Origin of the sequence: Aminobacterium sp. UBA4987 (assembly GCF_002396985.1) — a bacterium.
GTDB lineage: Bacteria > Synergistota > Synergistia > Synergistales > Aminobacteriaceae > Aminobacterium > Aminobacterium colombiense.
This window is the reverse complement of sequence record NZ_DGZF01000011.1, coordinates 172140-229810: the sequence shown is the minus strand read 5'-3', so window position 1 is coordinate 229810 and position 57671 is coordinate 172140. Positions and strand designations below refer to the sequence as shown.

Here is a 57671-nt window from a genome sequence, read left to right as displayed (position 1 = left end):
TGTGTACAAACTTCTAGGGAATCTCTACAATACAAAAGACGCGGTTAATTTTTACTACGATTATATTGGAAAGCTCATCGACCATGATAAAAAGAAAAAAAACCAGCTCATCGAAACCCTTGAAACGATCATTCGGTGCAACTGGCAACTGAAACCAGCCGCAGAAGAACTGTCTATTCATTACAATACGCTGAAATATAGGTTTCGAAAGATCTGCGACCTTCTGGAATTTGACGTTAATGACAGCGAGCAACGCCTGAATGTTGCGCTTTCATTAAAACTATACTATATGGACAAATATTTGGACGTTTAATTGTCTATGTATTTCTATCGCTCTACATAAACACTTTTTTATGGTAACCATAAACATATTATTATCCCCTTTGATGTTCTTAAATGACGATGAAACACCCCGTTTCATAGTATAAAATCACCTCGTGAAAAAGGAAACTAAATTAAATTCCCAGAAGCTCTGTTGTTTAAATAAAATTTAGAACTTTCTATCAATAGCGGTATCGGGGTCATTATGCCGCAATGCTAATGGGGAGGCTTTTATTTCCTTTTTTCTTCATTATAAACATCTGTCGCTCATATTTTTATGGAGGTGTTATTTATGCCAGAAGCAGTACTTCAAGCAGCGAATAGCTGGGGTGTATGGTTAATAGCTATCGCAATCGTAGTTATCGTTCTCATTCAGTCTCTCCTTTATATTCGTCTTTCTTTCAAAACTGCAGACCTGATCGGATTTCCCAGAGAAAAATGTGTTCAGGGTCTCCGGGCTGGCGCCATTTCAGCCATAGGCCCTTCTATTGCTGTCTTCATCGTTATGGTAGGCATGATGTCAGTAGTAGGCGGTCCTATAACCTGGCTTCGACTTTCAATTATCGGTGCGGCACCTACAGAACTTACTGCTGCTACCGTTGGAGCCGAGGCCCTTGGTGTAAAGTTCGGCGGCGCGGATTATGACGTTATGGCCCTTGCCACCTCATGGTGGACCATGGCTATTAACGGCACAGGATGGCTTCTTGTAACGGCCCTTTTCACCCATAAGCTTGAAGACGTACGGGAAAAGATTGGCGGAGGCGACCCCAAATGGCTTGCCATCGTTTCTGGGGCAGCCATGCTTGGCTGCTTCGGATTCCTCAACTCTAACAGCATAATGGCCGGGTACAAGGGACTCAAGGCTGGTGCAGCTGGCGGCGGCGGTCCTCTTTATGCGGCTATCGGAGGGCTTTTGGGCATGGTGTTAATGCTGACCCTTGCTAAAAAACTAACGTGGCTCAGAGAGTATACCCTTGGAATAGCCATGCTTATTGGAATGGCCGTAGCCGTCATTCTCGTTTAGTTTTGAAGGAGGATTCTTCTTATGGTATCTAAAGCTGAATTTGACAATATATGGAAAAAACCAGTTATAAAAATAGGTGTTGTCACTGTTTTAATTCCTACGTTTATGTGCTTTTTACCAAACTTGTTCCTGTATATCAAATTTGGAGTTTTCCCGCCCGTTTCCGTGGCGTTGAAAGCATGGAGCATGATTGCCGCCATTTTTGGCGCCTTCTACATTGTTGAACCTATATCGTATTATCCCGTTCTCGGCTTGACTGGCACATACATCTCATTCTTGAGCGGAAACATAGGCAACCTTCGTCTGCCTTGCTCTGCTGTGGCTCAGGAAGTAGTGGGAGTAGAAGCCGGATCCTCTGAAGCAGAGATCGTTTCTACTCTTGGTGTGGCTGGTTCTGTTATTACGAATCTCTTTTTTACTACCTTAGCAGCAGTGGCAGGAGCAGCCCTTCTGGCCATCTTCCCCGAACCCATCGCTATTGCCTTTAAACAGTACACTGTAGCCGCTATTTTCGGTGCTGTCTTTGGCCAGTTTACCCTTAAGTTCCCTAAACTGGCCTTTGTCGGAATTGCTATTCCCATGCTTCTGCGCATTGTAGGTCCTGCTATTGGGATGCCTTTTTTGACACAGACATGGGTTGTCATCGTAGCCTCTGTATTTGGAACTATTCTCGTGGGGCGAATCCTCTATAAAAAGGGACTGCTTCATTAAAAATACAGCAACCCTCATAGCATCCCACTATGCAATTCTTAACATACTATCAACATTAAAGGGGGTATTCCCTTATGGAAATCATGAAAAAACAAGCACTGGCGCTGCAGGAGCAGATAGTCACATGGAGGCGGGATCTTCATCAGATACCCGAAACTGAAATGGACACAGTCCAGACTGAAGCCTACATTTGTGCACGCCTTGACGAGATGGGCATTCCCTACCGAAAGGGCGTAGCAGGACATGGAGTAGTGGCTGTATTGGAGGGGTCAAAGCCCGGCAAGGTGTTTGCCATACGGGCCGACTGTGATGGTCTGCCTATAAAAGAAGAAGCAGATCTTCCCTTTGCCTCCACTAACGGTTGCATGCATGCCTGCGGGCATGATGTTCACACCGCTATGGCCCTTGGAGCGGCTAAGATACTTGCTGACAATAAGGATAAACTCGAAGGAAGGGTTAAATTTATTTTCCAGCCCGGCGAAGAGGGATGCAAAGAAGGTTACGGCGGCGCAAAGCGCATGATCGACGACGGCGCTTTAGAAGATCCTCGCCCTGACGTGCTCATAGGGCTTCACACCGGCGCTATCTGGAAGGAGAATTTTAAGCCGGGAGACATCGGCTATCACTACAGCGGCATTATGGCCTGCATGGATCGATTTGAGATTCTGGTAAAAGGGAAGGGAAGCCACGGTGCCTATCCTCACGGCTCTATAGATCCCATCAGCATTGCCTGTCAGATAATCTCTGAACTCCAGACCATCGTGAGCCGAGAGATGAATCCAGTGGAACCAGCCGTTATATCCATTGGTGAAATCCACGCCGGTACGGCCTTCAACATTATTCCAGGAGAGTGCCGCATCAGCGGGACAGTGAGAGCCCTTTCCACTGAGACCAGAAAATTTATGGCCAGCCGGATTGAGAAAATCGCCCGAACAGTAGCCCGGGGAATGCGTGGCGACATAGAATTACGTTATGGATGGGAAGGCCCTTCCCCCGTAATGAACAACGCTGAGGTCACCGAGGAGCTTCGCAAGGTAGCTGTGGAAATTCTTGGAGAAGAACACGTAAAGGAAATCAAGAATGCCTCCATGGGCGGAGAGGATATCGCTTACTTCCTTGAGGAAATTCCAGGAACTTTCTTCTTCCACCCCAGCTGCAACGAGGAAAAGGGACAGATCTATCCCCACCATAATTCCCGTTTCGCCATAGACGAAGACGTTTTGTGGATTGGCCCGGCAGTTATGTCCACCATGGCTATTGAGTGGCTGAAAAAACATAAATAAAACTCTGGGGACAGACCTTTAAAGCCCGTCCCCTTTTTATGCGCCACACTGTATTCTACATTCAAAACTTCGGGAAAGGAGAATACTGTATCATGGCAAACATAAAAGACGAGGCTAAAAGAATTTTGCCTCAAATTGTTGAGTGGAGACGGCATATCCATGCTCATCCGGAATTAGGCCTTGAAACACCGGAAACAGAGGCTTATATTGTCAAAGCGCTTGAGGGGATGGGGTTCCCTTCTTCATCCATTAAAAAAGGCATTGGGGGACACGGAGTAGCGGCAGTTCTGCAAGGAGACATTCCTGGACAAACGTTGGCAATTCGCGCCGATCTTGATGCATTGCCCATAAAGGAAGAAACAGGGCTTTCCTTTGCCGCCACCAATGGCAATATGCACGCTTGCGCCCACGATGCCCATACGGCCATGGCTTTGGGAGCTGCCAAGGTGCTCATAAACCATCGCCGCGAATTGAAGGGAAGCGTTAAGTTCATCTTTCAGCCAGCAGAAGAAACCGTTATAGGAGCCAAGGCCATGATTGATGACGGAGTGCTCGAAAATCCCAAGGTTAACGCACTCATTGCCCTTCATACAGGGCTGCTCTGGAAAGACTTTTCCGTCGGACAGATTGGATATTCCCGCGGCGGAATGATGGCTTCCGCCGACCGTTTCCTTATTACGCTAAAAGGGAAGGGGGGCCACGGAGCGACCCCCCATCTGACAGTGGATCCCATCTCCATGGCTGGTCAGCTTATCTGCCGCCTTCAGACAATTCTCAGCAGGGAGATAAATCCGGTAGACCCGGCAGTTCTCACTATTGGACGAATAGCTGGAGGATCAGCCTATAACATCATCCCTGGCGAATGTATCCTAGAGGGAACCGTTCGAGTTCTTGACGTAGCCACACGAAAGATGGTTGAAGAACGCATTCGTGAACTGACCGTATCTACGGCTGAAAGCATGGGGGGTGAGGCAATGGTGGAGTATACGCCAGGCCCGCCGCCGGTGATTAACAATGAAGCCATGACCAATAAACTCATAGCCTCTGCCGCTTTACTTCTGGGGAATGATAACGTTCGGGAAATACCAGAACCATCTATGGGGGCGGAGGACGTGGCATATTTCCTTGAGCAAGTGCCAGGGACCTTCTTCTTCCATGTTGGGAGCAACCCTGACAAAGGACAAACCTATCCTCACCATAACTCCAGGTTCGATATAGATGAAGAGACTCTTTGGATTGGATCAGCCATCTTTGCCCACTTCGCTCTGAATTGGCAATAAAACTAGCTGTTAAGGGATAAATTCTACTTCTCCGCAAGGGCAGATGGAACAGGATCTGCCCTTGCTCTCTATTTTCTTAACAATGAAAGAGCATACCCCGCCGCTGCTACGAGAATAATCATGGCTCCCGCTGTAAGGTTGAAGAAAACTGCCAGCCACAATCCTGCTACAGAAAAGATCAGACTCAGGATAAAGGCTGCGGCCATCATGGAAAAAAGAGAACGGCTCCAGCCTTCGGCAATAGAAGGGGGTATGGTAAGAAGAGCAATGACGAGAATAAGGCCTACCACCCGAATAAGAAGCACTACGGCCATAGAGATGAGAATTACTGTAACATAATGCATAAGGGCAACATTGACTCCTCTGGTCTTGGCGAAATCCGTATCATAGACAAAGGCTAAAAATTCCCGGTGATAGGGAATACCCAGCAATAAAGAGAGAAAAATCAACCCTGCCATAGAGATAAGGTCGACGCGGGACACCGAGAGGATGCTTCCAAAAAGGTAGCTCATGAGGTCTTGAGCATATCCAGGAGTCAAGTCTATAAAGATAACTCCCGCTGCCATTCCCACCGCCCAGAGAACGCCAATAATAGAGTCGGCCCGCCACGGCCTTCGCCATGTGACCCACGCGATGAGAAAAGCCATTACGAGAGAAAATCCCATCGCTCCCAGAGAGGGAGAGATCTTCAGAAAAAAGGCCAGCCCCACGCCGCCATAGGCAGCATGGGCGATCCCGCCTGCAACAATAACCTGGCGCCTCACCACTACAATGCTGCCCATCATGCCGCAGATGATGCTTGCGAAAAAAGCTGCCCAGAGAGCATTTTGCATAAACTCATACTGCAGAAGTTCAATCATGACGATGCCTGTCCAGATGGTCGTGGCGGGCCAGAACCCGGTGAGGGACACCGTGGGCAACGAGTTCTATTGGGCATGTGCCGCCATATTCCATTTTCAGCATTTCCTCCGTAATTTCTCCTGACCCATGATAATACACATCCCCGCACACGCAGGCAACAGCCGTAGCACCATTGGCAATAACGGAGAGATCGTGGCTTACCAAAATGATAGTGACGTTTCCGGCAAAGGAAGCCAAGTCCTCATATAAAACCCCTCTCGCTTCTGGATCAATGCTGGCAAGAGGTTCGTCCATCAGTAGAATTCGAGGACGGGAGGCTAATGCCCTGGCAATAAGAACCCGCTGGCGCTGTCCTTGGGAAAGATCCCCCATAGGATCATTTCTCCTTCCTGCCAGGCCCATGTGTTCAAGAACGTCCATGGCAATTTTTTTGTCTTCTTCAGTAAATATCTTCCTTCGACCAATGCCAAGACGTCCCATGAGAACAACATCGAAGACAGATACGGGGAAGATTTTGTCCCGTACTCCTTCCTGGGGAACATAACCAACAGAAGTAACAGCCCTGTCCGGCGTTGTGCCTAAAACTTCAATTTTCCCCCTAGCTGGTTTCTCGAGACCAAGGATGAGCCTCAACAACGTTGTTTTACCGCCGCCGTTAGGCCCGATAATCACAAGAAACTCTCCCTGGGGAACCTGGAAAGAAGCCTGATCCAATACCATGGTTCCATTTTCATAGCCGAAAGACACGTCTTCGAACACAACCGCGGGGGCAAGATTCATTGCAGGCTCCCTCCAATAGCCCTCGCTGTTTCTGCCATATCGTCCATCCAGTTCCAGGGGAGGGGGTCTATTGCTATGATCGTTCCATTTGTTTCCCTTGCGAGATTTTCTGCCATTTTTCTTGAATATTGAGGTGATACAAAGATACTTTTTATATTCCTTTCTTTCATCAATTGAATAAGAGCTGCCAAATCAGAAGCTTTTGGCTCTTTTCCTTCCCTTTCCATAGATATCTGATGAAGCCCGTATTCCCTGGCAAAATAACCCCATGAGGGGTGAGCGACCACAAAATCCTTTTTTCTCACCCTTTCTAAAAGCTCCCTTATCGTATGGTCAAGCTCATCCACATTCTGACAAAACTGATCATAGTTTTTTGAATATTCCTCTTTATGTCCGGGGTCAACGGCCATGAGACCATCACGAATAGCTATCCCTTGAACTTTAACAAGAGAAGGTGCTAACCAGATGTGAGGATCTCCAGGCATTCGTTCAATTCCTGCATAGGTTTCCACAATACGCAGCGAGGGATTTAAGGAAACAAGCCTTGAAAGCAAGGGCTCTTCAAAAGGAAGACCTATAGAAAAATAGACAAGGCTTTTAGAAAGGGCTGCCATTTGAGCCGGCCTTGGTTCGTAGGTATGGGGGTCATCGCCAGAACGGATCAGCACCTGGACATTGACACGGGCTCCACCGATCTGCTGCACGAAATAGGCCTGGGGAGGAATAGATACGGCCACATCCATGTATTCTGACCCATAAACAGCTCCTCTGTGGAAAAATGAGAGAGAAAGCAAACAGAATAAGAGCACTGCCTTCATTACGCCTCCATGAGACATGGTTGTCACCTCGTTATAATGATCAAGCCTTCATTCGTTATTGTATTATTCTACATAAAAACCAATAAAACAAGAGAAAAGACCTTCCCTTATATCGTGGAAGGCCTCTGCATTTTCAATCTGGATAGGGCTTGTTGTCTCGGTGGTTTCTTCTCTTTGGCGCAGGACGTCCTCGAAGTTTCTGTTCCTCTCTATATATATCTTCAAGGATCTTCAAATAACGAATCTCCCACTCACGTTTGTCCATATTCTTTCGCGTAGATTCACGAGAGAGATAATCTCGCTCCTTTCTAAGAGAATAAAGGTCTCCCATGTTTCTAACGCCTCCTTATGTTTCCTGGATCGCAAGACGAATCCTGATATGCCCTAAACTTCGCGGTGCTTCATTCGCGGCTTTAAGAAGAACCACGCCGCTTCCCCGCACACCGTATATTCCCCACACACCTGTTAACAGTTCCACTTCTTGAGAACCAAGCTCCTGAAGTCCTGTGGATATGCCTCGTATAGGAGAATCAAGCCTAACGAAGATCTGAACGCCTTCAGGCAAACTCCCTTCAAGACGGCCTGTAACGCTACGGAATGTCTGCCCAGTAGCCGTTATGGTGTATAACAACTGAGCTGTTTCTCCCCTGTCATTAATATAACTATGTAAAGAAAGGGGCTGCTGGAGGATGGAAATAGCGTTCTGTTCCACTATCTCTATCTTTATGCTCACAACGGCAACAGTCCTGTCTACCCCTTCAGACACTCCGCAGGAGAGAAGAAAGGTTGCAAGGAATATCAAAACAAGCAGCTTCCTCATAATCGTTCACCTCACTTCTCGCCACGTTTCATAACAACGCGCCCCTCTTCAATAAACCGTATGGTTCTTTTACGGGGCAACACCTTCGCCTCAAGGATCAGATTGTCTCCAGGAGCAATTTCGAGGGTCTGCTCGGGTTTTTCAAGGCGATAAGATGACGGAATATTTATATCGTAAATTTTCAAAACCCACTTTCCTGGACGCAACCCTTCAAAAAGGAACCGTCCCCAACTATCAGTAAGCCTACGATGCACTTCGTCTCCATTGGCCATTTCTACGAGAACGCTTTGCAATCCGCCAGCTTCTAATGTTCCATCCTGTTTCAATGTATCACCCACGACGTATCCTTTTTCTCCCTCTATGGACGATACCGACTCTTTTCCCGAATCCGGATCTACGAGAACCACCATGCCATTAAGGGATGCGCCGTCAGTAATGCCAATGTCCATGGAGGTTATTTCGCCGTATCCGGCAATTTCTACAGTAATAGGAACCCGCTGATCAGGAACCCGGTTCCCTACGGAAGCCCGATCAACTTCCAGCAGATATGTTCCAGGGAGCAGGGCAGGGAAAAGGAACATGCCTTTTTCATCTGTAACGGATGTCTCCCCCTCAAGCTTCAGAACCACCTGAGAAATTCCCCTTTTCTCCCCATCTACCGTTTCATAGACAAGGCCTTGCAACACTCCCACATTTTTCTTTTTCGCAAGCTTGATATCAATAGGAATGACGTAGGACACCGAGTAAGATGTTTCCATATCTCCTCTGTAATCGTTTCGCTGTATACGAAACCGAAGAATGTTCTCGTTTTTAAAGGTCTGTTCGGCGATAAATTCGTATTGTTCGCTGTTATCAGCATAGTCTCTCTCATAGGAGTATCGTGTATACCAGAAAGAGAGCTTAAGGGTGGGATTTACATCCCAGACGAGAGAAATGCCCCGGTTGTCTGAAGCCCTCATGAGATAACTAGCGGCAAGAACCTCGTTATCACCAAAACCGCCATAAATGGAAACGTAGAGATCTGGAGTCAACTGGTAACTTATGAAAACATTATAATTCCACGCCGACCCGCTCTCTCCGCCAAAGCGATCCTCCTGGTCAGCATAACGGACCTCGAAAGAGTAGCTATAGCGATCCATGGTTCGCCCAATTCGAAGCCACCACGAATCTTCGCAATAGTCGTATTCGGCCGGCAGTAAACGATCTTCCATTGAAAAAGAGTCGTATCCTACTGTGAAATACCAGCCGTTGGCCAGCTCATAATCAAAATAAACCTGTAAAAGCTCTTCATAGGTCTGAGTGGTTCCCTCCGGCCGCCTGAGATTCAGGTTATCCTTATACTGATACCAGGAAACGTTTCCCTGCAGCCTGTCGCTGAATGGGTAACCTATGGTTGCGCTTGTATAATCGTAATCGTGATAATAGCCCCAAAAGTCGGTGCCTGCACGAATTCTGGCGATAGAGTAGGGGATATTGCCATTCATACGCCCCCGTAAATAAATTCTATAGGCTTTATCGTCATCGAGGGCCTCCACCCTGTCTGTATCGCATAATCCATACTCAAGTTCAAGAAGGGTATGGGCCCAGGGCCTGTATTCGGCGCTGACAGTCCATAACGTATCTTCCATGTCGGGTTTTTTCCCATAGGCCTTCCTTTCTTTCTGAAGCATATTAAGCCGCACTTCAAGATCGCTTCTTATTTTCTGGCTGATATAGAATCCAAATTCTTTTTTATCGGGATAGCCCCAGCGGCTTTTGAGAAAGTGAGCCCCGCCGCCCCAACCTAATTCAACAGGCTTTATGGCAAATCCCAGTCCCCGTCCATAAGACCCTAATGACGTAAGGCGAGATAAGGGATATCCCTGATCGCCAAGGTACAGGTCGAAAGTTTCAGTAAAGTAATTCAGCCAATACTCGTCAATATCGCCATAGATTCCATACTCGTTGACATCAGGTCCCCTAAAAAGGAATTCTATCCATCTCGTCCGTTCTTCATCGAGATAGCCCCACCCGCTCCACTCGATATTAGCGCCGTCTCCTTCGCTATTGCCCATGGCGCTGATCACCAGTTCGGTGGGCAGAACATGAAAAATATCAAGTTCCCCTCCGCCCCTGGGAATAACGTCAAGATCTACGATCACTGATGTGGAGATGGGACCTTCATCCCCGGTAGCCACAGCCTGAACTTCTACGAAATGATATCTGGAGGTGGTTCCCTCGAAAATACGCCCCTTCAATTTAAGATCAGCACTCTTGCCTGGATCAAGGGTGACTTCCGTAGGGGTAATTGTTGCCGGATATCTTTCGTCTCTGTCAGGAAGGTGGAGAAAGTAGGTTCGAGTCGTGTTAGATTTATTGATAAGCTGAAGGTCAGCCTCATAGTGCTGTCCTCCTATAATGGCCACCGGTTTTTTTACCAGAACGATCTCCATTCCTTCTACAGCGAGAATTGACACTGTAAATATCTCTTCGTCATGAACACCGTAATCCCTACGGCTCTTTACGGAATACACCACTTCATAATCTTTTGCCTGAGCAGAAGGAGGGATCTGGAAAGCCACGACACGAGTGACGCTTCCCCTGGCCGGAATAGAAAAACGTCCTGGGGGCATAAGGGGCTGCCATCCTTCAGGAAGACCTATCTCTTCTATAAAAGTTTCAAGGCTTGGCTGATAGCTTGTGATAAGAACGCTTACGCTGATAATTCTTCCCGGCTGGGTGCTTGTATGGAGTGACGATCTGGCCCGAACCTCCACTCCGTATCCTTTCGCCTGAGCCCAGGCCAGGCTCGAAGACAGCCATATAAACAAAACAAAACAAAATAGAGCCTTAATAACCCCTTTCTGCCCGATTTTTGTCATAGCGTCCACCCTCTTTATTTGAGTACCAGGGCATACTGGGCACCAAAAGCTTCATCCTCTCCGCCATCCGCTATGACCAACGCCTTATACTCTCCTGCCTTTACGCCCTGAAAGGGTATTTCAAAACGGCAGGAACATTCTGGAAAAATCCACCGTTGACCTCCTTCAAAGCGTCCGGCAAGGTTTCCCTGCTCATCGTAAAGCTCCGTCCACACCAGGGGACGGATAACACGTTCTCCTGTATTCACAATGTCGAGAGCGAGTACGGATTTGCTCCCGTCACTTATAAGCTTTTTATCGGCAAATTCAATATTCCTTATGCCTGTGTTTCCAATATCTGTAATCATTTGAACGGCATACTTAAAAATTGTCATAACATTAAAAGCCATATTGCTGTCAATGCCTTTGGGCGGTTCCAGCATGAACTGGTCAAGGGGTTCCACCATAATCATGCTCCAGTAAGTTCCACAAAGGGATGGATCCTTAGGAACCTGAATTACATAGTTAACAATTGCGGTTCCAGAAGGAGGGATAGTAAGCTGGCGAGGGGTTAAAACCATCCATAACGCATTGGACCGGCTGGTGCTCCCTGGCTGGCCATAGTCATTTCTGCCATCTGCATAGGTGAGATAGTCCGACTGATTGATAGCAACCTGAACAGGCTGTTCTTTATCGTTGTTCCTTATAACAAGCTGTCCCCGGATCTCCTGGCCAGGAGTTACCGCAAATCGATAGGTCAGATCTCCTTCTATGTCCACAGTGCTCGCCAGAACAACTCCAGTTCCCATGACAAAGAAAAAAAATACCATCACGCTTATCGTCAAAAGTGCCCTTCTCACTGTCTGTCTCATCATAGATCCACCACCGTAAAGGCAATATGGGGAGCATAGACTCCCTTGGGTGTTTCTGACGTAATACCTGTAACTTTCAATTGAAGGCATATACGATTTCGATCCCCAACTCCGGTGAAAAGAGTCGTTCCTGCAGGTTCTACTATCTGATACGATGTTCCACCCCGTACCCAACCTGCACCCATGCCGCCGTCTGTACGGCGAATCCAGATCTGGACCCCTTCTGGCAAAAGGGTGCCTTCTACAAGTTTCGCCTCTACATTCCACTGTGCGTCCTGTCCCCTTGCATTGACTACCGCTAAAGAAATAATGGAGGGGTCGCTTTCCCTCATGCCTCGTCCCCCTGAGGCTGATGCCCCGATAACAAGAGAAGACCAGCTTCCCAGGGCGATGAGTTCCATGGCCTCTGAACGATCGCTCAAAGGAGAATAAATAACGAGAAACACAAGAAGAACAGCTCGTGAGATTGCCGTGGTTCCACTCATTTTTAATCTCCTTTCTCAAGGGATAAAAAAGGGCAGCGCCCCCCAGCGCCGCCCTAAAGTACAACCACTATGCGTCCTGAATGAGAAGGGTCAGGATACGGGTTCCCGCTGCTTTCTCTGCATCTGGGCCAGCGCAAAGCTTGAGTCCGCCCTTGCCCCAGTTTCCGCAGACTTTGGAAAGACCTGTTACAAGGTCCACATACTCTGTGGAAAGAATTGTCCAGTGAGGTGTGCCAACAGCGCTCGTTCCATAAGGAGCGTTCAGTTTGGCCCACAGAGAGACATGATCGGGCATGTTAGCATTGATTTTGCCCACTATCTTTCTCACATCGGTTCCAGTAGCCATGACTGAGTACCAGATGCACTCCTCATCGCACCAGCCATATGTGCAGCCGATGTAGGTCTGCATGCAGATCTCTTCCTGTTTAATCTGCAGGCAGTTGATGGGAATAACTTTCCAGTTGATTTTCAAAGTGTCGAAAGGTGTGCACATAACAGGATCGCAATTGACGTTAAAGCCCGCCTCTTCCAGTGTCATGGGGGCCTCTTCGGCAAAAACTGCACCTGCCACAAAGACCACCATGGCGACTACTGCTAGCAGAAGAAATAGTCTTTTCATCTTTCTTTCCCCCTTTTTTTGCAGATAGCCTTATCTCCCATATACCCTTTTACGCTGCCGGAAAGCAAGAACTTATCAGGCAAACCCGCGTTACGCGGGCACCTTTACGACCCCCTTCCCAGCGAAAGAGCTGGAGCCGAATAGCTCTTTGTAAAGATTACTCAACTTAATTAAAATAGGATATCGGGATAAAACTGAAAGGGGCTGCGTAATCCCCTTGTTGAAAAAGGCTATGTGCCTGAAAAAGGCATAAGAAGCTTTCCGGGGAAACTAAGTGATATTCCTGAGGGGATCAGGGATATCACTTAGTCAATAGGTGTCAGTCCGCTCTTGATAGCGTACTTCGTCAGCTCGGCAACGGAATGAAGGTTGATCTTGCGCATTATATTATACTTATGGGTTTCCACTGTTTTGACGCTGATATGGAGGGTTTTGGCAATATCTCGATTTGCCTTGCCTTCCGCGATCAACTGCAAAACTTCCTTTTCTCTATGGCTTAAGGCAGACTCAGAGTCTGCATGTTCCTTTTCATCCCCTGAAAGAAACCCCACATACTCTTCGATCACGCACTTTGAAATGCTGGGACTCAAGTACATTTTCCCCTTTATAATTGAACGGATTGCCTCTGCGAGCTCCTGAAAGGCACATTCTTTCAGCAAAAAACCTGACGCTCCGGCTTTAAGCATTTCAGCGACAAAGCGACGATCAGCATGCATTGAAAGAGCCAGAACCTTAATTTCAGGAAGGTCTTTTTTAAGCTGGCTTGTAGCCTCTATCCCATTCAGCTCAGGCATTACCACATCCATAACCAGAACATCAGGACAATGGCATAAGGCCAGATCGATAGCCTTTCTGCCTGTATCAGCCTCGGCTATGACCTCCATATCTTCCTGAGTATTTAAGAGCGTTCTCAGACCATCACGAAGGATCTGATGGTCGTCAGCAAGCAGAATCCTGACTTTTTTCATCGATTTCACTAGACCTTTCTTCCTCTCCCTCTACAGGGACAAAAAGGGATATCTTTGTTCCTTCTCCGGGAAGAGTCTGAATCTGCATAAAACCGCCAAGATAGTTCACTCTCTCCCGGATGCTCAATAATCCAAAGTTGCTTGGGTCCCGCCCCAGTTCCCTTAACGAGGAAAGGTCGAAACCCACGCCATTATCCTTGACTTCAAGAGTTATCGTCCAAGGATCGAATCGGGATAATGTAACAACAGCTTCCGTTGTATTTGCATGTTTAATAATATTCATTACGAGTTCCCGCAGAGCCCTGAAAAGAAATATCTTTATATCCATGGGAATTTCATCTGACATTAGAAGATCCTTGAACAGGATACAAAGTCCGTGCTCTTCTTCCATTTTCTCCACCAGCCACTCAACTGCGGCATGAAAGCTTAATTCAAAAAGCATGGGAGGGCTCAGTTCGAAAATAAGGGTTCTCATCTCCTGAATTGAACGGTTGATAAGAGAAAGAACATCGTCGATAGCCCCCTGGTGATCTCTACCTTTTGTTCTCTTTTTCAGCATCTCAAGCTTAATGCGGGAAAGAGCGAGGTTTTGACCCACACTGTCATGGAGATCGGTTGAGATTCGCCGTCTCTCCCGTTCCTCTGCCACATAGAGCTCGGAAGACAAGTATTGCAGCTGGTGCTGGTTAAGACGCAACTCTTCTTGCAGTTTTTTATACGTAGTCAGATCTTTCCATGTGAGGACACAAAACCGGAGACGGGAATCTTCCTCGCGAATGGGCACCGCAGTTATTTCACCCCATATTTCTTCCCCATCTTTTCGAATAAAATGTTTCTCTTTACCTACAATCCCATCGTGCATGGCAATGCGGAGTTCGCCCATATTAATCCAGTAATCACTTCGCCACCAGGGATATGGAGCCGGCCGGCCCACAATTTCTTCAGTCTGAAAACCAAACTGTCTTACAAAGGATTCGTTCACATATTGAATGCGGGTATCCGGCCCAATTACAAACACGGCATTTGGGCTTTTGTCGAGGATGGATGAAGAAAACTTATGGTTTTCCAAAAGCACCTCTTCATTCTTTCTTCGTTCTGAATCGTCACGAGCTATAGAGAGGATATACGGCTTACCCTGAAAAGAAAAAAGGTGAGAATGAATTTCTACAGGAACAATATCACCACTACGCTTTTTCAATAAAGTTTGAAAGGTATGGTGCCCCTTCCTAAAGATATCTATGACAACAGAAGGCATTTCTTCTCTCTGTATCTGGGCATCAATGCTGATGGGGGACATAGCAAGAAGATCCTCACGCTTCACGCCGAGCATACGGCAGGCTCCTTCATTCACTTCAATGAAGGGGCCCGGGCATCCATCCTCGTCGACCTCATGAAGAAAAACGCCATCTGCCATATTATCGAAAAGCGCCGACATTGTAGCCACCCGTTCGGTTAAACTCTTTTCTCTCTCCCATCGGGCCGTTATATCCACACCAAGACAGACCACCCCGGAAAGATGATTTTCCAACATGGGGGTCATGTTGCTGCACACCCATAGGATCGTATGAAACCGACTATCCTTCCCCTGAATCTTCGTTTCGACAGTTACCGAAGCTCCCTTCACCAAGGCTATCATTCGCAAAGAGGAAAGCATCCGCTGGCGATATTCGCTATCCGGATAGAGAAGTGACAGCCATTTTCTGGAGCCTAAAAGAGAATCCGAGCTGTAACCGCTGATTCGTTCTGCAGTGCTATTCCAAAAACGGAGACATCCATCTTCATCGATAAGCGATAAAAGAAGATCGGGATGATCGAGACTGACATTGAACCATATGGAAAAGTCCTGAAACATACTGTCATCTTTTCGCTCCAGAAAACTTAATCCATCTTCAAAGGGAAGGGAAATCTGTCTGCAACTTCTTGCATATTCTCTTTCTTCCCATTTGTTTTCTTTCATCTTTTCCCTCTCTTCACAAAAAAACCGTTACCTGCCTCACGTCTTTCTTTAACCGTCAATGCACTCTTAATTGTATAAAAAGGGAAAATTCTGCTAATTTTAGAAGACCTCTCATTCGGTGGCTGCTTCATGGTGCGAAGAAAAGAAGAGGTAGATTATTAAACAGGAATGACTAAAAATTAAAAATTAGAAATATGTTAGAATGTTCTTATAATATATCAACCTTCATTTTTTTTCAATCTTAAGAGTCTGGGTTTATTCATTGACAAAGAATGACCTTGATTTTTTTATGCTGTTTACACAGATCTTTTTATGAAAAAACATGATTAAGGAGAGAACCCTTGATGTTAAGAGAGCGCATTACAGCAAAAATCAACGAATTGTCTCCAGGACACCGAAAAGTAGCGCGCTTTATTCTTGAAAAACCGCGGGAAGCGGCTTTTTTAACAGCCTCTCAACTCGGAGCCCATGTGGGAGTCAGCGAAGCCACTGTGATACGTTTCGCTTACACGCTGGGACTCTCCGGATATCAGGAACTCCACCAATCCATAAGCCACATGCTGATAGATGACCTCTCAACCCTTGCCCGTCTAGAAAAATACCGGTCATCAGGGAAAAAGGGAATCTTTGGCACGGCTATGGATAAAGATATTAACGCCATGAAAATGGCTCAATTCCGTCTCGATGAAAAAGTGCTTCTCGATTTGGCAAAGACTTTTGTTGAAGCCCCCGCCGTCTATATTGCCGGTTATCGCAGCTCTTATACTCTTGCCTATTATCTTTCCTTCTATCTATCATGGCTTTTACCGGCAGTGAAGCTCATGCCCCTGGACTCTCCCTATGAATTGCTCGTAAATGCCCCTAGAGAAAGCGTAGTTGTAGGAATAAGCTTTCCAAGATATTCTACGTGGACAGTAGATGTGCTTCGTCGGGCCCAAGAACATAATTTACAAACCGTTGCCATTACCGACGAACACACAAGTCCTTTGGCAAACCATGCCCTCCACATACTTGCTGTTCCTTATTCCCCCATTTCTTTTATCGATTCTTTTGCGGCCCCTATGAGTGTTTTGAACTGCATCATTCTCAGTATCTCTCAGCAGCTTGGTGACCAGGTAACTTCCCTTTTTGAGATTTTTGAGCAGTACTGGAAAGAACAAAATCTATACGAGCCGCCCATGCTCTGATTAAGGAGGGATCTTGACAAAAAAACAACAAATACGTTTTAAGGGATAGATGAAGAGGAGAAGAGAGAGAAACTTTTAAAAAGAATAATTTTTTATGTGAAGAGAAGAGAGAAGGAGGGGAACCCAATGGAAGGCCGCTTTGGCGCCATTTTGCGAGTAGACCTGTCTTCTCGTAAAATGACAAAAGAAGCTTTGGACGAAAGGCTCCTTCGTAATTATATCGGAGGCCGCGGCTATGCCTCCAAAGTCCTTTACGATGAAAATCCTCCCAACGTTGATCCACTGAGCCCTGAAAACCGCCTCATCATCGCAACCGGACCTTTAACGGGACGAGCAGCACCTGCTGCAGGCCGATATATGGTTGTTACCAAAAGCCCCCTCACCGGCTATATTGCATCAAGCAATTCCGGGGGGTTCTGGGGAGCCGAGCTCGCTAAAACCGGCTGGTTCATGCTTATTATTGAAGGAAAAGCCGATGGTCCAGTCTACATTAACATCCGTGATGATCAGGTGGAGATTCGGGATGGAAGCCACCTTTGGGGACAAAACACCCACATCGCCACCGATCAAATCCTTGAGGACATTCAAGACCCAAAGGCCAAGGTCCTCTGCATCGGCCCGGCTGGAGAGCATCTTTCCCCCATTGCGTCCATAATGAACGAAAAGAACAGAGCCGCTGGGCGAAGCGGAGTAGGCGCAGTTATGGGGTCAAAAAACCTTAAAGCCATCGCTGTACGAGGAACATCCCGACCCTATGTCGCCAACTCTGAAGAATTCTCTGCTGTGTTAAAAGAAAGAGCAGCCAAACTCAAGGCTCATCCTGTCACAAGTCAGGGATTGCCGGCCTATGGAACAGCCATATTGGTGAATATCATCAACCAGACCGGAGCCTACCCTTACCGCAACTGGCAAGGAGCCTATATGGAGGACGCAGATAAACAATCTGGAGAAACTCTTGCAGCAAAATATCTAACAGACAATTACCACTGCTTCGGTTGTCCTATTGGCTGTGGACGTATTACAAAGGTTAACGATATAGCCGGAGAAGGGCCAGAGTACGAAAGTATCTTCGCCCTTGGCGCATGCTGCGGCATCGCGCCTATCGAACCCATAATAATGGCCAACTATACGTGCAATGAATATGGACTTGACACCATCAGCACAGGCGTAACCATAGCAGCTGCCATGGAGCTATATGAAAAAGGATACATCAAAAAGGAGGAGCTCGAGGGCGGTCCCGAACTCACCTTTGGCAATACAGAAGCCCTCGCGTATTGGACAGAGAAAATGGGAAAAGGGGAGGGGCTTGGCAAAAAACTTGCCCAGGGCTCCTGGCGTCTCTGTGATATGTACGGGCATCCCGAACTGTCCATGACAGTAAAAAAACAGGAAATGCCAGCCTATGATGCCAGGGCTATCCAGGGAATCGGGCTGACTTATGCCGTAAGCAACCGTGGAGCTTGCCACGTACGAGGGTACCTCATTTCTCCAGAAATTCTCGGCGCGCCAGAGAAACTAGACCCTGACGATATTTCGAAAAAACCCCTGTGGGGAAAAATCTTTCACGATCTCACCGCTGCCATCGATTCTTCGGGAATGTGTCTCTTTACATCCTTTGCTCTTGATGCCTCAGATTACGCCGCTTTTTTGAAAGCAGGGACAGGGTTTGACTATTCTGCGGACGAAATCATGACGTGCGGAGACCGAATATGGAACCTCGAGCGCCTTTTCAATTTAAGAGAAGGGCTTGATCCCAAGACTGAAGACACTCTTCCTCCGCGACTTTTGAAAGAACCTATCCCCGAAGGGCCGGGAAAGGGGAAGTTAAGCAGAGTTCCGGAAATGCTTCCTGAATATTATCAGCTGCGGGGCTGGGATGAAAATGGAGTTCCTTACCAAGAGACCCTGGAGCGTCTTGGGCTCCAGTAACATTTAACGAAAAAGAATCTCACGCAAAAAGGCCGTTCTCGAAAAAGATCGGCCTTTTCTCTCTTTTTGTTTTGTATATTGACAAGTCGCAATTCTTAAATTACTCTTGTGGTATACCAACTCTAGGATGTGGTATACCAAATGGAGAAAAAAAATCTCGCTTCACAAGCCTATGATCGCATTAAAAAAGGGATTCTTTCTCTGGAATTCCCGCCTGGATCCTCGCTTCAGGAAAGGGCCCTTGCTGAAGAGTTAGGAGTAAGCAGAACTCCTGTGCGAGAAGCCGTGCACCGCTTATCCCAGGAGGGATGGATTACTGTAAATTCCAGGAGAAATATTGAAGTTCGCTCTGTTTCTCCCGTGGAAATACGAGAGGTCTTTCAGGCCCGTTGGCTTCTAGAGCGGGATGCCCTTGATCTTATCTTTTCCGGTGATCTTTTTCGACAAACAGGACGACATATGACCAATATGCTCTCATTCATGAAAGAGTCACAGAATAACTTGCACGACTTTATTCTGGCAGACCAATCCTTCCATGCCATTTTCTTTCAAATTTTAGGAAATTCCAGGCTCCAGAGGTTCTGGAACAGTGTTAGCGAAGAAATGATCTGGCTTGGCATGCTCGCCATGAACGAGAAAAGATACGAAGCTGTATTGGGAGAACATGGGCGAGTTGTAGAAGCCCTTATTGCAAGAAGAAAAAGAGATGCTAAAGATGCCCTTCAGGATCATCTTGAAATCACTGAAGACGTGCTGATTAAAAAAATTGAGACCATTACTTCATGATATGGAAGGAGGAATGGAAAAACATGCTGATGGATGTGTCTGTATTAAGGAAAAACGGGGTATGCGAAAGAAAGGTTCTGAAATGGGATGCCTGTGTCGCTGCGGGCTACACCGGGAGAGATCAAGCAAGCGTCCTTGCTCACGTTGAGGAACTTCGAAAGATAGGAGTGCCTGCACCTGATAAAGTTCCCTCAATGTACTGGGTGGAGCCAGAACGGGTTTCTTCGTCGAATACTCTGTGGGTGGTGGGAGATTTCACTTCCGGAGAAGTAGAAGTGTTCCTGGCGCGGACCGAAGAAGGAGAGCTCTGCGTCACAGTAGCAAGCGATCATACAGATAGGGCCCTTGAAACAGTATCGGTGGCAAAAGCCAAACAAATATGTTCGAAGATTGTGGGAGCCGCTTTCTGGCGGATGGACGAAATTCGTGGGCACTGGGACAGCATTGAACTCCGATGCTGGGCAGACGGGAAACTTTATCAGGAAGGAACACTTGGGAAAATGCTACAGCCAGAAAAGCTTTTTGAACTGGCTCAAGAGGATTCACCATGCTCCTCCTGCAGGATTGCCCTCTTTAGCGGTACCCTTCCTACCCTCGGAGAGGGGCTTATTTATGGCGAAAAATACGTTCTCTCTCTTAAAGACCCCCTTCTGAACAGGGAGATTCGTCATGAATATTCTGTCCGTATTCTGCCCGACCGCAACTAAGGAGGTATGGAATGAAGCTTAGAGTAGGAGTACTGCAACTTGACATCGCCATCGGCGATGAGAAGAAAAACCGTGAGAATATCGAAAGATGGATGTCCCAGGCCTACGTTCCTTCAGATGTGCCAACGGCCATCGTGGTTCCTGAACTCTGGAATACAGGGTACGCCTTGGAACGAGCCTCTGAACTGGCAGATACTGAAGGGAAAAGAACTGCTGCCTTTCTCGGCAACCTGGCCAAGAAATATGGCGTCTGGTTTGTGGGAGGGTCAGTTCTTGTTTCCACTAAAGAGGGGCATACCAATCGGGCGCAGGCTATCAACCCTCAGGGGGAACTTGTGGCCTGGTATGACAAGGTCCACCTCTTCCGACTCATGGATGAGGATAAATACCTCCTCAGTGGCAAAAAAGACTGCCTTTTCGATCTGGAGGGGATAAAGGCCGGATGCGTCATCTGCTATGACATCCGCTTTTGCGAATGGCTCCGTACCTATGCATTGAGAGGAACGGAGGTTCTTTTCGTAAGTGCGGAATGGCCGAGCTCAAGGGTAGACCACTGGAAGACCCTTCTTCGCGCCAGAGCCATCGAGAATCAGATGTACGTGGTAGCATGCAACCGATGCGGAACTACGGGAAATACCCATTTTGCCGGGGGATCAATGGTCATCGGCCCTAAAGGAGAGGTTCTCTTTGAAGGCAGCGAAGGGGAAGAGGCCGGGTTCGTCACCCTCAACCTGGAAGCAGTTTCAGAAATTCGGAAATTCATAACAGTTTTCAATGACAGGGTTCCTGAGATCTATGATACACAAACCAAATAGGAGGGGAAGGACAATGAAGAGAAGTGGAATTTTTTTGGTGCTAGTCGTAATGGCAGCAATACTCTGGACAGGTGCGGTATTTGCAAACACAGTTGAATTCAAATTCGCTCATTCGGGAAGCCTAGAGCACCAGTATCAGATTGGCGCAGAGCACTTCAAGAAGGTAGTTGAGGAAAAATCTGGAGGAGAACTGAAGGTAAACATCTTCCCCCAGGCCCAGCTTGGCGGGGAACGGGATCTTGCTGAGGGTGTCCGAATGGGGACAATCGAAATGAGTTCGGTAGCAGCCAGCAACCTGGCAGGGTTTGTTCCTGAGCTTCAGGTTTTCGGCGTTCCCTTCCTTTTCCAGACCCGTGAGCAGGTCTATTCAGTGCTCGACGGAGCTGTTGGCAAAGACCTCGCCGACATCATGTTTGCAAAGGGGTTCAAGAACCTCTCCATCTGGGAAGTGGGCTTCCGGAATATAACGAACAACGTTCGTCCGGTGAAAACACCTGAAGATATGAAGGGACTAAAAATCCGGGTGCAGGAATCAAAGATCTGGATCGAGTTCATGAAACGCCTTGGCGCAATTGCTACACCAATTCCCTTTGGCGAACTATACACAGCATTGCAGCAAAAAGTTGTGGACGGCCAGGAGAACCCTGTAGCTACAATCTATTCCATGAAATTCTACGAAGTCCAGAAATATCTTTCCCTGACCGGCCACACCTATGAGCCGGCCATTGTGATAGCAAATCCAAAATGGTTCAATGGTCTCGACCCGAAACATCAGGCAATATTGGTGGAAGCAGCGGCCGAAGCAGCAGCCTACCAACGGGCGACCCTCGCCGAGATGGATAAGGAACGTTTCGAGATCATAAAGAAGGCCGGAGTTCAGGTGGAGGAGAATCCTGATAAAGAAGCTTTCGCAAAAGCGACAGAAGATCTTCACAAAGTTCTCGCTGACGTAGTTCCCGAAGCTCTTGTTCAAAAGATCAAGGACGAAGTAGCAAAAGTAAAATAATGCCTCTCAGCTCTGGGGGATTTCTCCCCCAGAGCTTTTTCTCGGAGAGAAATCGAGGAGTGATCCCATTGAAAAAAATTGAAAACATTTTTACTATCCTCTCGGGAATTTGTCTTGCGGTGGTCTTCTTCGTAACCTTTGGACAGGTTATCCAACGCTATGTCTTCCAGCTCCCCATGCCGTGGGCAACAGACGTGATCCGTATCTTCTTCGTCTACTCCATCTTCTTTGGCATGGGTGTAGGGGTTTTTAAGAAGGCCCACCTTAATATCGATGTCCTTGTGCAAGTATTTCCTTCATGGGCAAGGCCCTGGTTCGACCTCCTTTCAAATGTTGTGGTGATCATCTTCCTGAGTTTTGTTCTCTACTTCAGCATTCCTTTCATTAAAGCAAATGCTGACCAGGTGACTCCATATCTTCTTTTTCCCATGAGTTACATCTACATGGTCGTTCCTATTACTGTTTTATTCATGGTATTCTTCCTCATTTTAGATACATTGAGGCTCCTTATCGCTCTTGCCGGAAGAGGCGGGGCTACCGGTACAGGAAGCAGGTGAGATAGATATGCTTTGGATAATTGTCCTTTTCGGAATTTTCCTGCTGGGAATACCTATCTCCTTTTCCTTAGGCATAACGACCCTCATTGGATTATCAGGAGCCGGACTTCCCATGGAGGTTATTGTTCAACGTATGTTCACCGGTGTTGACAATTTCGCTTTTGTCGCAATTCCTCTTTTTATCCTTGCAGGAAATCTTATGGCTGTTGGAGGAATATCGAAGCGTATCACCGACTTTTCAGAAGCTCTTGTCGGGCACTGGCCAGGCGGCCTTGGGATGGTGGCTATTGTCGCATCAATGATCTTCGCCGCGGTCACTGGCTCTGCTATTGCTGCCACAGCAGCTATAGGCGCTCTTTTAATCTCCGAGATGATCTCAAAGGGATACTCCAAAGAGTACACGGCATCGCTGGTGGCCACTGCGGGATCAATTGGTCCCATTATACCCCCCAGCATTCCTCTGGTGGTCTATGGAGTCATCGTCGGAAGCTCTATTGCAAAACTCTTCATGGGCGGAGTAATACCTGGAATTCTCATGGGAGTTTTCCTCATGATCGCCAACTGGATGATCAGCAAGCGGAGGGGATACGTGGGGCGAGAAACAAAAGCCTCCTTTGCTGAACTTCGTAAAGGGCTTAAAGACGCCATTCTCGCTCTTCTCATGCCAGTTATAATTATTGGAGGAATTGTAGGAGGAATTTTCACTCCCACTGAATCGGCGTCCATTGCTGTTGCCTACTCCTTATTCCTCGGAGGAGTGGTCTATAGAGAGCTCTCCCTGGATAGTATAAAACGAGCGTTCTTTGAGGCCGCTGTTACAAACGGCATCATCCTTACGGTACTTATGACTGCGAGCCTTTTTATCTGGTTCATGACCGTAAAGATGATTCCCCAGTCTGTAACACAGAGTCTTCTCCAGGTAATCTCTTCTAAGTGGGGAGCCCTCATGGTGATGAATATCATCCTTCTTATTGCCGGAACCTTTATTGACACCACGAGCGCCCTCACCATCTTTGTGCCTCTCTTCCTTCCCCTGGTAAAGACCTTCGGGATTGATCTTATCCATTTTGGAGTAATGGTGGCAGTGAACCTAACAATAGGCATGTGCACCCCGCCTCTGGGCGTGTGTCTTTTCGTATCTTGCGAAATTGCCGGAACCTCCCTTCGGGAAATGTTTAAGGATCTCATTCTCATGCTCGTTCCGCTACTAATTTTGCTACTTCTTATAACCTACGTTCCGGGAGTTGTAACCTGGCTTCCAAATTTCCTCGGACTCTAGAACTAGAAAATCGCAACAGAGGGGGCTTCTCACAGCCCCCTCTGCGATATCTTGACATTTTCCATGTTGCGAACATAACATTACGCCATTTAAACGCAGTCCCAGCAAGTTTCACAAAAATTCTTCAGACCAAACGTCACTTCGTGGGTTTTCCCAAGTGCCTGCTTAAAAAAGTTTCCATAGCCCGGTAAAAATCGAAGCGGTTCTCTTCATTTGCGAAACCATGTCCCTCGTTATCTTTGATCATATATTCAACGTCTATATTGCGCTTACGCAACGCTTCCACAATCTGATCTGACTCAGCCTTTTTGACCCGCGGGTCATTTGCTCCCTGAGCAACAAAAAGAGGCGCCCGTATTTTATCCGCGTGAAACACAGGAGAAACTGAGCGAAGTAAATCCTTGTCTTTTTCAGGATCGCCAACCTGTTCATACATCATTTGCCGCCCCAGTTCCCAATAGGGAGGAAGGGTTTCAAGCAAGGTGAAAAGATTGGAAGGCCCAACAAAATCAACACCGCAAGCATAGATCTCCGGAGTAAAGGCCAGTCCAGCTAAAACAGCATAACCGCCATAGGAAGCGCCGTAAATGCCAACTCTCTCTGCGTCAGCTATACCCTCTTTTATGAGCCAACTCACCCCATCGGTAATGTCATTTTGCATGTTACGCCCCCATTGCCGAAAACCAGCAACCCAGAAACTTTTGCCATACCCAGTGGATCCTCTGAAATTCATCTCCAGAACCGCATATCCTCTGTTGGCAAGAAATTGAACTTCAGGGCTGAAGCCCCAAGCATCCCTGGCCCACGGACCTCCATGGGGATGAACAACCACTGGCAGATTTTTCGGCTCTACTCCTACAGGCAGGGTAAGATAGCCGTGAATGGTCAGCCCATCACGGGATGTGTACGTAATAGACCTCATCGGCGCCATCTCTTCTTCTTTTAACCACGGACTTAAATCCGCGAGTTTCTCGAAATCCCCCGTATTGCGGTCGTAAAAATAGTAGGAGCCCAGGGTTCGGTCGCTTCCCGCATATACAAGCATTCTATTTTCATCGCGGCTCATACTCGCTACCCCAACTTCGTATCCTGGAAGCTTTTCTTCTAGTATGGCCTGCAGCTGCCTCCGTTCCTCATCAAAAAAAGCGTAATGCCCCTTATCTGTGATAAAGCGAACTCCCGTAATAACCTGGCGTTTTTTAGATCGAAGAAGCCTGTAAACATCAACTTCGGGGTGCTCATAAACCAAATCGAGAAACGTTCCTGTTTCGGGGTCGTAGCGATATATTGCGCTTTTATCGCGGTGAAGATTGGATGCTACATAAAGATAACGGTTGTCGAAGGTAAAAAAGAGAGGGCTCACTGAATCCTTAAAATTAGTCGTTATAACTGTGCGGAAAGGTTCATCCTCAGTTTTTCTGTATAAAAGACTTGTCTGAACGCCATCGCTTCTTACTGCCGCCCGAAGCTTCCCCTCATTGTCTGTCAGCCATCCGGCAATATCCCCAGGGTTTTCAGCAACAAGGCCCATTTCCCCTGTGGTAACATTGATTCGATACACATCGAAAAGACGAGAATCCCGCCGATTCATGGCAATGATCATTTCGTTCTCCACATCTTCCAGATCATCAACAACTGAAACCCGTACGTTAGGAAAGGGCGTGAGTTCCTTTTTATTCTTGCCGGTAATGTCTACGGAAAAGAGGTGATAATTTTCATCCCCGCCAGAGTCCTGAATATATATTATGCGATCATTTCCCTTCCAGAAGTACCCGGCTACATTTCGGGCCGTGGCTTCTGTGAGGCGCAAAGGCTCATCATGAGATCCTATTTTTTGCACATAGACATTCATGCGCCGTTGCCACGGTTGCGTATACGCTAAATATTCTCCATTGGGGGAAAGGGAAAAAGAAACCTTTTCAGGATTTCTAAAGAAATCTTCAAGAGGAATTTGGCGAGGGAGAGCCCATAGGCTTCCAGCATTCCACATCAAAATGACAACGGCAATTCCCGTCACAAGAACAGCAAGAAATATATGCTTCCACATACCAATCTCTCCTTCAAAGAATATATCCTTCATTATGTAAAAGTCAGTTTATCACGAAAGACACTTTGCCTAATCCGATAAAATGCCGAAAGTGCTTTTGACCTATTGATTCAAGACTGAATTTACAGAATACTATAATAAGGCTTAGAGAAAAGGAGGTGTGGTTATGGATCTAGGTATTAAGAACAGAGTTGCCCTCATTATGGCGTCAAGCAGCGGCCTGGGGAAGTCTATAGCTAGACGATTCCTTATGGAAGGCGCAACAGTCATGATGGCTAGCCGCAACGAAGAAATGCTTAACCGCGCAGTTCAGGAACTTACCGATGACACTAGCGTAACTCCCTATTACACAGTATGTGACATAACCAAAGGAGAGCAAATTAAAAATCTTATACGTACGACGACAGAAAAGCTCGGTCCCATTTCTATTCTTGTAAATAACGCGGGGGGGCCTCCTGCAGGAACCTTTGACACCTTTGACGATGAAGCGTGGCAAAAAGCCTTCGAACTCAACCTTCTCAGCTACGTTAGAACCACCCGGGAGGTACTTCCTTTTATGAAGGTTCAAAAGTGGGGACGGATCGTGAATTCCACGTCTTCTTCCGTTAAACAGGTAATAGAAAACCTTATTCTATCAAACACCCTGAGACTCGGTGTTATCGGCCTCACAAAAACTCTTTCCCAGGAGCTTGCCCCTTATAATATTCTGATCAATGCCATTGGGCCCGGACGATTCGATACCCAGCGAATACGCCAGCTCGATCAGGCTTTAGCTGTCAAGCGAGGGGTTTCCGCAGATGAAATAAGCCGTGAAGCCATGAATCAGATACCTCTCGGCCGATATGGCCACCCCGACGAATACGCCAGGCTTGCCGTTTTCCTTTGTTCAGAGGCAAACAGTTACATCACGGGGCAAACCATACTTGCCGACGGAGGAATGGTAAAAGCAGTTCTTTAAAACCCCAAAGATAAGGCGGAGTGGCCGCTTAGCGCTTCATCCGCCTTATCTTCAAAACTATAGATGGCAACTCTATTTCTCTTCCTTATTTTTTTCAAAAAGGGACACTACCTCTTTTAACTGCTGACGAATGGGAAGATTCTGAGGGCAAACCTCTTCGCAGGCTCCACACTCAACACATAGGCTCGCCCTTTCATAGTCTTTTACAAACACAAAATAGGTGTCTTTGGCCATCTTCTCATCATCAAACATAAAGGCCATGTTATAGCGGTTGAAGCATTCTGGAATATTCACTCCCTGAGGGCAGGGCATACAGTAACGGCAGTTCGTGCAATCCACCTTCATCCGCCTTTTATACTCTTCCTTAACCCTTGCCACAACATCAAGATCGTGAACTGACAAGGCACCGGGGATACCCTTCGCAGCTGCCGCAATATTTTCTTTCACCTGGTTTATAGAATTCATGCCGCTCAGGACCACCGACACCTCCGGATGGTTCCAGACCCACCTCAATCCCCAGGCAGCAGGGCTCATTTCCTCCCTTGCTTCCTTCCAGATGCCCTGAATGGTATCTGGCACATTTACGGCCAGCTTTCCACCTCTTAAAGGTTCCATAATAACCACGCCAAGGCCCCGGGACGCCGCTTCTTTTAATCCTCTGGTCCCTGCCTGATAGTTCTCATCAAGATAATTGTACTGGATCTGGCAAAAATCCCAATGCCAGGCGTTGAGAATGTCTTCAAAAAGCTCATACTCTCCATGAAAGGAAAAACCTCCGTAGCGAATGCGCCCGTCTGCTTTCGCCCGTTCAAGAAAAGAGAAGACATCATGTTGCACCATATTGTCCCAACGCTGTCTGTTGAGGGAATGGACCAGATAAAAATCAATGGTATCTGTCCTTAAACGCCGCAGCTGCTCATTTAAATAAAAATCCATGTCTTCATGTTTTTCGATGAGCCACGATGGCAGCTTTGTGGCAAGGTTAACCTTTTCTCTATAACCATTCTGCAGCGCTCTTCCCACAAAAGGTTCACTCATTTCGTTATGGTAAGACCAGGCCGTATCTACATAGTTCACACCGTTGTCAATGGCGTAACGCAAAATTTCGGTGGCTTCTGCTTCATTAATATTTCCCTCTGGTGTTACAGGAAAACGCATACATCCAAAGCCGAGAATAGAAAGTTCTTCTGTCATTCCAGGCATACGTCTATACTGCATCTCCTTTCCCCCTTTCAGTCATTTCTGTCTAGTATAGCAAAATCTTCTGCGGTTGACTTTTCATTTGCATTAGGGTAAATTTTAATAACAGATTATGGGACAATCTGTCCCAATACAAAAGGAGAGTATGAATGGCACCTTCTTCCCGTCATGATGTCATCCCTCGCATTGTTCGCATTATGGAAACTCTTAGCAGGGCCGATGACCTGCTGAGCATCAGGGATATAGAAGAACGTACTGGCATTCCACGCACCACTGTTCACCGTTTTCTTCGCTCTCTGAAACAGGAAGACTGGGTTTACCAAGATCCGATCACTGAAAATTTTCGTACAGGCATCCGTTTTTTCCTCTTGTTTGACCGAAAAGCCTTTTACCATGAACTCATTCAACGCTGCGACCCTTATATGAAAGAGCTTTCGGCAAAGACCGACAAAACCGTTCTTCTTTCTATTCTCAATGGAACGGAAGGGAGATGCATCCACTCTGTAGAACCGGCAACGGCATTAAAATTCGTTGCCCATAAGGGAATGGCTATCCCTCTTTACGCCGGAGCCACAGGGAAAATCCTCCTTGCCTTCGCCAAACCGGAAATTCAGCAAAAAATCCTTTCCCAGGAACTTGTGCCATTCACTTCGAAAACAACAATTGACCCTGAAGAGCTCAAAGATCAGATCGAAATCATCAAAAAACAAAGATATGCCTTTAGCCAGGAAGAATGGATGATCCATGCGGGAGACCTGAGTATCCCCATATTTGATCGGAACGGACAGTTTGTCTGTCAGCTGGGAATCGCTGGCCTTTCTTCCAGCTTTGACGGGCACGTGGAAGAGCTTCGTGCCCTTCTGATGGAAGGGGGAGCACAGATATCATCCCAACTCTAAGAAACGGGGGGATTTACCTATGACACAACTCATAGAATGTGCTTTAAATTTAAGCGAGAGGAGCCGCCAACATGTAATGGATGCCATCTTACCAGAGGTCAGAAACCATGAACGTTACCCCAACATGGCAGAGGAGGAGCAAAAATGATCACTTCTCTTTTTCGAAATGCAGCTATTTATACCCCGGCATCAAGCCAAACTCCACTGTCAGGAGATAATCAGGGGAAGGTTGACTCTATCGCTCGGGGAGCCCTTTTATGCCGTAACGGCCTCATTGAAAAAATAGGGGAGGAGCATGCCGTAATAAAAGACCTCTCTCTTTACGATGTGGACATAGAGATCGATTGCGAAGGATGCTGCCTTATCCCAGGCTTTGTCGACCCTCACACCCACATCTGTTTCGCTGCCAGACGGGAAAGGGAGTTCTCTCAGCGTATTGCCGGCACTCCATACCTCGACATCCTTAGGGCTGGAGGTGGAATTCTTTCTTCTGTCAGAGCTGTCAAGGAGGCAAGTGAAGAAGAACTTTTTCAGACAACCCTTGAAAACGTGCTTTCTGCCCTGTCTTTCGGCACAACCACAATAGAAATAAAAAGCGGTTATGGTCTCGACACTGAAACAGAACTGAAAATGCTTCGGGTCATTGATCGCATCAGACGGGAAACTCCCCTTGACGTGGCCATTACCTTTATGGGAGCCCATGCTGTTCCCCAGGAATACAAAGAAAACCCTGACACCTTTGTCAGCATTCTCACCGATGAAATGATCCCCGCCGTAGCAAAACAGGGATTTGCCAGGTTTTGCGATGTATTCTGCGAAGATGGTGTTTTCACCCTTCAACAGAGCCGCAAGATTCTGCAATCGGCACAAAAACACGGCCTTAAACCGCGGATTCATGCAGATGAGGTTTATGATACGGGGGGAGCGGGCTTAGCTGCCGAACTTCAAACAGTTTCTGCGGAGCACCTGCTCGCCGCTTCAGAAAGAAATCTGAAAGCCATGACAGAAGCAAAAGTTATAGCCAACCTTCTGCCAGCCACTGCCTATAGTCTTCGCAAACCTTATGCACCAGCCAGGAGAATGATAGAGCTTAATGTTCCTGTGGCTCTGGCTACAGACTGCAATCCCGGATCGTGCTTTACGGAATCAATGCCCTTTGTCTTCGGCCTCGCCGTTATGAATATGAATATGACAGTACAAGAGGCCCTTGTGGCATCAACAATAAATGCCGCGTGGGCCCTTGAGAGGCAACATTCCGTAGGCAGCCTTGAAGTGGGAAAACAAGCTGATTTCCTGCTTTTAGACGGAGATTCCCCGGCTATCCTTGCCTACCATGCCGGAGTATCGCCTGTTGTTTCTGTATATAAAAAAGGAGTTTTGGTCGCCTAAAAGTTTCTTTCTGCCAAGAGGAGGGATTTTATATGGAATCCACAAATAATCTGGTCGCTCAGGCCATGACAATCAAGATGGAATCTGAACTTCCAGTCTACCCGAAGTTCAGAGAAGATATTCGAAGAGCCCCCGATAGGGGCTGGACCCTTACAAAAAAAGAAACAGAGCTCGCATTGAAAAATGCGCTCCGCTACATTCCAGAGGAACTCCATGAAAAAGTTGCCCCTGAATTCATGGAAGAGCTCAAGACACGGGGACGAATCTATGGATACCGCTTCAGACCGGAAGGACGTATCTACGGCAAACCAGTTGATGAATACAAGGGGAAGTGCCTTGCGGGCAAGGCCTTTCAGGTTATGATCGACAACAATCTGGATTTCGATGTTGCCCTCTATCCCTACGAACTTGTCACCTATGGTGAAACAGGACAAGTCTGCCAAAACTGGATGCAATACCGTCTCATTAAAAAATATCTTGAAGAACTCACAGAAAATCAGACCCTCGTTGTGGCATCCGGCCACCCCATGGGGCTCTTTAAATCAAAACCGGACGCGCCAAGGGTCATTCTCACAAACGGCCTTCTCGTAGGAATCTTCGATAACCAGGAAGAGTGGCACCGCCTCATGCAGCTTGGGGTCACCAACTACGGACAAATGACCGCCGGGGGATGGATGTATATTGGCCCTCAGGGCATTGTCCACGGCACCTTCAACACCATTATCAACGCCGGACGCCTCCATCTCGGCCTTGGAAACAACGATGACCTCGCGGGACATCTCTTCGTTTCTTCAGGCCTTGGAGGAATGAGCGGCGCTCAGCCCAAAGCGGTAGAAATAGCCAGAGGAGTTGGCATTGTTGCGGAAGTGGACGCCTCTCGCATCCAGACACGATACGACCAGGGCTGGGTATCGAGGATCACAGATGACGCAAAGGAAGCTTTTTCGCTGGCCAAGGAATACATGGCCAAGAAGGAAACCCTCTCTATTGCCTACCACGGAAATATTGTCGATTTGCTGGAATATGCCGTACAAAACAATATCCATATTGAACTTCTTTCAGACCAGACATCATGTCATGCCCCATATGACGGAGGCTATTGCCCCCAGGATTTGACCTTTGCCGAGAGGACTGAAATGCTTCACTCAGATTCTGTCAGATTCAAGGCCCTTGTGGATAAAAGCCTCAAAAAACATTTTCAACTGATCAAGGCCCTTGTTGACAGAGGAACGTACTTCTTCGATTACGGCAACTCTTTTATGAGGGCCGTCTTTGATGCTGGCGTGAAAGAAATATGTAAGAACGGGGAGGACACCAGAGAAGGCTTCATCTTTCCATCCTATGTGGAAGATATTATGGGCCCCTTGCTCTTCGATTACGGATACGGTCCATTTCGCTGGGTCTGTCTAAGCGGAAAGCCTGAAGATCTTTCAAAGACCGACCATGCCGCTATGGCCTGCATCGACTCCCATCGCCGTCCTCAGGATCGCGACAATTACATATGGATCCAAGACGCTGAAAAAAACAGACTCGTCGTCGGCACCCAGGCCCGAATCCTTTATCAGGACGCCGAAGGCCGGAGGAACATTGCCCTTGCCTTTAACAAAATGGTGCGGGAAGGGAAAATCGGCCCCGTCATGATCGGCCGAGACCACCACGACGTTTCAGGAACAGATTCCCCTTACAGAGAAACATCCAACATTAAAGACGGCAGTAATATCTGTGCGGATATGGCCTCTCATTGCTTCGCGGGAAACGCCGCTCGGGGGATGTCCCTTGTCGCCCTGCACAATGGCGGGGGAGTAGGCATAGGCAAAGTTATCAACAGCGGCTTTGGATTGGTTCTAGACGGCTCGGCAGAAGTTGATGACATCATTAGATCAGCCATGATGTGGGATGTTCTCGGCGGCGTCGCCCGCAGAGCCTGGAGTCGCTGCGACCACGCCATAGAAGTTGCTATGGATATAAACACAAAATACGCTGAAGACTATCATCTCACCCTTCCATTCATTCCTGACAACGCACTTATTGAAAAAACCGTGGAGGGAGCCTGGGAAAAGAGATAAAAACTATAGGGACCAACCTTTAATGGAGTGGAGCATTTCTCATGAAGAACGCTCCACTCTTTACATCTACTGATCTTTCTCTCAAATTTGATTTAAATATGCGATTGAGTGCAAAAGTAAAAGGATCTTCTTCAAAAAATGAATGGATATCCCCCTATGCTTTTATGTCGCCATGGACTTAATCCCCAAACTTTTTATAATGGCCTAGGCATTTTTTATTCTTTAATATTTATCGAGAGGGATTATGATTATGGTATTGGGAATTGCCTTTAGCATACTTACCGCGGCATGTTGGGCTACTTCTCCTCTTTTTCTTAAAAGGGGCATGAAGGAGCTCAATTTTTATGAGATCAACGCTATCCGTTCTATTGGCTTTTTGGCGGCTTCTTTTTTTATAGCTCTGGCGAGCGGTCCTTATGCACTTGCTTGGCATTCAGGATATCTCGTACTTTTTTCTGTTTTTGTCAATATCCTTATTTGCAATATCGTAGGGGACACTCTGTATTTCCTTGCTATTCGTGACCTTGGCATCAGCCGTTCTGTTGCTATTACCAGTTCTTACCCCCTTGTTGTCACGGCTTTATCTTATTTCTGGCTCAAAGAGGAGATCTCTTTCCATGTTCTTGCAGGAACCGCCCTTATCATCGCCGGCCTCATATGCATGAGGGGATCGGAGAGAGCCGCTCATACAACTTCGCGAGTTAAAAGAGGGTACCTTTCTGCCCTCATGGCAGCCCTCTGCTGGGGGCTTTCCATCCCCCTTACGAAGTGGGCTATCTCTGTGCAAGGCATTGATCCTGTCTCTCTAACCTTCTGGAGAGCGGCTTTTCTGGTACCTTCATCATGGCTTCTATGGCGTTTTATGTCGAGAAAAAACACTGAGCGATGGCTTTCTCTGCGACGGGCCCATCGTGGAGACTATATGAGCATACTTATGTCTGGGAGCGTTGGTCTGGCTTTAGGGGGATATGTATTTGCCCTGGCCATGAACTACGCCCCTGCATCAGTAGCGACTCCTATCACCGCTTCAAGCCCCTTCTTAACAGCTATAGGAGCTATTATTTTTATGCGAGAACATCCTCTGGCCTCCCACTGGGCGGGGATGGCCCTCATCATTAGCGGATCCATCGCAATGGGTGTTTAGACGTGAGGCTCCCCTCAAAGGGAGCCTCTTTTTGTTTCCCCCCTCTTCTCCCCATATTGTGCATTACAACATTGACTCTCATGTCACTTTTATGTATTATTGCTTTTTGGAATAAAATCTATTCCAAAACATAGAAATAGCTCAAGGAGGGTGAAAGGTGAAACGTTTTTTTACAGTTCTTTTACTTGTCTGTCTAATTGTTGCTGCAGGATCGGCAGCCTTTGCCAGTGCCAATAAACCTCTGGCCGGACAGACTATCAGCATTTTTATCGCCGCTACGGGAATTGATGAGATCATGGCAGAATTCACCAAAGACACAGGGATAAAGGTGAATTACTTGAATATGTCTTCAGGAGAAGTGCTTACAAGGCTTCGTGCCGCCAACGGGAAAATTCTGGCCGATGCCTGGTTCAGTGGGGGCGTCGATAGTTATGTAAAGGCCGCGGAAGAGGGATTTCTTGAACCTTATATATCTCCGGAGGCAGAGAAAATTCCTGCTCAATACAAAGATCCCAATGGATACTGGACTGGTCTTTCAGTGTGCGCTGTAGACTTTATCATTAACAAAGATGTGGCAAAAGAGAAAAACTTGCCTATGCCCGCAAGCTGGGCTGATCTGGGAAAACCAGAGTATAAAGGCGAGATCATTATGAGCAACCCCTCTATTTCTGGAACAAATTATTCTGTTCTCTTTCACCTCATCCAGCTTTTCGGTGAAGAAAAAGGCTGGGATCTTATAAAAAAGATCGACTCTAACATTCCCTTTTACACAAAGCGTGGAGCTGCTCCTCCCAATAAAGCTGCTCTTGGAGAAGTTGCCATTGGCATCGATCCATACGATTGCGGCGTAAAGATTATTGAACAGGGCTATCCAGTGGTCTCAGTTTTTCCAGAGGAAGGAAGTCCCGGTTTTCTCTCCCCCATTGCTATTCTGAAGGGGGCAAAAAACATGGAAGCAGCTAAAGCCTTTGTTGACTGGAGCCTTTCTAAACGAGGACAAGAAGTGCAGATGGCCAATACCGCCAAAGTGGGGACCCGGCCTGATGCCGATGTTCCCGAATATCTGAAAGGTCTTAAAGAAGCCAAGATCATTGTCGTTGACCCTGTAAAATCCGGAGAAATGAGAAAGAGCATTATTGAGAGGTGGCAGAAAGAATTTGGCAGCAAGGCAGAACAGTAAAGACAGCTTTGGTGGGGCATCGAAAGGTGCCCCCTTTTATATCTATCTCCTAATGGCAGCCAGCGTACTCATATTTATTCTCTGGCCAACAGTATGCATATTAAAGGGAAGTGTTTATTTCGATGGGGCTTTTAGCCTTGAGCATTATCGAAATCTGCTCGTCATAAACAGGACTCTCTTGAAAAACAGCCTCGTTGTGGGCTTTTGGACCACGATTCTAGCTTTGTTCATCGGGGTGTGTTGTGCCCTTTATATAACCCACACCTCATTTAAAGCCAAAAAGGCCCTCGTCATGGTGCTCCTTTTAACTATGATATCCCCTCCATTTGTTTCATCTCTGGCCTATATTATGCTTTTTGGCCGTAGGGGACTTATTACATGGAAACTATTGGGACTTCATTGGAGTCCTTATGGCCCCCACGGCATTATTATGATGGAATCCATCGAGCTGGCCACCATTGCTGCTTTTTTGATTATAGCTGTGTTAAGAGGGATTGACCGCAGTTTGGAACAAGCATCTCTAGATCTAGGCGGAAGCAAATGGAACACATTATGCCATGTTACCCTTCCTCTCGCGCGCCCGGGGATTGTAACCGCCGCACTTATTGTTTTTATTCGCTCTCTGTCAGACTTTGGAACTCCCATGTTTATTGGGGGGAATTATAATGTCCTGGCCACGCAGGCTTATATGACAGCTATAGGCATCTACAATCTTCCCAAGGCATCTGCCATTTCAACTCTACTTGTTATCCCAGCTTTCGTCGTTTTTCTTATCTATAGAAAAATGATGACTAAAACTCCTCTTTTCTCGAAAAGGGTAACAGGAGCAGATACACAAGGATCGCGTCTGCCCTCGTGGGCAAACGCCGTGATTTTCACCGTTACCTGGAGCTTCATTCTTTTTGAACTTCTAAAGTATGGAACAATCTTTTGCGGGGCCATTGTCAAAACATGGGGCGTGAACTTTTCATTAACCCTCCACCACCTCCAGACATTAAAGCTCGCTAAACTTCACTGCCTGCTTCGCAGCATTAAATATGCAACACTGGCAGCATTCACTGCCGGAATTATGGGAACAGCCCTGGCATGGTTTTTAGGAAGGCAAAAGGGCCCCTTGACCCGAACCATAGATTTTATCGCTGATCTGCCATTTATATTGCCCGGCCCTTTTTTTGGCATTGCCTATCTCCTTGCCTTTAACTGGATGCCGGAAGCTTTGCTTGGATCGGGGTTTCTTATCGTTGTAAACTGCGTGTATCGCCAGCTGACCCTAGGAATAAAAAGCGGCATTTCTGTGCTGAGTCAAGTCAATCCTGAACTTGAGGATGCCGTTCGAGATCAGGGTGGGAAAGGATTGGACGTTTTTAAAGATATTATTATGCCTTCGCTCAAGCCAGCCTTTCTTGTAAGCTTCATTAATACCTTTACGTTTACTATGACTACCGTTGGTGGGATTATTTTCCTCGTTACGCCTTACACAAAGGTCGCTACTGCAGAAATGTTCGATGCTATTCAGAATGGGGATATCGGGGTCAGCTCTGTAATGGCTTCTGTTATTATCCTTGTTGTCATGATTGTAAATGTTGGATTTTCATGGTTCTTCTTGAGAAAAAAAACAACAGACCCACAAAAGACGGAGGAAAGTTATGTACCTTCAATTGAAGCAGCTCAATAAAAAATTTGGACACTCCTATGCAGTTCGTAATTTTTCTTTTGACATGAACGAAGGAGAACTTGTTTCTCTTTTAGGCCCAAGCGGGTGTGGAAAAACAACAACCTTGCGTATGATCGGCGGTTTCCTTCAGCCTGATGAAGGAAGCATCATCCTTGAGGGAGAGGATATTACGCATCTTCCTCCTGAGAAAAGGCCTACCGCCACTGTTTTTCAAAGCTACGCTCTCTTTCCTCATATGACAGTACTTCAGAACGTCATCTATGGCCTCAAGTTCAAAAAAATAGACCGCAAGAAAGCAATGCAGATGGGGCATGAAATGCTTGCAAAGGTCGGCCTCCCCGGTTCAGCCTTTAAATCTATCGACCAGTTGAGCGGCGGGGAACAGCAGCGCGTGGCCCTTGCCAGATCCCTTGTGACAGAGCCAAAGGTTCTGCTTCTTGACGAACCTCTGAGTAATCTCGATGCCAAGCTTAGGATACGGATGAGAAGGGAAATCAGACAGCTTCAAAAGGGGATTGGTATTACTGCTATCTACGTAACCCATGACCAGGAAGAAGCCCTTGCTCTTTCAGATCGAATCGTAGTTATGGAGAAAGGAGAGATTATACAAATAGATACCCCTCGAAATATTTATTTCCACGCACAAAACTCATTTGTTGCGGATTTTATAGGACGAAGCAATATTATCACATTGCCAGGCGGAACAAAGATTGCTGTTCATCCTGAAGATATCACTTTCTTACATCAACCTGAAATGTCCGATTCATATGAAGGGACAATTCTTGGCCATCAGTTCAAAGGGGCCATGACTACTTACTTTATTGACCTGGAAGGCCAAACAATAGAAGCGGATATTCTAAGCCGAAACGATGGAAAATGGGAAGTAGGTGAAAAAGTAACGATTACATTCAACAAAGAGAACACAATGTTTCTTTCCTAGAAAGAGAGAGCAACCTCAAAAGAGAAAAAGAGCAGCTTTATACAATATAGAAAGGGAGCTCGCCGGAGCTTTTAAACGCCTACTGCCCCTAAATACCCGCCACGCCATTTAAAAAATTATGTAATTTTCTCCACAAGGTCTACAATAGGATATAATGTTGCGTACCCTTATAATCGCAGCTAATTACAAGCAGGTGATACAGATTGGAAAGAGCTTTTCCCACGGGCATTGATCTAGGTTCAACTACGGTTAAGGTTGTTGTATGTAATCCGAGAGGAAAGCTGCTTTTTTCTGCTTATGAACGTCATAACGCAGATCCCTCCGGTACTCTTTTGTCAATTTTACGTTCTTACGTTTCAAAAGCTCAAAACTTATTGCTCGACGTAGCCATCACAGGTTCTGCCGGTATGAACCTGGCATCATGCCATTCCCTTCCCTTCGTTCAGGAGGTAGTGGCTGCCGCACGGTATATACGGCAGAAGGCTCCTCATGTCCGCACGATGATAGAGTTGGGCGGAGAAGATTCAAAGATCATTTTCTTCGATGAAAACCTTAATCCCGACATGAATATGAACGGAGCCTGTGCTGGAGGAACAGGGGCATTTATTGATCAGGTCGCCTCTCTCCTTGGAATAGAGCTCGATACTTTGAATGACCTGGCCCTAAGGGGAAAAGCCATACATACTATCGCTTCCCGTTGTGGTGTTTTCGCTAAGACAGATATTCAATCCCTTCTTGCCCAACGTGCAAAACCTGAAGACATTGCCGCTTCTGTGTTTAAATCAATTGCTCTTCATGTGATTACAGCTCTATCAAGGGGACGTAATATAAAAAGACAGATTCTATTTGCCGGCGGCCCCCTTTCTTTCTTTCCTGCCCTGAGGCAAGCTTTTATCAGCAACCTCGCTCTCGACGGCGCAAGGGACGTGACTCTTCCCGAGTTTCCACGACTTTTGCCTGCCCTTGGAGCGGCACTTTTCCATGATAAGGGAAACCCTCTCTCTCTACAGGAACTGATAGGGAACATTGAGAAAGGAAAAGAACGCATTTGTATAAAAGAACCGGATTTGCCTCCCCTTTTTAAAGACGAATCAGAACAAGAGGAATGGATCCGTCATCATAACAAATGGGGTATTCCCCGTATATGCCCGCAAAAGGCAGAGGGGCCTCTGTTTCTTGGAATAGACTCTGGTTCCACCACCACAAAACTTATCTGCGTAGATCAGCAAAAAAGGCTTGTTTGCTCTTACTATCAACCCAATCGGGGAGATGCTCTTGGAGTGACTCATCGTGCTCTCCTTCATTTTAGAAAAGTACTTGCGGAGGCTGACCGTCATGATCTTGTTATAACGGAAGGGGCCAGCACAGGCTATGGAGAAGACCTTATTCGCAAGGCCCTCGACCTCAGCTATGGTTTGGTAGAAACCATGGCACACTTCAAGGCGGCTCGTACATTATGCCCTGACGTTTCTTTTGTTCTTGACATCGGCGGACAGGACATGAAAGCAATGGGAATAAAAGAAAATAATCTTGACACCATCCAGATCAATGAAGCCTGTTCATCAGGATGCGGCAGTTTTATTCAGACTTTTGCCGAATCCCTTGGATTGACAATGGATTCCTTCGCCCAGATGGCCTGTAAGTCGACCCATCCCTGCGACTTGGGGACCCGCTGTACTGTTTTCATGAACTCAAGCGTTAAACAAGCCCTTAACGAAGGGCGGACTGTCGCTGACATCGCAGCAGGTCTCGCATACTCCGTCATTCGAAACTCTCTTCATAAAGTACTAAAAATGCGTGATTATAATGAACTTGGCCCCCTTGTGGTTGTTCAGGGCGGAACATTCCAGAATCCCGCCATATTGCGAGCTATGGAAAAAATAACGGGACGTCAGGTGATTCGTCCAGTAGGAGCGGGCCTTATGGGAGCCTGGGGAGCTGCCATATATGCAATGGAGCAATGGCAAAAAGACCACACTATCTCCCAGCGCGACATTCTTGATGTTCTTGATACATGGCATGACCCTTCTGCCAAAACTTTCAATTGCCAAGGCTGCGGAAATGGATGTTCCGTTACCAGCTTGAGTTTCCCGTCCGGGCAAAAATTCTATACAGGGAACCGCTGTCAAAAAATCTTCAGCAATAGCGGAATGAAAAAACGGGGACGCAATTTTTTTGACATTCGGCTTAAGGCCCTTTTCGACCGTCCCACAGAACCGTTGGGTAAATGTCGCGGGGTCATTGGAATACCCCAAATTCTCAACACCTATGAACTTTATCCCTTCTGGTGTACCTTCTTCAGAGAAAGTGGCTTCAGGGTAGTGCTCTCTCCTTCGTCGAGCGAGAGGGTACACGAATTGGGGGCTTCTTCTGTTATGTCCGAAAACATCTGCTTCCCTGCAAAGCTGGCTCACGGCCATATTCTGGCTTTGGCAGAAAAGGGGGTAGACCGCATCTTTATGCCCCTTATCGTTCACGAAAGAAGAGAGATCCGAACAGCAAACAACAGCTTTAACTGCCCCATTGTCTGTAGTTATAGCGATGTGATCAGAAGTGCTATCAACCCCGAAAAATATTTGGGAGTCCCCTTTGACTCGCCTGTATTTTCTCTGCGCAACCCCTTTCTCTTTCATAAACAGCTTTTTTACTATGGCCTTGACCTTGGCCTTGATCGCCCCATAGTGGAGAAAGCCTTTAGGCGTGCCAGAGAAGCCCAGCAAGAATATGAACAAAGGATGTGGAATGAGGCACAAAAAGCCCTTAAGGAGGCAAAGGCGAGCCGCCGCCCTGTCCTTGCCATAGCGTGCCGCCCCTATCATCTGGATCCCCTCATCAACCACGGCATTCCACAACTCATTGCCGATCTGGGTGCCGACGCGATTCCGGCAGATCTTCTGGCTGGAGATACCTTTGAGCTCAAACTTGATGCCTGCCAGGTGGTCACCCAGTGGGCCTATACAAACAGACTTTACGCCGGGGCAAAAGCAGCAGCCAAAGAGGGTCTAGACCTCCTTCATCTTTCCTCCTTCGGCTGTGGAGTAGATGCCGTAACCATTGACCAGCTTGAAAATATAATGCGCACAAGAGGATGCAACTACTCCCTTGTTAAAATAGACGAAATTGCAAATCTCGGAGCAGCCCGTATCAGAATACGTTCCATACTTGAGTTCGGACAAACAGAGGTTCAAGCGGCTGCTATAAAGAAACCGCAGAGGGAATCCACAGATCTGAAAAAACTTGTTGTGCCATGGTTCTCTGAGCTCTATTCACCTCTTCTGCCCCCTCTTTTTGAAGGGCTTGGCATTGACGCTTCCGTACTTCCGCCACAGAATCAGCGCTCTACAGATATTGGCCTTGAATTTGTACATAACGACATGTGTTATCCAGCCATTATACTTATAGGAGACGTCTTAAAAGCCTTTGTGGAAAAAAGATATGCTCCAGAGACCACCGCCGTTTTGATGACACAAACTGGCGGACAATGCCGGGCAACAAATTATGTTCCATTGGCTAAAAAGGCTTTAGCAGCTGCTGGCTTTCCAGAAGTGGATGTTCCCACCTTTGGTGTTGAAGATTTTAATACCGCTGGCTTTTCCGTTAACAAAATAGAGGCAGCCCAGGGCCTTCTTAACGGTCTTCTGGGAGGAGACATCCTTGCCTCCCTCTACCTGGCCACTGCTCCCAGAGAGAATATCCAGGGAAGTGCCAAAGCCCTTCATGGACAATTTTTATACCGTCTTGGGGCTTTGCTAAGGGAGAAGGGATCGCTCTTCGACCTCAACTCGCTTCTGAGAGAAGCTGTGAGCCATTTTAACGCTCTGCCTGTAGCAATGGAGCATGTTCCCTCTATTGGCATCGTGGGAGAAATTTTTGTGAACTATAACGAATATGCCCAGGGCTATATTGTAGACAAGCTTATCGCCCAAAGGATAGAACCCGTGCTTCCACCGTTGTCTTCTTTCTTCTTTATGAAATTCCAGAGCAACGCCTTTAATAGGCAATCTTATTTGAGCCAGCCAGACTTTTCCACCGTGGTTAAGGAACTTTTTATTGAGCGGCTCACTGGTTATTACCAGAAAAAAGTAGAGGAGGTGCTTGAAGACTTTCGTTTTGCGTCGCCGCGACAAACCCTTCAGGTACTGGCTCGAAAAGTAACACACGTGGCCAGCCTCGCGAATCAGGCCGGTGAAGGCTGGCTCTTGCCCGCAGAAATTATTGATATGGCAGAAAAGGGAGTGAACCATATCCTTTGTCTACAGCCCTTTGGCTGTCTCGCCAACCACATTACAGGAAAGGGTATAGAGGGTGCCCTTCGACGTCTATACCCCGAACTTGACATGCTCTGTATTGACCTTGACCCGGGAACGAGTCAGACAAACAATGACAACCGACTGCAATTATTGATCATGGCTGCACAAGAAGCCTTTAAAAAAACACGAAACGGAGAAAAACAGCTTGCTTAACTCATTTTCTTTTTCAAACCAGATATGGTTTGTTTACATATCTCGCTAAATAGTATCATGTCAATGCTATAGGCTATGTATTGAAAACCTTCTTCAATGCGTCGAAGGGCTTCATCTACGGATGTAACGAAAATTCCCGCGGGTTTACCTGTCTCACGGGTAATGCGCAAGACTCTGGCCACAGTTTCCTTCATTAAGGGATGGTCTATCTGGCCAGGTATGCCCAGTGACTGGGAAAGATCGTAGGGGCCGACAAAGATCAAATCAATTCCGTCAAGACAAGCTATTTCATGAAGGCAATCAAGACACGCTACGTTCTCGCAGTGAGTTATGACCAGGGTCTCCTCATTGACTTCTTTCATGGCTTCGGTCAGTGGACGAAGACCATATCCCAATGCCCGGGGAAGAGCCACGCCCCGGGTTCCTTCGGGGAAGTATTTCGACCATGCCGCGACCTTTTTAGCTCTTTCACAGTCGTTCACCTGGGGAACATGAATTCCCTGGGCCCCCACATCGAGAACTCGTAAGATATCTGTTTCTGCTCCTTGGGTGACTCGGACAATAGGGGTCATTCCCGAAAGCTCGGCAGTCCGTATCAAATGCTGTATGGATTCCGGATTCATGGGACCATGTTCCGTATCGATAATGCAAAAGTCGAAACCGGAAAGTCCCATGATCTCCACGAGGTCTGGGCAATTAAGGCCGACAAAACTGCCAATAACGACCCCTCCCCGCTTTAGAACGTCTTTGACTCTGTTGTTCATAAAATCCCCCTCCTTATGTAGAAAAGCCTGCTCTAAATACCATAAGGAGGCTGTCATCAGAAACAGCCCCCTTTCATTTAATTAGCCAAATTCAGCAATGTCGTGAGCAACACCCCGCCCATACTTAATTCTCCTCAGAAAGTATAACTGTTTTAATGTTGCAATCAAAGGGATCAGTTTTCATTTTTTCGAATCACAAGTGCGTCCGCAGCTACAGCTCCTTCCCCTTCAGGCATTACAAAAACTGGGTTTATATCTAGTTCAAGCAAATTTTCCTCTACACAAGCAAGTTGGGAAACCTGACTTACAATTTTTGCCAAGGCGTAAACATCTCTATGGCGTTGTCCCCGTGACCCTGAAAGAAATCCAAATCCTTTCAGGTCTTGAATCATCCCCAATGCTTCTTCTTCATTCACAGGAGCGTGGCGCAGTGAGATATCACCGAGCACTTCGACATAAATGCCGCCGAGCCCAACTGCGACAACAGGGCCAAATATGGGGTCTCGTTTCATTCCTACAATACATTCCATGCCGCCTTTAACCATCTCCTGAACAAGGTAACCCTGAATCTTTTCTTCTGAAACGTGCTTTTTCATGTTCTTTCGTATTTTTTTAAGGCTGTGACGCAACTCTTCAAAGGATCGAATATCAAGATGTACCACTTCCGCTTCCGTTTTATGAAGAATCTCACCAGACATCCCTTTAAGGGCAATTGGGAAGCCGAGCTCTTCGGCTGCGTCGAAGGATTCTTCCATATCGCGACAGAGATATTCCCGTGTTACAGGGACATCATATCGAGCCAATAAACGTTTCGCATCGTACTCTGTCAACTGTGAGGGGAAAGAACTCAAAAGAGACGATTTCAGTTCGATCTTATGAGAAGCCAACTCCCTTCGCTGCCCCCAATTCACAAGGGCCTTTAAAGCGCGGGCACACTGTCTAAAACTTTGAAAAACAGGAACCCCGGCGCCTTTTAGCTGTTCAATGAATTTCTTGCCATGCTCATCATCGATCATCCACACCACGGCCTGGGGCTTTGGCGTATCTTGATAACTCCGAATCAGTTCTTCTGCCATAACTTGCCCCGCTTCTCCCACAATCATGGATAAGGCTGTAACGACCATATGAATATCCGGGTCCTCAAGGGCCGTATCGAGAACATGGCGAAAGTTCTCTGGTTTTTCTGAGATTTGAACCGTCATATCCACAGGATTTCGAGACGCTCCAAAATCAGGAATCGCTTCCTCTATCCTCTTTTTACTTGTCACTGAAAATTCCGGAACGCTCATTTTTAAATCATTCAGGCTATCGGCCATGACAATGCCGGCTCCTCCCGAAGTGGTGAGAATGGCCGCACTACTCCCATTCGTTCGGGGAGAAGCCCCGAAGAGCTGGCCTACTCCTATAATATCGTCTATGTCTTCCAGCTGGATTATGCCGTACTGCTCAAAAATAGCTTTCCATACGGCTTCGTCTCCTGTCAACGCGGCAGTATGGCTCCGTGCTGCTTTTTGGGCAGAGGGAGAACGTCCTGCCTTTAAAACGGCAACGGCAATATTTCGTTCCCTTGCCTCTTGGGCAACCTGTAAAAAACGTTCTCCTTCATCAATACCTTCAAGATACATCATGAGAAGGCGAACTTCCGGATCCCGAATGACATAGCCAGCGCACTCCACAGCATCGATATCCGCCTGATTGCCAGTTGTAACAACATATCGATACCGAACTCCATGATTGAGACCTACTCCAAAGGAGGAAAATCCGAATGCCCCGCTTTGAGAAATAAAAGCTATGTGCCCTGCCGCGGGAGGTTCTATATTATAAAGGGCGCCCGAGAAGGTTAGGGGGATTCGTGCTGCCAGGTTGAGGAGGCCCTGGCAGTTAGGGCCTAGAATTCTGATTTTTCCTTCCCGGGCTATATCTATTATTCGTTGTTGTAAAGACCCATCCCCAGTCTCAGCGAAACCTGAGGAATAGATTATGGCGTAGTGTATTCCTTTCTCAGCGCAAATTTCAAGCGCCGACGGCACCAGATGTGCTTTTATGCCAATGAGAGCCGCGTCTGTCGCTGCCGGAATTTCAGAGAGGTCATGATAGCACTGGAGCCCCCCTACTTGGTCGTATTTAGGGTTGACCGGATACACCGTACCGCTATATCCAAAACGCTGCATTGCTTTCAGAGTACGGCCAGTCAAGCTGTCAAGGTCAGCGGATGCCCCTACTATGGTTATACTTCGAGGTGTAAAAAGAGGGGATAAGTGATGGTTCTGACAATTCATTATGCAATAGCCTCCTTTTCGCTACTAGACCATAAAGGCTCTAGAAGCCTCAAAGAACGAAGGCAGGTTCGACAATACAAAAGGTAGATCTTTGTTATTTCGCTTGAAGACTCTAAAGCAACGGCACTCATCCAATCTCGAGCAGCATTGATAAGATTAAAGTGGGCTTCAACAAAAAGAGCCCTCCCCTCGCCCCTGAGTTGAAGATCTTCTTCGTGGGGAACAGAAACAACCTCAATATCTCTTCGCAATGTATTAATGAGTAAACGCGTATTCTCAAGAAAATCTGCGGAAATCACGATATTTCCATCCCTATTCAAAGATCCATTTACATAGGAAATATATCGATCTATGGGAGAGAAGATCGTGCTGTGTGTTTCTCTTTCTGGAAGAGATGGGCAGTTTGTTTCTAGTGCATTCACCGTTTGCTCAAGCAAAGTAACCCCACTTGGGGTTAAGAAGTTCTGGAACAAATCCACGTGCTCCCGCTTCATAACTCTCATCCTCCTATAATAGAAAATGGCCGTCCCCCGAGGACGGCCACCAAAGGCTAAGAGTTCAAAAGCGAAATTGCCCCTTTATTTTAAGAGGGGTTTTTCCACAAGCCTTCCCGAATCCTCGCGGGAACTTGCATCTCTTCATCAGGCCGGTCTCCTGGCTTGCTTTCGCTCTTTGGAACCCCTTCCCAGAAAAAACTCTTTCCAGTGGCATTTGGTCCCATCGTCAAGCTTACAGTGGCGGGTCCGCGCCGGATTTTCACCGGACTTCCCGTACACCTGCTGAAGTTTTATTGTATTTATTACTTTACACTCTATTCGACAAAAAAGTCAATACAAATCCTCCCTTAAAAGCATTTTCCTTTTTTCATAAAAATTAGACCTTTTTAGTAAATTTTTTAAGATAAAAAAGAGAAAAAAACAATGAGGTCTAAATCCCCTTTATACTTACGCAAACAAGGAAGTAATACAGGAAAGGAAAGCCTGAAAATATTCTATTTATTTTTCCCCCCTTTTCCTTTACAATACCACCATGCTCTATAGCAAGGAGGTTATGATCATGGACTGGGGAATGGTTCCGGGAGAAACTGTTGTTATTAAATCGAAGAATATTACCCTTCGGGATATAGTACAGGCCATCGTGGATGGCGCTGACACTGTCCCTGCGGTAAAAGAGCTCTTTAGTCTAATGGATAGTGACGAAGGAGTTAATGATCTTGGCGACATACTGGATGTTTTTGTCCCAGCTATTGAAGCGCTCCGCGGTGGCGGTGGGTGAGCAAGCTGCACTGGTCAGTGCACCAGTTGTCAGTAACATCGTCAGCAAATTGAACCTCGCCGAAGATTATTGAGAGAATTGGGCTATTGGTTAACCAATAGCCCTTTTTATTTTGCCGTCTTAAGTGGGGCGAATTCGCATAGAATTCAAGATAACTGAAATTGAACTGAAGGCCATGGCCGTTTCCGCGATGGCAGGATGGAGCAGGGCTCCCATAGCGAGGGGAATGGCAATGACGTTATAGGCAAAGGCCCAAAAGAGATTTTGGCGGATGACTGTAAAGGTCTGACGGGAAATCTCAATAGCGTCGGCAATAGATGAAATTCCGCCACGCACAACAACTATGTCGGCGCTGTCAATGGCAAGGTCTGTTCCCGTACCAATAGCCACTCCAATATCCGCTCCCTTTAAGGCCGCGGCATCGTTCATTCCGTCTCCTACCATGAGTACCTTTTGCCCATGGGCCTGAAAATCCCTCAGGATATTCAATTTCTCTTCAGGTCGAATGCCGGCATAGATTTTTTCTATACCAATACGTTTTCCTACAGACTGGGCTGTGCGCTCGTTGTCTCCCGTTACCATCACAGGGACGATACCTAATCTTTTAAGACGTTCTACAGCCTGTATAGAATCCCTTCTCAAGGGATCTTCTATTGCTATAAAACCCGCAATTTTCCCGTTCTTGCGTACTTCCACCACAGTTCGTCCCATAGAAAGCTGCTCGCTATAAAGAGAGGAATCGTGAGGTTTTCCAACAAAGTATAGATCCTCTCCCACAGTGCCCCTCACTCCCTCTCCCGCAATCTCTTCCATAAAAACAGGTTCAAGCTGGGTTGCCCTGGCCGATGAAATGGCTTTGGCCAAGGGATGGATAGAATGGCGTTCCAGGGCCGCTACCCTTTCCATATCGTCATCAGAAAGATTGGTCTCAACAACTTCGGGGCTTCCCTGAGTAATGGTGCCCGTCTTATCCATAAGCACAATGCCCACTTCCTTCGCCGTCTGTATGGCCTCGGCATTGCGAATGACAAGCCCCTTCCTGGAAGCCGCGCCTGTGCCAGTAATAAGAGCCATGGGGGTGGCGAGGCCCAGAGCACAGGGGCAAGCTATTACGAGAGTGGAAATGAATCCGAAAACAGCAATTGACAGGGGGTCGCGCACAGAGGTGACCCACGGCAGATAACGGCTTGCTCCATCGAGAAAAGAAGAAAAACGATGGATACCGAAAAACCAGAAGAGGCCGCTGATAACAGCAAGGGCAGCAACGACTGGAACAAAATAATTTGTCACTCTGTCGGCAAAGGCCTGAATTGGTATTTTTGCTCCCTGGGCTTCCTGAATAAGAGCAATCATCTGAGCTAAAAAGCTATCCTCCCCAATTTTTGTCGCCTGAACCTTTATTGATCCCGTGAGGTTGAGGGAGCCGCCCGTCACTTCTTCTTCCAATTTTTTCTGAACAGGAATGGATTCGCCGGTAATCATAGATTCATCTACAGATGTGGCCCCGTCGATGATCTTTCCATCGGCAGGAATTCGTTCCCCGGGCCTGACCATAAGAATGAATCCTTCCTTAACTGCCTCTATAGGCACCGCTATTTCGAGCCCCGATTCATCGAGGATGCGGGCTTCTCTGGCCTGAATTGCCAAAAGAGACTTAATTTCCTTGGAAGCCCTGTCACGAAGATGGGACTCAATAAAACGCCCCGTCACATGAAGGGCAATGATCATAGCGCCAATGGCTCCAAAAGAAGTTACCTTAACTCCCACAAGAAGTAGAATAGCCGTAGACCAGGCCGCTAACGCCCCAAGGGAAACAAGTACATCCATATTTGCGTGAAAATGGGAGAGGGCAATCCAGGCCCCTTTCATGGAAGCCCGACCAGCGCCAAAGAGCACAATGGCCCCGCCAATAGCTTCGACAAAGGGAAACCAGGGCAGATGAAACCCCGCCATATGGACAACCATAAGGAACATGAGAGGAACCGTTATACCCCAACTTATAAGAAGGTTTCTTTTTGCCCCTTCATAACGACGGCGATCAAGGTCTTCCGGCTGTTCATGGGAAACGTCGTATCCGGCCTTTCTTACCGCTTCTTCCAGCTCTTCCATTGGAACATCTTTATCAAGAACCACAAAAGCGGTTTCTGTTGCCAAATTCACTCCCGCAAAAACAACCCCGTCTACTTTTTTAAGAGACCGTTCAACGATCCTCGCACAGGTGGCGCACGTCATGCCTGTTACTGAAAAAGATATTTTTTTAGAGTTTTCGCCCCTTGTCATCATAGAAACAGCTCCTTGTAGAAATACTATATATTTGGTAGGATATCTTTTTGTTATTATGCCATAATACCCTCCATATGTATATTAAAAAGGCCGCTTTTCTCACACCATAGAGAGAGCGGCCTCCAAGTTCCTTGATTTTAGTTTTGAAGAGTTGCAGGGTATCCTGCCTCTTCAAGGGCTTCGAGAATTTTCTGGGGGGCATCCGTTTCAATAGTAACTGTTTTTGTTTCTAGTCTGATTTCGAAATCAGTCAAACCCTCTTCTTCCAATGCCGAGCTGATACGCTTAACACAATGTCCGCAGGACATATCAGGCACATGAAACACGTGTTTTTTCATTTTTGTCCCTCCTTCTTTCTATCATTCCCTCATGGCACCATGCTCTACGGCCTTTATAGGCTAAAGACCCCCCACTTGTAAAGTTTGAATTTAAAAACTCCCTTTTGCGTGTAAAATAATAAGGAAAGCTTACCGAAGGAGTTGAAATCCATGGCCTCTCCTCATATTTCTCTTCTCGACCTTATAGAGCGAGAGGAACTACAAAAAATTCAGGATGCCTTTGCCGAAGTCCATGATGTGGCATCTGTGATTACGGATGTTCAGGGGAATTCTATTACTGAACCAAGCAATTTCAGTAAAGTTTGCCAATTGGTCCGTCAAACATCAGAAGGAGCCAGCCGCTGTATTCGCTCTGACCGTGTGCTTGGCATCAAGGCCGCGCGGCTGCTTCAGCCAACATATCAGCGCTGCCTCAGCTGCGGTTTTGTCGATGCCAGCGCTCCTATCATTGTTGAGGGGCAGCATATTGCCAACTGGCAGATATCTCAAAATGCTCTTGGAGTTGGAGAGAATCGCATTCGAGAGTATGCCCTTCAGATAGGAGCCGACCCTGTTCAACTTTGCGAAGCCCTAAGGGAAATGCCAGAGGGGAGTCTGGCTCATTTTGAAAAAACCCTTAAATTACTGTGGCTTATGGCTCAACAGCTCTCCTCAAAGGGATATGCCAACCTCATTTTAGCCCGGGAAATAGAGCAGGTGAGAACCACAGAAAAGATGCTCGAAGAATCTCAGGAAGACCTGCGATCCCTTGCTTCTGAATTAACTCTGGCAGAAGAACGGACCCGACGCAAAATTGCGGCAAATCTTCACGACCAGGTGGGACACGCACTGGTAACCATGCAAAGGAATCTTCGCCAGGCCCATAGAACTCATGATGAACAGGTGAAAAACACCCTTTTATCTGCAAGCATCGCCCATCTCGATGAAGTTATAGAGCAGACTCGAGACCTTACAGCCAGGTTAAGTCCCCCTCTGCTATATGATTTAGGTCTCGCCGCCGCTTTAGAATCCCTTGGAGACGAAATGTTTTCTCCTCTTTCAATTGATTTTATCCTTGATGCAGCTATGAATTGCCGCCTTCTCGAACAAGAATTGAGCATTATGCTTTACCATATGGTCAAAGAACTTTTCATTAATGTTCTGAAACATGCCCGAGCTACCGCGATCCAATGTCTTATTACGAGGGAAGATGGTTTTTTTTGTGTCGCTGTTCATGATGACGGCGTAGGGTTCGACCCCTCTCAAGCCATTACCATTCGGAAACGAAGTTTTGGCCTATTCAGCATAAGAGAACGTCTTCGACATTGGGGAGGGCAAATGGCCATTAACTCTTCTGCAGGAAAAGGAACGGGCATTATCATCAGGATCCCCTTGAAAAACAGTTCTGAAGGAGGTTTTATCTGTGACCGTTCGGATCATCGTTGCTGACGACCACCCTGTAACACGAAAAGGACTCAGCAGCGTTCTGGAAAATATTGAGAGTTTTCAGGTTGTTGCTGAAACAGGAGATGGACGTTCTACAGTGGAAGCGGCTTTGTCCCACTCTCCTGATGTTATTATTATGGATATCTCAATGCCTGATATGAATGGGCTTGAAGCTACCCGAGCCATTTGTCGGGAAAACGACAGGATTAAAATTATCGCCCTTTCCATTCACTCAAACAAACATTATGTTCGAGAAATGTTCGCTGCCGGCGCTACTGGATATCTGTTGAAGAATTGTGACATTGACGAAGTGATCAAAGCCATCAACGTTGTTTCTGAAGGTGAAATGTATCTCTGTACAGCCCTTACCTCAACAGTTCTGCAAGACTACGTCAAAAGATCTACGAACGCCAGTTCTTCAACAATGCTCGAACTTCTCACTCCCAGGGAAAAAGAAATACTCCTTTTTCTGGCTCGAGGGTTCGCTACAAAAGAAATTGCCTCTCAACTCTCCATAAGTCGCAAAACTGTGGAAACCCATAAAGCCAGAACAATGGAAAAGCTAGGTCTTTACTCCATAGCAGAATTAGCCCGTTTCGCGGAACGGGAAGGACTGCTTGCAGCGTCATCTTCAAGCCTAAATAGTCGAAAGTCCCTATAGAAATAGGGCTTTTTGCCTTCTAGATTGACCAAAAACCTGACGTTTCCGTAGGGTTTTTGGTTCATTTGCTTTCTATTTTTCTTATTGTCTTTTTATATTAAGAATCTATGATTTTATGGAAGGCTTACTATCTGCCTTTTTACACTATAACGTGCACAGAGGAGGGATGGTTCGTGAACCTTATCCATTTTATCGATCCGGAGTTGGCCGCAGCCATTGAAGGGGAGAAGGAACGGCAAAATATGACGATTGAGCTTATTGCTTCTGAAAACTTTGTTCCGGAAGTAATACTTGAAGCTCAGGGATCGTTGCTCACCAATAAGTATGCGGAGGGCTACCCCGGAAAACGCTATCATGGCGGGTGTGAGTTCATCGATGTAGTAGAAAGTCTTGCTATAGAACGGGCAAAAAAATTATTTGGAGCAGATCACGCTAATGTTCAGCCTCATTCAGGCGTCAACGCCAATCTCGCTGTTTTCATGGCCATGCTGGAGCCTGGAGATACCATTCTCGGCATGGATCTTAAACATGGCGGACATTTATCCCATGGTACAGCTGTCAATATTTCGGGCAAGTTTTTTAACGCCTACCAATACGGAATTGACAAAACCACAGGACAGATTAATTACGACCAGGTTGAGGAACTTGCTAAAGAGGTTCGCCCTAAACTTATTATTACCGGCGGCAGCGCCTATTCCCGCTTTATAGATTTTGAACGATTCTCCCAAATAGCTAAAAAAGTTGGGGCCTATTTTATGGTCGATATGGCCCATATTGCGGGGCTTGTGGCAGCAAGCGTGCACCCTAGCCCAGTTCCCTATGCCGACTTTGTTACCTTTACAACCACTAAAACCCTCAGGGGCGCTCGGGGTGGCAATATTCTATGCCGCTCAGAGTATGCCCAGAAAATAGACAAGGCTATTTTCCCCGGCATTCAGGGAGGTCCAATCCCTCAGATTATGGCAGCCAAAGCCCTCACCTTCAAACTGGCTATGACAGATGAATTTAGATCATATGCCTCTCAGGTCGTGAAAAATGCCAAGGTCATGGCTCACGTCCTTCAGGAGAATGGATATGACATCGTTTCAAGGGGAACGGATAACCACCTTATGCTTGTCGATCTCAGAAGCAAAAATATGACGGGGTGTGAAGCAGAAAAGAAACTGGAAGAAGTGGGGATTACCGTCAATATGAACCTCATTCCCTTTGACCCCCAAAAAGCCACTGTTACAAGTGGAATCCGTATAGGCCTTGCCGGCGTGACCAGTCGGGGCTTCGATGAAAAAGATACGGAAAAAGTGGCAAAACTTCTCCTTCGCGTTCTCGAAAATAATGATAATTCTTCTCTCTCTTCGTTCAAAGAAGAGGTACATGCAATCTGTGCGGAACATCCTATATACATGTCAAAAACAGAACTTGCATTGCGTTTTCAATCTAAAACTAAAAAATAACCTGAAGGCCGCCAAAAGTATCAGGTGGCCCAAGGAGGAAACATAAAACCTATGCATCCTTAGGAGGGAAAACTCAAAATGTGGAGCCCCGCCATCAAACAGTTAAGTCACCAGATCTTTGAAGAACTTCAACACCTTTACAGGGATTTTCACCGCCATCCTGAATTGAGCTTTAAAGAAAAGGACACTTCTGAAAAGATTGCGGCCTATATGGAAAACCTCGGCTGTACAGTACAAAAAAATGTAGCGGGAACAGGGGTTGTAGCCCTTTTAATGGGAGCTAAAAAAGGGCCAACGGTAGCTATTCGTGCTGATATAGACGCCCTGCCTGTTGAAGAAAAAAGCGGCCTGCCCTATAAGTCGATCTATGAAGGGCTGATGCATGCGTGTGGACATGACGTTCATATAACCTGCGCCCTTGGGGCCGCAAAAATTCTCGCTTCTTTGAAAAATGATCTTCAGGGAACTGTCAAATTTATTTTTCAGCCTGCCGAAGAAATAAACGCGGGAGCGAAAGCTATGGTAGAAGAAGGTGTTCTTGAGAATCCTCATGTTTCCATGATCTTCGGTCTCCATAATCATCCGGAAATCCCGGTAGGAAAAGTCGCTCTCAAAGAGGGTCCCCTCATGGCTTCTGTAGATACCACCTTTGTTACCATAAAGGGCAGGGGAGGACATGGCGCCTTCCCCCATAAGGATATCGACCCTATTGTCGCCGCGGCATCCATTATTATGAGCCTCCAAACTATAGTGAGCAGAAACGTCGACCCTCAGCATTCGGCCGTTGTAAGTTTTGGAACTATTCATGGCGGAACAGCCAATAATGTAATACCTGATGAGGTAAAACTTACAGGGACTGTCCGCACTTTTGATCCGCACATTCGTGAGTCTATGGAACCATGGATGAGAAGAGTTATAGAGCATGCCGCCGCAAGTCTGGGATGTACGGCTGATTTTTATTACCGGCAAGATCTCCCTGCCGTTATGAACCATCCCGAAGCCGCCGCTCTGGGGATGCGAGCCATAGAGGAAATCATTGGCAAAGAAGGGATTGTTATTCCTGTTCCCTCCATGGGGGGCGAGGATTTTGCTATTTTTCAGGAGAAGGTGCCGGGATGCTTTTTCTGGCTGGGCGTCGGCAATCCTGATATTGACGCAATCCATCCCTGGCACAGCCCTCGCTTTAAGGCCGACGAAGGGGCCCTTTCTATCGGGGCCGGCGTTCTGGCCCTTTCAGCGTGTCGTGGTTTACTACACTGTCAAAGAGCAGATTCTTAGTTCTTAAGTTATTTATGAACCATTAACTGACGCCTTTTTTCCTTTAACGCTGAGATTTTTCTTGATTTTAAGACCAACCCTCCCTTATTATTGAAACAGCAGGGGGGGTTTATAAATTGTCTCTAGAACTTAATCTCGCCATGATTCTTATTTTCTGTGCGCGCTGCACAGATGTTTCTATGGCTACAATGCGAATGCTGCTTTTAGTCAAAGGGCAGCGGTTCAAGGCGGCATGCATTGGTTTTTGTGAAATATCCCTTTACCTTATGAGCCTGAAATACGTGCTTGATGCAGGGATTCACAGCCCCTTGAACTTTATTGCCTACGCTCTTGGCTTCTCTACGGGAAACTATATTGGCTCCTATCTCGAAGAAAAGCTCCTTAAGGGGCACATTGTTGTAGAAATTATCACCGAAGAGACCCAGGGAGGCAGAGATCTTGCGGAAAAACTGAGGTCTAAAGGGTTTGGAACCACTGTTTTAGAGGGAGAGGGGCGAGATGGCCCCCGACTTATTCTCAAAGTGATCTGTGACCGAAAAGATCGCTTTGCGGTGGCAGAGATTGGGAAACAAGCTGGAGGTTTTGTCTTCATGGCTGATGTTCGTAATGTCTGGGGCGGATATTTCACCAAGAAAAAGTAAAACGCCCCTGTATTTCTATGCGCCATTCATAATCGCATAAACAATGTCACCTAAAGTGTAAAGATCCCGCTTGAGAATATATTCTTCTGAAGTATGGGCTTTTTTTGCTCCTGTTCCGAGATTAACAGCTTCTATGCCTTTTTCGTTCAATATATTTGCGTCACTTCCTCCTCCTGAGGAAATCAAAACAGGAATGAGACCAATGCGGCGAATGGCCGACGATGCCCACTGCACAGAGGGGGACATCTCCTTGAGAGTAAAACCTCTATAGGATTTCTGAATTCTTGTTTGGACTTTCGCTCCCAAAGAGGCGGCCCCTTTTTCCATAGCTTCTACCATGGCCTTCACTGTATCTTCCAGCTTTTTCTCACAAATGGAGCGGGCCTCTGCTTCTATAACAACAGCATCGCAAACAACGTTCGTTGCCACCCCTCCATGGATGATACCAATATTGGCTGTGGTTTCATGGTCTATACGGCCTGTTTTCATCCGCTTTAATCCTTCTGCGAAAGCCGTGATGGCGTTAATGCCTTCTTCAGGTTCATATCCTGCATGGGCAGCCTTTCCTGTTATGTTCCAAAGGATTTTGGCATGGGATGGGGCCTGAACCACAATATGCCCCGGATCAGCTTCGTCATCCAGAATAAATGCCATTGAGGCCTGTATATCGTTATGCCCAAGCTGTTTTGAGCCTTCAAGGCCTGTTTCTTTCCGAACTGTAAAAATTATCTCTATACAATGATGGGGAAGTCCCTTTTCAATCAGAGTTTCAAGGGCTTCTAAAATAGCGGCTATTCCAGCCCTGTCATCTGCGCCAAGAATAGTATTGCCAGATGAAGAGATGACACCATCCTTAATGATCGGAATAACAGGAGTGGGCAAAGAAACAGTATCCATATGAGCGGAAAGGGCAATACAACGATCTCTCCCTTGAGTTGGCGGAAGGACAGCCACAATGTTTTCCGCTCTTCCCTCTGCGCCTCGTCTAATAATGAGGCCCAGCTGTAGGAGACGGGGCAAAATATACTGAACAACAGGTTCTTCATGTCCTGAGTCAGCTTTTAAACGAATAAGATCAAGAAAGGTCTGGAGCAACCGAGCATAATTGACCATCAGCCAACCTCCAATCAGGTTTCTTGGTCTATTATGCTTTTTTTCCCCACCCAACACAATTTTAGCTGTACGATTCTAAATAGTCCTTCTTCATGGCCATCCTTTGGATTCTTGAATTTTAAGAAGGGCCTTAATGTATTGATCATTTGCTCCATCAATTTCAGACGTAATATCGTACATCAATGAAAGGGCCTCATCTTTTACAGAGGAGCAAAACTCTTCATCATAAAGAGTGGGAAGGTTTGTCATAACTGTGAAACAAGAAGCCACTGCCGCAGCCCGCAATACTGAAAGACCAGCCATGGCGTCGTTTACAGCTACCCTTACCCCAAGAGCCGAAGCACTCCGAAGCAAGGGCATGGCATCCTTGCAGCAGCGCAAAACTTCTAAAGGAACTACAATGGCCTTTTTCATCATTTGCTCCCGCAATATGCCTTTGATCTCTTCTTCTTCGGGAACCTCAGAGGGGAGATTCGCCGTTTCGAGAAAAGAAAGGTAAGCATTGGTGTCCTCTTCCATCAAGTAAAGAAACCTGTCAGATAATGCCCTTGTCTGGTCTCGTACCTGTTCCATCACTTTCCATGACTGTTCATAGGCCTCTTTTGAGAGGGTCAGCCTGGCAACTAACCCTCCAAGGGCCGCAGCCATAGCTCCACATAACGCCGCAACACTTCCCCCTCCTGGTGAAGGGGTTCCTAAAGAAATCTGTTCCACCAGATCATTGACTGGCATATGAGAGAGGGCTGACATTTTTTCATCTCCTTTCCTCTAGTCCAAGGGCCCGATAGCCTCCTCGACCGCATGAAGGATCTCACTGCGGTCCATCAATTCCTGAACCCGCCTGATAAGAGGGTAAAGATAATCGTCATATTTTAAAAAAGGGACTGCCTTCCGGATCATATGGTGGGCGGCTTTCGTTCCCGCACCAGGTTTAAGCAAAATGCTGAAATCCAGAGCTTGAGCTGCTGAAAGCAGCTCTATAGCGAGAACTTTTCGCGCATTGTTGAGGATTGTCCGTCCCTTTCGAGCTCCGTAGGTCCCCATGGAAACATGATCTTCCTGATTGGCAGACGTAGGAATTGAATCTACAGAAGAAGGGTGGGCTAAAACCTTATTTTCAGAAACTATAGAAGCCGCGGCATATTGGGGAATCATAAAGCCGCTGTTCAATCCGCTCTCCTGAATCAAAAAGGGAGGAAGACCTGAAAGGGAGCTATCTACAAGCCGAGCGACTCGTCTTTCCGAAATATTCGCAATTTCCGCCATGGCTATGCCAAAAAAGTCCATGGCCAAAGCTATAGGCTGGCCGTGGAAATTGCCCCCGCTAATAGCAACTCGATCATCAACAAAAATCAGGGGGTTGTCCGTAACGGCATTTATTTCTATAGAAACCTTATCCCAGACATAGTCGAGGGCGTCACGGCTCGCGCCATGGACCTGGGGCATACAACGAAGAGAATAGGCATCCTGTACCCGTTCACCTTTAAATTTTTCAATAATCTGGCTTCCCGCAATAAGCCGCCGAATATTCGAAGCCACTATCATCTGCCCACGATAAGGGCGAAGTGCATGGGTACGCTCATCAAAAGCAAAAGGAACACCATGTAATGCTTCGAGAGAAAGTGCTGCCGCTATATCCGACATTTTAAGGGTGTTAACGCCATCATAGAGAGCAAGGGCTGCTATAGCTGTCATAACAGTGGTTCCGTTGTTGAGAGCCAGTCCTTCCTTGGCCTCAAGATTGAGGGGGCTCATGCCTAATTTGCGAAAAAGGCGCTGAGCAGGCTGGCGACGGCCTTTGTAAAAGACTTCGCCAATGCCGAGAAGGGTTATAGCAAGGTGGGAAAGGGGACAGAGATCTCCACTTGACCCTACCGACCCCTGGGAAGGAATCATGGGATGGATTCCCATGTTGAGATAATCGGTCAAACGCTGCAAGGTTGCGGTTTTAATACCAGAATGCCCTTTGATCAGGGTGTTTATGCGAAGAAGCATAATGGCACGAACCGTTTCTTCGTCAAAAGGCTCTCCCACGCCGCAGGCATGACTCTTAAGAAGATTTTCCTGCAGCTGACGGCGATCCTTTCGGGATATGGGAACTGTTGCCAAATCTCCAAAACCTGTATTTATACCATATATCACATCGTTCCCTGATGCCCATTCATGAACAAGATCCGAAGCTCTTTCCACTGCTTCAAGCGCTTCGGGAGCGAGCTCCACCTTGGCGTTATGCCGCGCAACCCTCACTATATCTTCAATTGAAAGAGAATGACCATCAAGCACAATTACTTCGCTAT

Annotated in this window: 50 protein-coding genes and 1 riboswitch (2 of these 51 cut by a window edge); of the genes, 29 read left to right on the top strand and 21 right to left on the bottom strand. The window is 46.9% G+C overall.

The features are described 5' to 3' along the window. The 5 genes from B2U56_RS08985 to B2U56_RS08965 form a co-directional block, all read left to right on the top strand. On the top strand, window positions 1-313 hold the 3' end of the coding sequence (locus B2U56_RS08985) for a PucR family transcriptional regulator (protein WP_286677157.1). Its footprint begins 1301 nt before the window's first position; the window shows 313 of its 1614 coding nt (coding positions 1302-1614); its start codon lies off the left edge, out of view; it ends in the stop codon at window positions 311-313. Window positions 314-613: 300 nt separating this feature from the next. Beyond that, window positions 614-1345 (top strand): DUF5058 family protein, encoded by a 732-nt coding sequence (locus B2U56_RS08980; protein WP_013049232.1) that lies wholly within the window; start codon window positions 614-616, stop codon window positions 1343-1345. A 21-nt stretch (window positions 1346-1366) separates the two neighbouring features. After that, a complete protein-coding gene (locus B2U56_RS08975) occupies window positions 1367-2056 on the top strand; it encodes a hypothetical protein (RefSeq protein ID WP_286953443.1) in 690 nt (229 codons plus the stop codon). A gap of 74 nt (window positions 2057-2130) precedes the next feature. After that, window positions 2131-3339: a M20 metallopeptidase family protein gene (locus tag B2U56_RS08970; protein WP_286953442.1), complete on the top strand. Its 1209-nt coding sequence runs from the start codon at window positions 2131-2133 to the stop codon at window positions 3337-3339. A gap of 92 nt (window positions 3340-3431) precedes the next feature. Then, window positions 3432-4619, top strand: coding sequence for a M20 metallopeptidase family protein (locus B2U56_RS08965; RefSeq protein ID WP_013049235.1), 1188 nt, complete (start codon window positions 3432-3434; stop codon window positions 4617-4619). 68 nt (window positions 4620-4687) lie between these two features. On the opposite strand, the gene B2U56_RS08960 is transcribed toward B2U56_RS08965, so the two are convergent. The 11 genes from B2U56_RS08960 to B2U56_RS08910 all read right to left on the bottom strand — a co-directional run bounded on the left by B2U56_RS08960 (window position 4688) and on the right by B2U56_RS08910 (window position 15639). After that, window positions 4688-5479: a metal ABC transporter permease gene (locus tag B2U56_RS08960; protein WP_013049236.1), complete on the bottom strand. Its 792-nt coding sequence runs from the start codon at window positions 5477-5479 to the stop codon at window positions 4688-4690. Next, complete coding sequence (locus B2U56_RS08955; protein ID WP_013049237.1) at window positions 5472-6260, bottom strand: metal ABC transporter ATP-binding protein; 789 nt, start codon at window positions 6258-6260, stop codon at window positions 5472-5474. Before B2U56_RS08955 ends, B2U56_RS08960 begins: the two co-directional genes overlap by 8 nt. After that, on the bottom strand, window positions 6257-7096 hold the full coding sequence (locus tag B2U56_RS08950) for a metal ABC transporter solute-binding protein, Zn/Mn family (RefSeq protein ID WP_013049238.1): 840 nt from the start codon (window positions 7094-7096) through the stop codon (window positions 6257-6259). The genes B2U56_RS08955 and B2U56_RS08950 overlap by 4 nt, the downstream gene beginning before the upstream one ends. Window positions 7097-7211: 115 nt before the next feature. Further along, window positions 7212-7409, bottom strand: a complete 198-nt coding sequence (locus B2U56_RS08945; RefSeq protein WP_013049239.1) for a hypothetical protein — start codon at window positions 7407-7409, stop codon at window positions 7212-7214. A 15-nt stretch (window positions 7410-7424) separates the two neighbouring features. Further along, the gene (locus B2U56_RS08940; protein WP_013049240.1) at window positions 7425-7898 is read right to left on the bottom strand and encodes a hypothetical protein; all 474 of its coding nucleotides are present in this window, start codon (window positions 7896-7898) and stop codon (window positions 7425-7427) included. A gap of 11 nt (window positions 7899-7909) precedes the next feature. Next, entirely contained in the window at window positions 7910-10759 is a 2850-nt protein-coding gene (locus tag B2U56_RS08935) for a hypothetical protein (RefSeq protein ID WP_286953440.1), read from the bottom strand. Window positions 10760-10773: 14 nt separating this feature from the next. Next, complete coding sequence (locus tag B2U56_RS08930) at window positions 10774-11613, bottom strand: hypothetical protein (protein ID WP_286953438.1); 840 nt, start codon at window positions 11611-11613, stop codon at window positions 10774-10776. Next, window positions 11610-12095: a hypothetical protein gene (locus B2U56_RS08925; protein ID WP_013049243.1), complete on the bottom strand. Its 486-nt coding sequence runs from the start codon at window positions 12093-12095 to the stop codon at window positions 11610-11612. The genes B2U56_RS08930 and B2U56_RS08925 overlap by 4 nt, the downstream gene beginning before the upstream one ends. Window positions 12096-12162: 67 nt before the next feature. Then, entirely contained in the window at window positions 12163-12714 is a 552-nt protein-coding gene (locus B2U56_RS08920; RefSeq protein ID WP_013049244.1) for a hypothetical protein, read from the bottom strand. Window positions 12715-13019: 305 nt separating this feature from the next. Next, complete coding sequence (locus B2U56_RS08915) at window positions 13020-13682, bottom strand: response regulator (RefSeq protein ID WP_286953461.1); 663 nt, start codon at window positions 13680-13682, stop codon at window positions 13020-13022. Next, entirely contained in the window at window positions 13654-15639 is a 1986-nt protein-coding gene (locus B2U56_RS08910) for a PAS domain S-box protein (RefSeq protein WP_286953435.1), read from the bottom strand. The genes B2U56_RS08915 and B2U56_RS08910 overlap by 29 nt, the downstream gene beginning before the upstream one ends. Before the next feature lie 344 nt (window positions 15640-15983). Between B2U56_RS08910 and B2U56_RS08905 the strand changes: the two genes are divergently transcribed. The 8 genes from B2U56_RS08905 to B2U56_RS08870 all read left to right on the top strand — a co-directional run bounded on the left by B2U56_RS08905 (window position 15984) and on the right by B2U56_RS08870 (window position 23905). After that, the gene (locus B2U56_RS08905; protein WP_286953433.1) at window positions 15984-16826 is read left to right on the top strand and encodes a MurR/RpiR family transcriptional regulator; all 843 of its coding nucleotides are present in this window, start codon (window positions 15984-15986) and stop codon (window positions 16824-16826) included. A 126-nt stretch (window positions 16827-16952) separates the two neighbouring features. Further along, window positions 16953-18755, top strand: coding sequence for an aldehyde ferredoxin oxidoreductase family protein (locus B2U56_RS08900; RefSeq protein ID WP_286953431.1), 1803 nt, complete (start codon window positions 16953-16955; stop codon window positions 18753-18755). A 141-nt stretch (window positions 18756-18896) separates the two neighbouring features. After that, on the top strand, window positions 18897-19541 hold the full coding sequence (locus B2U56_RS08895; RefSeq protein ID WP_273015001.1) for a GntR family transcriptional regulator: 645 nt from the start codon (window positions 18897-18899) through the stop codon (window positions 19539-19541). A 23-nt stretch (window positions 19542-19564) separates the two neighbouring features. Continuing rightward, window positions 19565-20248, top strand: a complete 684-nt coding sequence (locus tag B2U56_RS08890) for a DUF2848 family protein (protein ID WP_213700390.1) — start codon at window positions 19565-19567, stop codon at window positions 20246-20248. An 11-nt stretch (window positions 20249-20259) separates the two neighbouring features. Next, entirely contained in the window at window positions 20260-21063 is an 804-nt protein-coding gene (locus B2U56_RS08885) for a carbon-nitrogen family hydrolase (protein ID WP_286953429.1), read from the top strand. Between the two features lie 13 nt (window positions 21064-21076). Next, window positions 21077-22069: a DctP family TRAP transporter solute-binding subunit gene (locus B2U56_RS08880; RefSeq protein WP_286953427.1), complete on the top strand. Its 993-nt coding sequence runs from the start codon at window positions 21077-21079 to the stop codon at window positions 22067-22069. Window positions 22070-22137: 68 nt separating this feature from the next. Then, a complete protein-coding gene (locus tag B2U56_RS08875) occupies window positions 22138-22626 on the top strand; it encodes a TRAP transporter small permease (RefSeq protein WP_286953426.1) in 489 nt (162 codons plus the stop codon). 7 nt (window positions 22627-22633) lie between these two features. After that, window positions 22634-23905 (top strand): TRAP transporter large permease, encoded by a 1272-nt coding sequence (locus tag B2U56_RS08870; RefSeq protein ID WP_286953424.1) that lies wholly within the window; start codon window positions 22634-22636, stop codon window positions 23903-23905. 136 nt (window positions 23906-24041) lie between these two features. On the opposite strand, the gene B2U56_RS08865 is transcribed toward B2U56_RS08870, so the two are convergent. Beyond that, window positions 24042-25952, bottom strand: coding sequence for a S9 family peptidase (locus tag B2U56_RS08865; protein WP_286953423.1), 1911 nt, complete (start codon window positions 25950-25952; stop codon window positions 24042-24044). Window positions 25953-26118: 166 nt separating this feature from the next. Here B2U56_RS08865 and B2U56_RS08860 point away from each other — a divergent pair, with 166 nt between their 5' ends. Next, the gene (locus B2U56_RS08860; protein WP_273015544.1) at window positions 26119-26910 is read left to right on the top strand and encodes an SDR family oxidoreductase; all 792 of its coding nucleotides are present in this window, start codon (window positions 26119-26121) and stop codon (window positions 26908-26910) included. A gap of 72 nt (window positions 26911-26982) precedes the next feature. Here the strand turns inward: B2U56_RS08860 and B2U56_RS08855 are convergent, their stop codons facing one another. Then, on the bottom strand, window positions 26983-28128 hold the full coding sequence (locus tag B2U56_RS08855; RefSeq protein WP_273015545.1) for an aldo/keto reductase: 1146 nt from the start codon (window positions 28126-28128) through the stop codon (window positions 26983-26985). 131 nt (window positions 28129-28259) lie between these two features. Here B2U56_RS08855 and B2U56_RS08850 point away from each other — a divergent pair, with 131 nt between their 5' ends. From B2U56_RS08850 to B2U56_RS08810, 9 genes are all read left to right on the top strand, one after another. Beyond that, window positions 28260-29009 carry an IclR family transcriptional regulator gene (locus B2U56_RS08850; RefSeq protein WP_213700358.1) on the top strand — a complete coding sequence of 250 codons (750 nt, stop codon included), beginning with the start codon at window positions 28260-28262 and terminating at the stop codon, window positions 29007-29009. A gap of 19 nt (window positions 29010-29028) precedes the next feature. Further along, window positions 29029-29157, top strand: coding sequence for a hypothetical protein (locus tag B2U56_RS08845; protein WP_273015547.1), 129 nt, complete (start codon window positions 29029-29031; stop codon window positions 29155-29157). Continuing rightward, complete coding sequence (gene hutI / locus B2U56_RS08840; RefSeq protein ID WP_286953422.1) at window positions 29154-30398, top strand: imidazolonepropionase; 1245 nt, start codon at window positions 29154-29156, stop codon at window positions 30396-30398. Before B2U56_RS08845 ends, hutI begins: the two co-directional genes overlap by 4 nt. A 32-nt stretch (window positions 30399-30430) precedes the next feature. Further along, window positions 30431-32464 (top strand): urocanate hydratase, encoded by a 2034-nt coding sequence (locus tag B2U56_RS08835; protein ID WP_286953420.1) that lies wholly within the window; start codon window positions 30431-30433, stop codon window positions 32462-32464. Window positions 32465-32714: 250 nt separating this feature from the next. Further along, a complete protein-coding gene (locus B2U56_RS08830) occupies window positions 32715-33608 on the top strand; it encodes a DMT family transporter (RefSeq protein ID WP_273313341.1) in 894 nt (297 codons plus the stop codon). 157 nt (window positions 33609-33765) lie between these two features. Then, window positions 33766-34788 (top strand): ABC transporter substrate-binding protein, encoded by a 1023-nt coding sequence (locus tag B2U56_RS08825; protein WP_286953417.1) that lies wholly within the window; start codon window positions 33766-33768, stop codon window positions 34786-34788. Further along, entirely contained in the window at window positions 34766-36463 is a 1698-nt protein-coding gene (locus tag B2U56_RS08820) for an ABC transporter permease (RefSeq protein WP_213699927.1), read from the top strand. Before B2U56_RS08825 ends, B2U56_RS08820 begins: the two co-directional genes overlap by 23 nt. Continuing rightward, on the top strand, window positions 36435-37403 hold the full coding sequence (locus tag B2U56_RS08815) for an ABC transporter ATP-binding protein (protein WP_286953415.1): 969 nt from the start codon (window positions 36435-36437) through the stop codon (window positions 37401-37403). Before B2U56_RS08820 ends, B2U56_RS08815 begins: the two co-directional genes overlap by 29 nt. Window positions 37404-37606: 203 nt before the next feature. Next, window positions 37607-41866 carry an acyl-CoA dehydratase activase-related protein gene (locus B2U56_RS08810; RefSeq protein ID WP_286953413.1) on the top strand — a complete coding sequence of 1420 codons (4260 nt, stop codon included), beginning with the start codon at window positions 37607-37609 and terminating at the stop codon, window positions 41864-41866. On the opposite strand, the gene B2U56_RS08805 is transcribed toward B2U56_RS08810, so the two are convergent. The 3 genes from B2U56_RS08805 to B2U56_RS08795 form a co-directional block, all read right to left on the bottom strand. After that, window positions 41863-42630, bottom strand: coding sequence for an HpcH/HpaI aldolase family protein (locus B2U56_RS08805; protein WP_286953412.1), 768 nt, complete (start codon window positions 42628-42630; stop codon window positions 41863-41865). The genes B2U56_RS08810 and B2U56_RS08805 overlap by 4 nt on opposite strands. 173 nt (window positions 42631-42803) lie before the next feature. After that, window positions 42804-44909, bottom strand: coding sequence for an acetate--CoA ligase family protein (locus B2U56_RS08800; protein WP_286953411.1), 2106 nt, complete (start codon window positions 44907-44909; stop codon window positions 42804-42806). After that, window positions 44909-45403 (bottom strand): hypothetical protein, encoded by a 495-nt coding sequence (locus B2U56_RS08795; protein ID WP_286953409.1) that lies wholly within the window; start codon window positions 45401-45403, stop codon window positions 44909-44911. The genes B2U56_RS08800 and B2U56_RS08795 overlap by 1 nt, the downstream gene beginning before the upstream one ends. A gap of 133 nt (window positions 45404-45536) precedes the next feature. Continuing rightward, a riboswitch (cobalamin riboswitch) is annotated at window positions 45537-45704 on the bottom strand. A 261-nt stretch (window positions 45705-45965) separates the two neighbouring features. On the opposite strand from B2U56_RS08795, the gene B2U56_RS08790 reads away from it, so the two are divergent. Continuing rightward, complete coding sequence (locus B2U56_RS08790) at window positions 45966-46184, top strand: hypothetical protein (RefSeq protein ID WP_286953407.1); 219 nt, start codon at window positions 45966-45968, stop codon at window positions 46182-46184. Window positions 46185-46304: 120 nt separating this feature from the next. On the opposite strand, the gene B2U56_RS08785 is transcribed toward B2U56_RS08790, so the two are convergent. Further along, window positions 46305-48467 (bottom strand): heavy metal translocating P-type ATPase, encoded by a 2163-nt coding sequence (locus B2U56_RS08785; protein WP_286953406.1) that lies wholly within the window; start codon window positions 48465-48467, stop codon window positions 46305-46307. A gap of 137 nt (window positions 48468-48604) precedes the next feature. Further along, window positions 48605-48805 (bottom strand): heavy-metal-associated domain-containing protein, encoded by a 201-nt coding sequence (locus B2U56_RS08780; protein ID WP_013049270.1) that lies wholly within the window; start codon window positions 48803-48805, stop codon window positions 48605-48607. A gap of 150 nt (window positions 48806-48955) precedes the next feature. On the opposite strand from B2U56_RS08780, the gene B2U56_RS08775 reads away from it, so the two are divergent. From B2U56_RS08775 to B2U56_RS08755, 5 genes are all read left to right on the top strand, one after another. Further along, window positions 48956-50233: a PocR ligand-binding domain-containing protein gene (locus tag B2U56_RS08775; RefSeq protein ID WP_286953404.1), complete on the top strand. Its 1278-nt coding sequence runs from the start codon at window positions 48956-48958 to the stop codon at window positions 50231-50233. Next, window positions 50208-50891 carry a response regulator gene (locus tag B2U56_RS08770; RefSeq protein ID WP_213700557.1) on the top strand — a complete coding sequence of 228 codons (684 nt, stop codon included), beginning with the start codon at window positions 50208-50210 and terminating at the stop codon, window positions 50889-50891. Before B2U56_RS08775 ends, B2U56_RS08770 begins: the two co-directional genes overlap by 26 nt. 173 nt (window positions 50892-51064) lie before the next feature. Beyond that, window positions 51065-52342 (top strand): serine hydroxymethyltransferase, encoded by a 1278-nt coding sequence (gene glyA, locus B2U56_RS08765; RefSeq protein ID WP_286953402.1) that lies wholly within the window; start codon window positions 51065-51067, stop codon window positions 52340-52342. Between the two features lie 78 nt (window positions 52343-52420). Beyond that, entirely contained in the window at window positions 52421-53620 is a 1200-nt protein-coding gene (locus B2U56_RS08760; RefSeq protein ID WP_286953401.1) for a M20 metallopeptidase family protein, read from the top strand. 116 nt (window positions 53621-53736) lie between these two features. Beyond that, on the top strand, window positions 53737-54261 hold the full coding sequence (locus tag B2U56_RS08755) for a DUF2179 domain-containing protein (RefSeq protein WP_286953400.1): 525 nt from the start codon (window positions 53737-53739) through the stop codon (window positions 54259-54261). Window positions 54262-54276: 15 nt separating this feature from the next. Here the strand turns inward: B2U56_RS08755 and B2U56_RS08750 are convergent, their stop codons facing one another. From B2U56_RS08750 to hutH, 3 genes are all read right to left on the bottom strand, one after another. Further along, window positions 54277-55374: a M20/M25/M40 family metallo-hydrolase gene (locus tag B2U56_RS08750; RefSeq protein ID WP_286953398.1), complete on the bottom strand. Its 1098-nt coding sequence runs from the start codon at window positions 55372-55374 to the stop codon at window positions 54277-54279. 90 nt (window positions 55375-55464) lie between these two features. Continuing rightward, window positions 55465-56124, bottom strand: a complete 660-nt coding sequence (locus B2U56_RS08745; protein WP_286953394.1) for a cyclodeaminase/cyclohydrolase family protein — start codon at window positions 56122-56124, stop codon at window positions 55465-55467. Between the two features lie 18 nt (window positions 56125-56142). Beyond that, window positions 56143-57671, bottom strand: the 3' portion of a protein-coding gene (gene hutH / locus B2U56_RS08740) for a histidine ammonia-lyase (RefSeq protein WP_213699957.1). 7 nt of this gene lie beyond the right edge of the window; the window shows 1529 of its 1536 coding nt (coding positions 8-1536); its start codon lies off the right edge, out of view; it ends in the stop codon at window positions 56143-56145.

Excerpts from the sequence above, each read along its gene's own strand:
- B2U56_RS08895 (WP_273015001.1), top strand. The coding sequence starts at position 18,897 with ATGGAGAAAAAAAATCTCGCTTCACAAGCCTATGATCGCATTAAAAAA.
- B2U56_RS08975 (WP_286953443.1), top strand. The coding sequence starts at position 1,367 with ATGGTATCTAAAGCTGAATTTGACAATATATGGAAAAAACCAGTTATA.
- B2U56_RS08775 (WP_286953404.1), top strand. The coding sequence starts at position 48,956 with ATGGCCTCTCCTCATATTTCTCTTCTCGACCTTATAGAGCGAGAGGAA.
- B2U56_RS08950 (WP_013049238.1), bottom strand. The coding sequence starts at position 7,096 with ATGTCTCATGGAGGCGTAATGAAGGCAGTGCTCTTATTCTGTTTGCTT.
- B2U56_RS08925 (WP_013049243.1), bottom strand. The coding sequence starts at position 12,095 with ATGAGTGGAACCACGGCAATCTCACGAGCTGTTCTTCTTGTGTTTCTC.
- B2U56_RS08860 (WP_273015544.1), top strand. The coding sequence starts at position 26,119 with ATGGATCTAGGTATTAAGAACAGAGTTGCCCTCATTATGGCGTCAAGC.
- B2U56_RS08930 (WP_286953438.1), bottom strand. The coding sequence starts at position 11,613 with ATGATGAGACAGACAGTGAGAAGGGCACTTTTGACGATAAGCGTGATG.
- B2U56_RS08865 (WP_286953423.1), bottom strand. The coding sequence starts at position 25,952 with ATGTGGAAGCATATATTTCTTGCTGTTCTTGTGACGGGAATTGCCGTT.
- B2U56_RS08960 (WP_013049236.1), bottom strand. The coding sequence starts at position 5,479 with ATGATTGAACTTCTGCAGTATGAGTTTATGCAAAATGCTCTCTGGGCA.
- B2U56_RS08900 (WP_286953431.1), top strand. The coding sequence starts at position 16,953 with ATGGAAGGCCGCTTTGGCGCCATTTTGCGAGTAGACCTGTCTTCTCGT.
- B2U56_RS08940 (WP_013049240.1), bottom strand. The coding sequence starts at position 7,898 with ATGAGGAAGCTGCTTGTTTTGATATTCCTTGCAACCTTTCTTCTCTCC.
- B2U56_RS08915 (WP_286953461.1), bottom strand. The coding sequence starts at position 13,682 with ATGAAAAAAGTCAGGATTCTGCTTGCTGACGACCATCAGATCCTTCGT.
- B2U56_RS08965 (WP_013049235.1), top strand. The coding sequence starts at position 3,432 with ATGGCAAACATAAAAGACGAGGCTAAAAGAATTTTGCCTCAAATTGTT.
- B2U56_RS08760 (WP_286953401.1), top strand. The coding sequence starts at position 52,421 with ATGTGGAGCCCCGCCATCAAACAGTTAAGTCACCAGATCTTTGAAGAA.
- B2U56_RS08805 (WP_286953412.1), bottom strand. The coding sequence starts at position 42,630 with ATGAACAACAGAGTCAAAGACGTTCTAAAGCGGGGAGGGGTCGTTATT.
- B2U56_RS08910 (WP_286953435.1), bottom strand. The coding sequence starts at position 15,639 with ATGAAAGAAAACAAATGGGAAGAAAGAGAATATGCAAGAAGTTGCAGA.
- B2U56_RS08935 (WP_286953440.1), bottom strand. The coding sequence starts at position 10,759 with ATGACAAAAATCGGGCAGAAAGGGGTTATTAAGGCTCTATTTTGTTTT.
- B2U56_RS08795 (WP_286953409.1), bottom strand. The coding sequence starts at position 45,403 with ATGAAGCGGGAGCACGTGGATTTGTTCCAGAACTTCTTAACCCCAAGT.
- B2U56_RS08890 (WP_213700390.1), top strand. The coding sequence starts at position 19,565 with ATGCTGATGGATGTGTCTGTATTAAGGAAAAACGGGGTATGCGAAAGA.
- B2U56_RS08750 (WP_286953398.1), bottom strand. The coding sequence starts at position 55,374 with ATGGTCAATTATGCTCGGTTGCTCCAGACCTTTCTTGATCTTATTCGT.
- B2U56_RS08970 (WP_286953442.1), top strand. The coding sequence starts at position 2,131 with ATGGAAATCATGAAAAAACAAGCACTGGCGCTGCAGGAGCAGATAGTC.
- B2U56_RS08855 (WP_273015545.1), bottom strand. The coding sequence starts at position 28,128 with ATGCAGTATAGACGTATGCCTGGAATGACAGAAGAACTTTCTATTCTC.
- B2U56_RS08920 (WP_013049244.1), bottom strand. The coding sequence starts at position 12,714 with ATGAAAAGACTATTTCTTCTGCTAGCAGTAGTCGCCATGGTGGTCTTT.
- B2U56_RS08815 (WP_286953415.1), top strand. The coding sequence starts at position 36,435 with ATGTACCTTCAATTGAAGCAGCTCAATAAAAAATTTGGACACTCCTAT.
- B2U56_RS08845 (WP_273015547.1), top strand. The coding sequence starts at position 29,029 with ATGACACAACTCATAGAATGTGCTTTAAATTTAAGCGAGAGGAGCCGC.
- B2U56_RS08745 (WP_286953394.1), bottom strand. The coding sequence starts at position 56,124 with ATGTCAGCCCTCTCTCATATGCCAGTCAATGATCTGGTGGAACAGATT.
- B2U56_RS08870 (WP_286953424.1), top strand. The coding sequence starts at position 22,634 with ATGCTTTGGATAATTGTCCTTTTCGGAATTTTCCTGCTGGGAATACCT.
- B2U56_RS08785 (WP_286953406.1), bottom strand. The coding sequence starts at position 48,467 with ATGATGACAAGGGGCGAAAACTCTAAAAAAATATCTTTTTCAGTAACA.
- B2U56_RS08945 (WP_013049239.1), bottom strand. The coding sequence starts at position 7,409 with ATGGGAGACCTTTATTCTCTTAGAAAGGAGCGAGATTATCTCTCTCGT.
- B2U56_RS08905 (WP_286953433.1), top strand. The coding sequence starts at position 15,984 with ATGTTAAGAGAGCGCATTACAGCAAAAATCAACGAATTGTCTCCAGGA.
- B2U56_RS08880 (WP_286953427.1), top strand. The coding sequence starts at position 21,077 with ATGAAGAGAAGTGGAATTTTTTTGGTGCTAGTCGTAATGGCAGCAATA.
- B2U56_RS08800 (WP_286953411.1), bottom strand. The coding sequence starts at position 44,909 with ATGAATTGTCAGAACCATCACTTATCCCCTCTTTTTACACCTCGAAGT.
- B2U56_RS08885 (WP_286953429.1), top strand. The coding sequence starts at position 20,260 with ATGAAGCTTAGAGTAGGAGTACTGCAACTTGACATCGCCATCGGCGAT.
- B2U56_RS08835 (WP_286953420.1), top strand. The coding sequence starts at position 30,431 with ATGGAATCCACAAATAATCTGGTCGCTCAGGCCATGACAATCAAGATG.
- B2U56_RS08955 (WP_013049237.1), bottom strand. The coding sequence starts at position 6,260 with ATGAATCTTGCCCCCGCGGTTGTGTTCGAAGACGTGTCTTTCGGCTAT.
- B2U56_RS08780 (WP_013049270.1), bottom strand. The coding sequence starts at position 48,805 with ATGAAAAAACACGTGTTTCATGTGCCTGATATGTCCTGCGGACATTGT.
- B2U56_RS08830 (WP_273313341.1), top strand. The coding sequence starts at position 32,715 with ATGGTATTGGGAATTGCCTTTAGCATACTTACCGCGGCATGTTGGGCT.
- hutI (WP_286953422.1), top strand. The coding sequence starts at position 29,154 with ATGATCACTTCTCTTTTTCGAAATGCAGCTATTTATACCCCGGCATCA.
- B2U56_RS08850 (WP_213700358.1), top strand. The coding sequence starts at position 28,260 with ATGGCACCTTCTTCCCGTCATGATGTCATCCCTCGCATTGTTCGCATT.
- B2U56_RS08790 (WP_286953407.1), top strand. The coding sequence starts at position 45,966 with ATGGACTGGGGAATGGTTCCGGGAGAAACTGTTGTTATTAAATCGAAG.
- B2U56_RS08980 (WP_013049232.1), top strand. The coding sequence starts at position 614 with ATGCCAGAAGCAGTACTTCAAGCAGCGAATAGCTGGGGTGTATGGTTA.